This is a genomic window from Shewanella oncorhynchi (assembly GCF_030848765.1).
Classification (GTDB): Bacteria; Pseudomonadota; Gammaproteobacteria; order Enterobacterales; family Shewanellaceae; genus Shewanella; species Shewanella oncorhynchi.
In genome coordinates this window covers 4,556,041-4,613,711 of record NZ_CP132914.1, presented here as the reverse complement: position 1 = coordinate 4,613,711, position 57,671 = coordinate 4,556,041, and the positions used below count along the sequence as shown (strand labels likewise).

Annotated in this window: 43 protein-coding genes and 1 pseudogene (2 of these 44 only partly in view); 23 read left to right on the top strand and 21 right to left on the bottom strand. The window is 43.0% G+C overall.

Going from position 1 to position 57,671, the window contains the following annotated elements; translation table 11 throughout:
* The 4 genes from cap2-3 to RA178_RS20315 all read left to right on the top strand — a co-directional run.
* Positions 1 to 1,958, top strand: partial view of an anti-phage 6A-MBL system cap2_3 protein gene (gene cap2-3 / locus RA178_RS20330; RefSeq protein WP_306683609.1) — the 3' portion only. The gene continues 289 nt to the left of window position 1, outside the view; only the last 1,958 of its 2,247 coding nucleotides appear in the window; its start codon lies beyond the left edge, outside the window; it ends in the stop codon at positions 1,956 to 1,958.
* 65 nt (positions 1,959 to 2,023) lie between these two features.
* Positions 2,024 to 2,653: a hypothetical protein gene (locus tag RA178_RS20325; RefSeq protein WP_306683608.1), complete on the top strand. Its 630-nt coding sequence runs from the start codon at positions 2,024 to 2,026 to the stop codon at positions 2,651 to 2,653.
* Between the two features lie 151 nt (positions 2,654 to 2,804).
* Entirely contained in the window at positions 2,805 to 3,059 is a 255-nt protein-coding gene (locus tag RA178_RS20320; RefSeq protein WP_306683607.1) for a hypothetical protein, read from the top strand.
* 124 nt (positions 3,060 to 3,183) lie between these two features.
* Positions 3,184 to 3,474, top strand: a complete 291-nt coding sequence (locus RA178_RS20315; RefSeq protein ID WP_306683605.1) for a hypothetical protein — start codon at positions 3,184 to 3,186, stop codon at positions 3,472 to 3,474.
* A 268-nt stretch (positions 3,475 to 3,742) separates the two neighbouring features.
* On the opposite strand, the gene RA178_RS20310 is transcribed toward RA178_RS20315, so the two are convergent.
* The 5 genes from RA178_RS20310 to RA178_RS20290 are packed head-to-tail and all read right to left on the bottom strand — an operon-like array spanning position 3,743 to position 10,283.
* Entirely contained in the window at positions 3,743 to 4,333 is a 591-nt protein-coding gene (locus RA178_RS20310; protein WP_263186578.1) for a condensin complex protein MksE, read from the bottom strand.
* Positions 4,330 to 5,733 carry a hypothetical protein gene (locus tag RA178_RS20305; protein ID WP_306683603.1) on the bottom strand — a complete coding sequence of 468 codons (1,404 nt, stop codon included), beginning with the start codon at positions 5,731 to 5,733 and terminating at the stop codon, positions 4,330 to 4,332. The genes RA178_RS20310 and RA178_RS20305 overlap by 4 nt, the downstream gene beginning before the upstream one ends.
* Complete coding sequence (locus RA178_RS20300; protein ID WP_306683602.1) at positions 5,730 to 8,654, bottom strand: coiled-coil domain-containing protein; 2,925 nt, start codon at positions 8,652 to 8,654, stop codon at positions 5,730 to 5,732. Before RA178_RS20300 ends, RA178_RS20305 begins: the two co-directional genes overlap by 4 nt.
* Complete coding sequence (locus tag RA178_RS20295; RefSeq protein WP_306683600.1) at positions 8,647 to 9,432, bottom strand: Wadjet anti-phage system protein JetD domain-containing protein; 786 nt, start codon at positions 9,430 to 9,432, stop codon at positions 8,647 to 8,649. Before RA178_RS20295 ends, RA178_RS20300 begins: the two co-directional genes overlap by 8 nt.
* Positions 9,432 to 10,283, bottom strand: a complete 852-nt coding sequence (locus RA178_RS20290; RefSeq protein ID WP_306683597.1) for a helix-turn-helix transcriptional regulator — start codon at positions 10,281 to 10,283, stop codon at positions 9,432 to 9,434. The genes RA178_RS20295 and RA178_RS20290 overlap by 1 nt, the downstream gene beginning before the upstream one ends.
* Positions 10,284 to 12,619: 2,336 nt before the next feature.
* Between RA178_RS20290 and RA178_RS20285 the strand changes: the two genes are divergently transcribed.
* Together RA178_RS20285 and RA178_RS20280 are read left to right on the top strand one after the other, a co-directional pair.
* Complete coding sequence (locus RA178_RS20285; RefSeq protein WP_306683596.1) at positions 12,620 to 14,461, top strand: hypothetical protein; 1,842 nt, start codon at positions 12,620 to 12,622, stop codon at positions 14,459 to 14,461.
* Between the two features lie 49 nt (positions 14,462 to 14,510).
* Positions 14,511 to 17,096, top strand: coding sequence for a UvrD-helicase domain-containing protein (locus RA178_RS20280; protein ID WP_306683594.1), 2,586 nt, complete (start codon positions 14,511 to 14,513; stop codon positions 17,094 to 17,096).
* Here the strand turns inward: RA178_RS20280 and RA178_RS20275 are convergent.
* The 6 genes and pseudogenes from RA178_RS20275 to RA178_RS20250 form a co-directional block, all read right to left on the bottom strand.
* Entirely contained in the window at positions 17,063 to 17,650 is a 588-nt protein-coding gene (locus RA178_RS20275; RefSeq protein WP_306683592.1) for a hypothetical protein, read from the bottom strand. The genes RA178_RS20280 and RA178_RS20275 overlap by 34 nt on opposite strands.
* Positions 17,640 to 18,797 (bottom strand): TniQ family protein, encoded by a 1,158-nt coding sequence (locus tag RA178_RS20270; protein WP_306683591.1) that lies wholly within the window; start codon positions 18,795 to 18,797, stop codon positions 17,640 to 17,642. The genes RA178_RS20275 and RA178_RS20270 overlap by 11 nt, the downstream gene beginning before the upstream one ends.
* Positions 18,798 to 18,799: 2 nt before the next feature.
* Complete coding sequence (locus tag RA178_RS20265; RefSeq protein ID WP_306683590.1) at positions 18,800 to 19,699, bottom strand: TniB family NTP-binding protein; 900 nt, start codon at positions 19,697 to 19,699, stop codon at positions 18,800 to 18,802.
* Positions 19,692 to 21,608 carry a TnsB C-terminal domain-containing protein gene (locus tag RA178_RS20260; protein WP_306683588.1) on the bottom strand — a complete coding sequence of 639 codons (1,917 nt, stop codon included), beginning with the start codon at positions 21,606 to 21,608 and terminating at the stop codon, positions 19,692 to 19,694. The genes RA178_RS20265 and RA178_RS20260 overlap by 8 nt, the downstream gene beginning before the upstream one ends.
* Positions 21,608 to 22,267 carry a TnsA endonuclease N-terminal domain-containing protein gene (locus RA178_RS20255; RefSeq protein WP_263186770.1) on the bottom strand — a complete coding sequence of 220 codons (660 nt, stop codon included), beginning with the start codon at positions 22,265 to 22,267 and terminating at the stop codon, positions 21,608 to 21,610. The genes RA178_RS20260 and RA178_RS20255 overlap by 1 nt, the downstream gene beginning before the upstream one ends.
* 120 nt (positions 22,268 to 22,387) lie before the next feature.
* A pseudogene (locus RA178_RS20250) lies at positions 22,388 to 23,278 on the bottom strand (YifB family Mg chelatase-like AAA ATPase); the annotation flags it as partial.
* Between the two features lie 216 nt (positions 23,279 to 23,494).
* On the opposite strand from RA178_RS20250, the gene RA178_RS20245 reads away from it, so the two are divergent.
* From RA178_RS20245 to paeA, 4 genes are all read left to right on the top strand, one after another.
* A complete protein-coding gene (locus tag RA178_RS20245; protein ID WP_306683584.1) occupies positions 23,495 to 24,643 on the top strand; it encodes a DUF1963 domain-containing protein in 1,149 nt (382 codons plus the stop codon).
* A 693-nt stretch (positions 24,644 to 25,336) separates the two neighbouring features.
* The gene (locus RA178_RS20240; RefSeq protein ID WP_173248009.1) at positions 25,337 to 26,365 is read left to right on the top strand and encodes an ABC transporter substrate-binding protein; all 1,029 of its coding nucleotides are present in this window, start codon (positions 25,337 to 25,339) and stop codon (positions 26,363 to 26,365) included.
* 45 nt (positions 26,366 to 26,410) lie between these two features.
* Entirely contained in the window at positions 26,411 to 28,195 is a 1,785-nt protein-coding gene (locus RA178_RS20235; RefSeq protein WP_306685434.1) for a GGDEF domain-containing protein, read from the top strand.
* A gap of 755 nt (positions 28,196 to 28,950) precedes the next feature.
* Complete coding sequence (paeA, locus tag RA178_RS20230) at positions 28,951 to 30,267, top strand: polyamine export protein PaeA (protein WP_105250472.1); 1,317 nt, start codon at positions 28,951 to 28,953, stop codon at positions 30,265 to 30,267.
* Positions 30,268 to 30,423: 156 nt separating this feature from the next.
* On the opposite strand, the gene ilvY is transcribed toward paeA, so the two are convergent.
* Entirely contained in the window at positions 30,424 to 31,296 is an 873-nt protein-coding gene (gene ilvY, locus RA178_RS20225) for an HTH-type transcriptional activator IlvY (RefSeq protein ID WP_306683582.1), read from the bottom strand.
* Between the two features lie 231 nt (positions 31,297 to 31,527).
* On the opposite strand from ilvY, the gene ilvC reads away from it, so the two are divergent.
* From ilvC to RA178_RS20175, 10 genes are all read left to right on the top strand, one after another.
* The gene (ilvC, locus tag RA178_RS20220) at positions 31,528 to 33,006 is read left to right on the top strand and encodes a ketol-acid reductoisomerase (protein WP_306683581.1); all 1,479 of its coding nucleotides are present in this window, start codon (positions 31,528 to 31,530) and stop codon (positions 33,004 to 33,006) included.
* A gap of 676 nt (positions 33,007 to 33,682) precedes the next feature.
* Positions 33,683 to 35,356, top strand: coding sequence for an acetolactate synthase 2 catalytic subunit (ilvG, locus tag RA178_RS20215; RefSeq protein ID WP_306683579.1), 1,674 nt, complete (start codon positions 33,683 to 33,685; stop codon positions 35,354 to 35,356).
* Complete coding sequence (gene ilvM, locus RA178_RS20210) at positions 35,353 to 35,610, top strand: acetolactate synthase 2 small subunit (protein ID WP_006083459.1); 258 nt, start codon at positions 35,353 to 35,355, stop codon at positions 35,608 to 35,610. Before ilvG ends, ilvM begins: the two co-directional genes overlap by 4 nt.
* 57 nt (positions 35,611 to 35,667) lie before the next feature.
* On the top strand, positions 35,668 to 37,527 hold the full coding sequence (ilvD, locus tag RA178_RS20205; protein ID WP_306683575.1) for a dihydroxy-acid dehydratase: 1,860 nt from the start codon (positions 35,668 to 35,670) through the stop codon (positions 37,525 to 37,527).
* A gap of 17 nt (positions 37,528 to 37,544) precedes the next feature.
* Positions 37,545 to 39,146: a threonine ammonia-lyase, biosynthetic gene (gene ilvA / locus RA178_RS20200; protein WP_306685433.1), complete on the top strand. Its 1,602-nt coding sequence runs from the start codon at positions 37,545 to 37,547 to the stop codon at positions 39,144 to 39,146.
* Between the two features lie 207 nt (positions 39,147 to 39,353).
* The gene (locus RA178_RS20195) at positions 39,354 to 40,487 is read left to right on the top strand and encodes a pyridoxal-phosphate-dependent aminotransferase family protein (RefSeq protein WP_306683574.1); all 1,134 of its coding nucleotides are present in this window, start codon (positions 39,354 to 39,356) and stop codon (positions 40,485 to 40,487) included.
* 1 nt (position 40,488) lies between these two features.
* Positions 40,489 to 40,749 (top strand): hypothetical protein, encoded by a 261-nt coding sequence (locus RA178_RS20190; protein ID WP_306683573.1) that lies wholly within the window; start codon positions 40,489 to 40,491, stop codon positions 40,747 to 40,749.
* Between the two features lie 501 nt (positions 40,750 to 41,250).
* On the top strand, positions 41,251 to 41,871 hold the full coding sequence (locus tag RA178_RS20185) for a hypothetical protein (RefSeq protein WP_306683572.1): 621 nt from the start codon (positions 41,251 to 41,253) through the stop codon (positions 41,869 to 41,871).
* A gap of 47 nt (positions 41,872 to 41,918) precedes the next feature.
* Positions 41,919 to 42,437: a DUF4303 domain-containing protein gene (locus tag RA178_RS20180; protein WP_306683571.1), complete on the top strand. Its 519-nt coding sequence runs from the start codon at positions 41,919 to 41,921 to the stop codon at positions 42,435 to 42,437.
* 486 nt (positions 42,438 to 42,923) lie between these two features.
* Positions 42,924 to 43,787, top strand: a complete 864-nt coding sequence (locus RA178_RS20175; protein WP_263141173.1) for a Tim44 domain-containing protein — start codon at positions 42,924 to 42,926, stop codon at positions 43,785 to 43,787.
* Between the two features lie 242 nt (positions 43,788 to 44,029).
* On the opposite strand, the gene RA178_RS20170 is transcribed toward RA178_RS20175, so the two are convergent.
* Both RA178_RS20170 and RA178_RS20165 read right to left on the bottom strand, forming a co-directional pair.
* Positions 44,030 to 45,394: a sodium-dependent transporter gene (locus RA178_RS20170; RefSeq protein WP_306683569.1), complete on the bottom strand. Its 1,365-nt coding sequence runs from the start codon at positions 45,392 to 45,394 to the stop codon at positions 44,030 to 44,032.
* A 340-nt stretch (positions 45,395 to 45,734) separates the two neighbouring features.
* Positions 45,735 to 46,235 carry an Lrp/AsnC family transcriptional regulator gene (locus RA178_RS20165; protein ID WP_105253008.1) on the bottom strand — a complete coding sequence of 167 codons (501 nt, stop codon included), beginning with the start codon at positions 46,233 to 46,235 and terminating at the stop codon, positions 45,735 to 45,737.
* A 189-nt stretch (positions 46,236 to 46,424) separates the two neighbouring features.
* On the opposite strand from RA178_RS20165, the gene RA178_RS20160 reads away from it, so the two are divergent.
* Positions 46,425 to 47,150 (top strand): substrate-binding periplasmic protein, encoded by a 726-nt coding sequence (locus RA178_RS20160; protein WP_306683567.1) that lies wholly within the window; start codon positions 46,425 to 46,427, stop codon positions 47,148 to 47,150.
* An 83-nt stretch (positions 47,151 to 47,233) separates the two neighbouring features.
* On the opposite strand, the gene RA178_RS20155 is transcribed toward RA178_RS20160, so the two are convergent.
* The 3 genes from RA178_RS20155 to RA178_RS20145 form a co-directional block, all read right to left on the bottom strand.
* On the bottom strand, positions 47,234 to 48,043 hold the full coding sequence (locus RA178_RS20155; RefSeq protein WP_306683565.1) for a phosphatase PAP2 family protein: 810 nt from the start codon (positions 48,041 to 48,043) through the stop codon (positions 47,234 to 47,236).
* A 93-nt stretch (positions 48,044 to 48,136) separates the two neighbouring features.
* On the bottom strand, positions 48,137 to 49,615 hold the full coding sequence (creD, locus tag RA178_RS20150) for a cell envelope integrity protein CreD (protein WP_263163982.1): 1,479 nt from the start codon (positions 49,613 to 49,615) through the stop codon (positions 48,137 to 48,139).
* A gap of 175 nt (positions 49,616 to 49,790) precedes the next feature.
* Entirely contained in the window at positions 49,791 to 50,321 is a 531-nt protein-coding gene (locus RA178_RS20145; RefSeq protein WP_306683563.1) for a hypothetical protein, read from the bottom strand.
* A 251-nt stretch (positions 50,322 to 50,572) separates the two neighbouring features.
* Here RA178_RS20145 and RA178_RS20140 point away from each other — a divergent pair, with 251 nt between their 5' ends.
* Entirely contained in the window at positions 50,573 to 51,745 is a 1,173-nt protein-coding gene (locus RA178_RS20140; RefSeq protein WP_306683561.1) for a winged helix-turn-helix domain-containing protein, read from the top strand.
* On the opposite strand, the gene RA178_RS20135 is transcribed toward RA178_RS20140, so the two are convergent.
* The 3 genes from RA178_RS20135 to ubiK all read right to left on the bottom strand — a co-directional run bounded on the left by RA178_RS20135 (position 51,742) and on the right by ubiK (position 52,840).
* Positions 51,742 to 52,089 (bottom strand): hypothetical protein, encoded by a 348-nt coding sequence (locus tag RA178_RS20135; RefSeq protein ID WP_306683559.1) that lies wholly within the window; start codon positions 52,087 to 52,089, stop codon positions 51,742 to 51,744. The genes RA178_RS20140 and RA178_RS20135 overlap by 4 nt on opposite strands.
* Before the next feature lie 36 nt (positions 52,090 to 52,125).
* Positions 52,126 to 52,491 carry a hypothetical protein gene (locus tag RA178_RS20130; RefSeq protein WP_306683557.1) on the bottom strand — a complete coding sequence of 122 codons (366 nt, stop codon included), beginning with the start codon at positions 52,489 to 52,491 and terminating at the stop codon, positions 52,126 to 52,128.
* Between the two features lie 94 nt (positions 52,492 to 52,585).
* Complete coding sequence (gene ubiK / locus RA178_RS20125) at positions 52,586 to 52,840, bottom strand: ubiquinone biosynthesis accessory factor UbiK (RefSeq protein WP_006083441.1); 255 nt, start codon at positions 52,838 to 52,840, stop codon at positions 52,586 to 52,588.
* 234 nt (positions 52,841 to 53,074) lie between these two features.
* On the opposite strand from ubiK, the gene rep reads away from it, so the two are divergent.
* The gene (gene rep / locus RA178_RS20120) at positions 53,075 to 55,087 is read left to right on the top strand and encodes a DNA helicase Rep (RefSeq protein ID WP_113940857.1); all 2,013 of its coding nucleotides are present in this window, start codon (positions 53,075 to 53,077) and stop codon (positions 55,085 to 55,087) included.
* 47 nt (positions 55,088 to 55,134) lie between these two features.
* Here rep and RA178_RS20115 read toward each other — a convergent pair whose 3' ends face one another.
* Positions 55,135 to 57,671: the 3' portion of a sensor domain-containing phosphodiesterase gene (locus RA178_RS20115; protein WP_306683553.1), read on the bottom strand. It continues 112 nt past the right edge of the window; the window shows 2,537 of its 2,649 coding nt (coding positions 113–2,649); the start codon falls outside the window, past its right edge — the gene reads right to left on this strand; it ends in the stop codon at positions 55,135 to 55,137.

Genomic DNA, 57,671 nt, shown 5'->3' with positions numbered 1-57,671 from the left:
CCATGGCACATATGTATTATGTGCCCCACAACACACCTAAAGCTCTTTGTCTTTACAATGTCAATTGGTCTACCGTCGAGCACCACTGGACTCCTGAAATGTTTATTCAACGCTTATTCTGGTGGTTGAGGGAATCATCAGAGCTCAGGTTGCACCGAAATGATCAACCATTGGAACCTTTGTTTTACCAAAGCAGCTATGAAGTGATACTGCCTGCAAATTTCATGGAGGTATTTTGCAGAAATGGATTATGTTTGACTCTTGAATGGGTCAATTATGAATCAAATAGCCATAAAATTTTAAGAGCTAAAGTAACCAAGGATACAGGCAATAAAGAGTTTTTTGAGGGGGATTTTAAGTGTGTTAAGTTTTTTGCAGATCCAGTCGAATCAAATTCTATATCAAACTATCCTAGCACTTTAGCTGAGTTAAGTGAAAAGCTCGGTGCTGAGAAGTTTGATAGGGAATTGTATAATTCTATCTACAACCTAGTTCCTGAAAATGGAATAACAGCTAAGCAGTCAGGTGTTGAGCGCCTATTTATTTTAGTCTGTATTCCCCGACACCTAAACGGCGAGTTTCATCGATACGATGTTATAGGATATTTCCTAAATGTTTCTTTTTTTGAATTAGCTAAAGATTTCGAGGTAATTAGTCATTATGCTCAAAATAATAAGTGGCATAAGATAAAGCTTATTGGTGGAGTGGCCATAGAAGATATAAGTAGTAGCATTTGGAAGAGGCATCACTTATTGCCTGTGGAAATTCGAAACAGTTTAAACAGTGAATTTGCCAGAAATATATCAGGAATTGACGCTAGTAATGCATGTTTTAATGGCATTATCGCTGGTGTTGGTGCGCTTGGAGGATTGCTGGGACAGATCTGGGCAAGGGGAGCATGGGGACAATGGTGTTTTGTCGATCCAGATTATCTTAATCCTCATAATTTAGCACGTCATGTAGGATATGATTACATGCTAGGCAGACCCAAGGCTGTAGTACTTCAGGCTCTAACTAATGATATTTATGCACATGCTGAAACCCATAGTGCACTTCACTGTTCTATTACAGATCAAAATAATGAACTGATAATGGCACTGGAAAAGGCATCAATCTTAGTTGATGTTACTGCCTCATATAATGTACCTCGTGAGCTGTCTGTAAGAGAGGATGTACCAAGAGTTGCTAGTCTATTCCTGACGCCATCAGGTAGTAGCTGTGTATTACTTATGGAGGACTCACATCGTTATCTCAGATCAGCAGATATAGAAGCACAATATTACAGAGCTATTTTGAATAGTGAATGGGGAAATATTCATCTAACTAATCACCAAGGCGATATATGGGTCGGTGGTGGATGTCGAGATATCTCAGTTAAATTGGCAGATGATAGATTACATCTTTATGCAGGAGTTTTGGCGAAGCAACTTAGACGAAGAGTTGATATACAAGAAGCACAAGCCTGTGTTTGGTGTGTCGAAGAGGTTACGGATGCTATATCTAGTCATGAGATTAAACTTTATCCAGTGACTCGAGATATTAAAAGTGAATGGGTAGTTATTTATGATGAAGGACTTATAAATAAAATTCGTAGCATTAGGCTAAACGCTTTGCCATGCGAAACCGGAGGAATTTTGCTTGGTATTGTTGACACAAAAAGTCGCACTTTACATTTGGTAGATGCTTTACTCCCACCAAATGACAGCATAGCTAGTCCAGTAAACTTTACTCGAGGAATAGAAGGATTGTCAGGAGCTTTGTCGTCAGTTCATGAACGTACGGCTGGGATCGTAGATTATGTTGGCGAATGGCACTCTCATCCGAATGGTTGTAGTGCGAGTCCAAGCTCTGATGACAACCAACTCATAACGAGGCTTGCTGAGACTATGCGCCATGATGGGTTACCAGTGCTGATGCTTATTGTATCAGACACTGAAATCAGCTGTACTATCATCTGATGAATCGTATGTTCTTTTATTAGATAAAATTGAATTATCTTCAAATCTCGTTTCAGAGGGGTTGGATGGTGAGTTTAAAGGATAGCAATAACATTAAACTATTTGGTTTAGTCTGTGCAGCTCTGTTGATTTGCTCATGGTTTCAATTTGGCGTTTTAGTAAAGCATGAACTTACGGATTACTTGCTGTTTGGCGCTTATAGTACGTTATTTTCTGCCGTTATCGTAATGATTAATAACGTAATGCCTAGTGTTTTAAAGCATAAAATAATTTTTACTCGGTTTAAGAATGAACTCCCCGCTTGTCGCCTTGATTCAATATGTAGAAAGGACCCGAGAATTCTATTCAAGGAAGTGGAGGGCAAGTGGCCAGAAGTTTTTTCCTCTGAAACCGATCCGCATACTAGAAATGGGCTGTGGTACAAGCTAATTTATAAGCCAGTCATTGAGTTACCGCAGGTGAGCCAAGCACATCAGAACTTTTTACTATATAGGGATGTTAGTTCGTCGATAATAGTTATCTTATTACTCATTGCTTGTTACGATGTCTGGAGATATTTGAATAGGCTTGAGTTTTTAGTTATAGAGATAAATGTCTATATCGTGTTAGGATTGTTTGCTTTGCTAGCATTAATATCTGCTAGAAATAATGGTGAACGTTTTGTTTTAACCACAGTTGCTGCGCATGAATTTTAATATAGGTCTTTTAAATGTCAAACAACCTGAACGAAGTAACTCTAAATCATAGCAGCTAAATTTATTCCATTGTTAATATTACAGTGTTTTTAGTAGTTTTAAAACTTTCAGCCTAATGTGATATAAATTCGACTGGTGGAGGTATTGATGTATGAGTGCCAAAGAATGGATTTATCAAAATAATGAGTTGTTTGGACTTTATCAAGACATTACCTTCGATAAGGATAATGATAATCCTGCAGTGATTGAAATAACCAATCCTATTGATTTCAAAATAATTTATGAATCAAACACTGAAGGAAAATCTTTCGGAAAGCTGGAGGCTGAAATTCCTGCTGATGTATTTGATAAAATTGCGATTGCATGGTGCAAAAAGAGAAAGCTCCAAGATATTTTCGGTGGTTAAGTTGGTTTGGAGTTTGGTAATCCAAGCTGTGATTAGGCCTGATTTATATATTATATAAGTGATAATGGACGTATGAACTATTTTGAAGAGGACCCCTTCTAGGTAACGTAAGCCTGGAGGGAAAATGAAAAAGCTAAAATCACACTACATACCGAGTGTAGATGAGGAACATTCAAAATATTTATGGTGGCGATATCCTACTATTCGTAGTGGGTTTCATAAATATTTCAGTACTAAACAAGAAAAAAGTTTTTACTTTATGCATTTGATTGAATGCAAGGGGTACCCAGTTAAACTCCGTGCTGCTCGTGGGAAACCGCTCGCAGATCCTTGGGATGATTACCCTGCGCATGTATTTGATGTTGCAAAAAGTTGGAAGCATAACTCAAAAAGAAAGCACCAATATTACCGTTAAGGTTGATAGTACTGTAAGGTCAACAGCTATAAAAAATAGAGGTAATAATTTTTGATACTAAAGCCATCGTCATTATGCTCGATTAACGAGCTAATATCGGTGGTTTTTTTATGGCTTCACGAAGACAAATAAAGGACAACACAGTGCCTCGACTTGGTAAGTAATTCATCACCCTCCACAATCATTATGTGTCCACCATAAGATCCCACTTCCAATTACAAAGAAATTTGATATTACTAAACGACGCACCACTCACATTTTACAAATCTCACAAAGATGATATTTCCTTTTGCCTATTTATGAGTGTTTCTATCAGAACTAATGCTCCATGGCTCAAAACATGGCGTTTTACATCGACTTTGAAAGAAAAACCACGTTTTCTTAAAAACTCAATAGCATCTTCAGATGATTTTAACTTTAGCGATTGAAGAATTAGAAGTGATTCATCTTCATTTAATAAGCTTAAATCTTTTGCAGTTATCCCTCTAACAGGTAGACCTAGAGTGGATAAGACTTGGCCTCTCATAGTTACTAATCGTGAGATTATAGTCAGTACTGCTAGGATCTTAAGGCTTATTTCATCGAAATCTTCTTCGCAACTTTCGTTTGCCGTAAGAGTTTTGATGTAGAAGTACTTTCCCTGCTCATCATGGATAAGTTGATAGCCAAGGTGGAAATAAAAATGGGTGTAATGGTCAAAATTCACTACTATTTCTTGATATAGAGGGTTGTTGTGGAAATCAGCTTTTGAAGCTGAATATTCAAGTCGATTTATTACGCTACTGCTATAAAAATTCTGATAAATTTCCTTTGAAAGTTCATAATTGGCGCTAATAAATGTGTTTTTAATGCTATTCATGAAATTGACTCCGAAATGGATTCTAAAAACCGAACGCGATAATGCAACTCATGCGTTGAATCTTCTAAGGTATTGAACTCATTTAATAAAAAAATGTTATACTTGCCATGAGTATGCAGCTGCGAACCAACTTCAAGTAGATCTGGAAGTTTAAAACCTTTTAGTTCATGGCGCAGTGCATCATGGGCAACCTTTAAGTAATCTACCCCGAGCGGCCACTCAAATGTATTAACCCATTGATTCAAATTTATAGAATGCCTCATTTCCTCTGCCCGTTTTTTGGAAATACTCTCTTCAAACGGCAAGCTATCTTCTACGCTCACCTTTCCGTTTAAGCTTCGTTCTGCCAATTCCTCAAAGGCATTATTTAAAAAAGCTGGTGATTTCTCTAATTTAAATGAAGGTAATCTACCAAGAGAAGCAATATTGTGAATTGGGCCGAGAGCCTTTAAGTCGCTAATTGAAATGAATTTGGTTCGTTGATCTCCATTCAAAGTGTTTTCATAAGCCGTGCGCAAGATGGTAAATGCACATTCGATAGCGTTATGCTCTTCAATTGAGGTTTTAGTTTTTTTCAAATAGATGTTTATGTTGTCAGCCACTCGCTTAACTGGCTCGAACAGATCTAAATACTGCAATTGATATCGCAGCATCCCGCCTTCTGATTCATTATCATTCAATGAGCGAAACAATCTTTTGAACTTCTCCAGCGTCCTAATAATACCTGGACCGTCTTGGTATTGTGTGTCTTTGTCCAAAAATATGCTCAGAGGTTCAATTTCCCGTTGGTAAAGCCGAACCGCGTATTTATATTTGGCTTTTGCTAGGTCGATGTTTGTGTGGCTATCTTCGATATTTCTCTCAAACTGTTCCCCTACACGCTCCAACTTGCTGATATTAGCATTAATCCTACCTAGCAGTTCACTGACCCAATGATTAATCTCACCCGTCCAATCATAATATTCATCGGTACCAGGAATGATAGAGAGTTGATTGACATCGATTTTATTGGCCATCGCCCAAATCGATTGCATCGCATTGTTCAACGCTATCCCTGTTAGTGGTCGATAAAGACTAATTTTACAAAGTCTGAAAATTTCCATGACCGATGTGTTAAACCACAATTTGGTAACACCATTGGCTATTTTACGGTCATTCAAAATTTTAGCTTGCCGCAAATTCTGGAAATCAAAGGTCAGACCTATTTCTTTTGCGGCCTCAGAACCTGCTTGGTATTGGTATTCAGCCACAAAACGTAAATAGTCAGATTCAGCAATACCAGAGCCTTGCTGACGGTCAGTTTCTTCAATAATGCTGAACATTATAGCGCGGTATTTCAACAACCTTTGTAACGTCTCAACTGTACTAAACTGCTTAGTTACTCCCCCTGATTTTGTCATTCAAAAACCTCAAACAAAGTTTGCAGTGGTTTAGCTTTAATGCTTTCTTCGCCTATTGTAAAACATACGTGGAGTCGTGATTTGTTATAAGGTTTGCCAGTCTTTAATTCATCCATAATCAGATAGTTTTTAAATGGTATGATTAAATCGGCGCTTTTACCATGAGTAGTTACACCTATGAGCCAATGTCCTTTTTCATTTAATCCGTTGATCACACTTGGAAATTGCTCACTGCTAACTTTGCCAATTTCATCTATCACTATTGGGAAAGCAATATGCGATGTATCACTCGATAAACGTTGTATGAAAATGTCGCACAAATGCGTATTAATAAGCATTTTTGTCGAAGTGGATTGATCTTTGGTATCCCATGTTTCACCAATTTTTTTAGTACAGTAGCGAGCATGTTGGATGATATTGTCCATTCGTAGTTTGCCGTCTATAGGGTTAACTGCATCACTTTTTAAGAACTTTTGAAGTCGGATATACCATTCATCAGGCAACGTGCCTTCACCGCTCATGTCATCAAAACTGCGCCAACTTTCAATGAGATCGTCAAAATGTGCATTGAGGTCAACCTCTAATTTCACTGCTTCTAAATCATTGATTTTGGCAGAATGTAGTTCTTCATTTGTTTTCTTTATCGTTAGCTCAATTTTTTCTTTTGTTTTACTTAATCGCTCTAATCTATTCCTCACATGATCGTTATGGATCTTGGTTTCACGGGTAAGCACATCATAACTATCAGGCAATAATTCATATTGCCTAGTTAGAGATTCAAAGGTATCGATGATGGATTTTTCATCACCGTGTTCCTCCAGTAAGTTGTAATCATCTGATATGATGCCGCTAATAATTAGATTACGTAATTCATTTTTAATTAGATCCTTTACTCGAGCAATATTTTCTAGCTTCATAATAAGCGATTTTGAGAACTCTTCTGACTGAAGGTTGGTTACATCAAAATCAGTGCTTTTAGCCAAAGAATCAATCAGCAATTTAACATTACTAAACCTCAGCAACACGTGCTCTTGATTAGAAATTGTAGTTGTCAGCTTTCGAATACCCTCTTGGCATGTATTAGTCTCATTTTTTAAACGAAAAAGCTCATCTTTAGCCAACTGACTCTTGGGGGAAAGATCTGCTAGTTGTTGAATTAACTTTTCAAATTCATTACTCAAAACATTTTTTTCAATAGCAAGTTCTGATAATCGTTTTTGAAAATATTGATATTGACTTAAAATGGCTACGTCATCATTGAGTAATTTAATTTCTTGTTGAATTTTTGATATACGACTGACATCGTGCAAGGTTCTGTCTGTATCAACCTGCATCAGTTTTTTACGTTCTTTTTCTTGTATTTCTATCTCTTCTTTGGTCTTGTCTATTTGGCTATCTATATCGTTAATTTTTATGCCGCTATTGAATTCGATTTGAGCATCAAAAAAGAAAAGTTTTGGTCCTTGTATGGTCATTAACTCAGAATACCCCACCAAACTGTCTAACTCTTTTTTGAGTAGAGCTCTTCCTGGGTTCGCATCAGCCAAATATTTGTTGGCCGAATACAACTTTTTCCATACTGTTCTGTCTAGTTGCCTATCGAGGCTATAAGCACTATTCGTCTTACGCTTTTCCAGTACATCGAGTTTATTTTGTAGACTCTTGATTGTGACATCCAATTCAGCAATGCGTTTTAGTCTTGCATTTTGATCGGTGTAGAGTTCTAGCATTGTATTTTGTTTTTGAAGTTCTTCCTGCAAGATTTCCAGTACTTCTTCTACAGATAAATTAGCGTATGGAGAACAAATCGTATTGCACTTTTGAACTGATGATTGATTATTTTGAATTTCTCGCTCTTTGAAATTAATCATCTTTTCGTGGCTGTATCTATCTTTTTCCAGTATTGATAATTTCCCACTTAATTCCAAGACTTTATTTTCAGCATCATTTTGTTTGGATGCCAATTGAGAAGCTATTTCCGTCAAACTAGATTTATAAGCTTTTAGATTGACCCAATACTGAGCGAAAGTGTTAGCAACCTCATTTTCTTGCGAAAGAGCTTGATAATGGTCTTTCATAGACTCGTACTTAGGCTGACTGTCTTTAAGCCTATCTAGTGCTGACTTACGGTCTTTTAGATATTGCTGTTCTGAAATTATATGACCGATATCAACCTCTAAGGCTTGACCGCTGTCATCGTGCCCTTCAACTGCTGTTGCCGTTATTAATCGCAATGAGCGACTATCTTGATTGAATAGCATCTTGACCAGTGCTCGTAACGAATCAACAGCATTTGCACGTTGCTCATTCATTGGAAACACGACAAATGGTGTCATGTTTGGTTGTAAAACATTCACCTTATAAAGCGCCTGCTCAAGCTGTTCAACTTGATTAAACTGTTTTGCCCCTGAATTAATGCTTTTCAATGTGCTGAGTAATTGCTTCCCAACTAATTGCGTAGGACGACCACCTGCTACACCATGAGTTTTATCCCAAAATAGATGTTCAATAGCATCATAAGGTTCTTGGATAAAACAACGCTCAATGCGGAAGTTTTCAAGTTTCGAGATAATTTGGCAGTGCCGGCGAGTCGAACCACCAATCAATCTATGCTCAACCTCTAAAATTAAACGACTATGCTCATCTGGAAAGTAGTAATCGTATATCTCATTTTTATTAAAATACTTAACGTCTGCACAGTCACCTGCGCCAGAAATGAATGCAAACTTCTTGTCTGAATCGTTTAAGTTTACTTCTGGTAGCAAGAAAAATCGTACACAGTTGACGATACTTGACTTTCCTAAATTACCAGTACCCAACAATGCACGATTATCGTCTAAAGGCACTTCTACATAAGCAAAGTTTGCCGAATTTACGGCTATGACGCGTTTAAACGATACAGTGAACATCTCATTACGCATTTTCATCCCCTATGAGTATTTCTTGCTCCAAAAATCCACAGCTTATTTCAAGCAGTGTGGTAAATGATTCAAATTTATGTGCTTTGGCTTTTCTTAGTGCGCGGATAAAATGCGTGGGATCGTCAGGTGGTTTGCAGTAATGAGCGTAGCTAAGTAGATTTGGTGGTATTACAAATTGGAGTTTATTTCCAACTGATTTTTGCAGTGTTTCATAAATCTCCAACCCGGCTAAATCATAGTCAGGGCAGTAATGTATCGTATCAAAAGACTTCAGATACCTAGTGGCATTAGGGTGTGTAATCGCTTTGCCGGATGACCAAATGATGAGCGTATCTTCTGGTAGTGTCGTTAGCCCCAAATTGTGTATAAAAGCTGGGATGCAGGTAAAGCACTCACTGTTCTCGATCAGCACAGCTGTTGTGTTCGATAAGGAATTTAGATGTCCTGGAATAACAGAGTCAGCTTGACAACCAATAGCCAATAGCTCATTCGGACTGTTCAGAGGTTTCGCCACTAAATATGCCACGGATGTTCTAAACGAATGTGAATCCCCTTTTAGAGAAGCATCTGTGCGTGATGTGGCAGGTTTAAATCGCTTAATCAACTCTTCGATTACATCAGGATCGGCGGGTTTTAATTTATAACTGTCACCTTTGATGTGTGTGAGTTGACCAAGTGAATCGAAACCGATTTTTTGGGTGTTAAACAGTTTTCTAGCTCTAACTGCATTGAAGGTTTTACCTAGTTTGATAGCAGTTAAATATTTGTGGATAGACATTAATCAACCTCACTAAATAAGTAAGGCGTTAACTGGTCGATGTTCTTTACAATCAACGGATGTGCTTTGGGTGGTGCATCAACGCTTCTGCCTAAGCGGTAAAATTGAATAGTGTAATCAACCAAAGCGGCTCTAGTGCGAATAACAAATTGGTCTTTTTTGCCATAATCATGAAAGACCAGATTACGCTCAGTTTCTGAAAGGCATGGATTAGCATCTATATGTATTTCAACAATTCTACGCCACAGTACATCATCTTCTTGGGGCTTGCTGGATTTATCGGTAAATGAAAGATCGTTCATTCGACCGATATTGAAATCTGCGTAGTCATTTCGTTTGAAGCAAAACGCTCTACAGTGCCAACGAATTCCATCATTGCTTATTGCGTGAGGCGCAATTTCTCGTCTGAGGCCTGCAGGATTTGAACGGCTTCGATATAGCAGTGATATCTTGCGATTCTGGCGTATCGCTTTTAGCAATACCCGCATAATGACGGGATCTGGATTGCTGATTTGAGCAATATGATCTGCAATAGTGTCAAGCCCATAGAGCTGCTTAATGTGCTCATTAGAATGGCTTAGCATATAACCAGAATAGGATGACCAAGAAAGTGGGATGTAATGTGGGGAAAACTGTTCAGTTGGGATGTAGATTTTCTCTGCGTCTTTAGCATCATAAACGAGGTTGAGTGGATGGCGCTCACGATACTCCTTTATCACCCTGCCGATTAAGTTAGCGTTAATGCCAAATAGTCTCGATAAGCGTGACGCATTAACGCCACCTTCCCAATAAGCCATGTACTCAATGGCTTTAAAACGGACCTTCAGTTGCTCGTTAATGATGTCCACCATTATGTATCATACAAAATAACTTATACATATTAATTGATACGATTGAGGGTTGTAAACCTGTTTGTTAATTTGTGAACGAAACTGAGAAAATATTAGTATCAGAGTTTGAGTATGAACGTCAGTATGTTAATGAGGCTAAAAGTCGTCTAGTGAAATAGTGGCGATGCAGGCTTTACCAGTAGGACTACTTTGGTAAATAAGACGGCTTAACTTCACTTAAGTATATTTGCATCCATTTGAGTGCTCAATTCTTTCCCAGCGATACCGGTATTCAGCATTATTAATAAATAAAATCATCATCTTGCATGTTATGCAACAAAATTAAAGGTATTCCATTTGCATAAGTTAATACTGCGGCACTCGCTAATCCGGCCGTTCTTGATGCATACTTGCTTGAACAAGCTGTATTATCAAATAGAGTTGAAGTTGAAATCTTTATGACTCAGTTAATTACAGCCTTAAGTTATCTTCCTAAGAAGTATACTGAGGTATGTGATTTGGCTAATGAGATCGGCATAACAATTGCCTCGTTAGCGGGTAGAGAAAAGTACATAGAAAGCGAGTGCATTAGAGGTAGTAAGCATGGCTTTCAATGATTAGAAAAATATAAACTGTGATGGATAGGTTGTTGGTAATGAATAGAAAATCGATGAATGCGTTTTGGGCCCATGCGTTTCCGTGTGTGATTATCTCATGTTGTATGCTGGGTTTTGCCTGGTTAGCGATTCAGGAGCCTGATGTGAGTCTATCGGTAAACTATCTTGTAGCGGCTTCCGTTTCGTTTACATTTACGATGATAGGCTATTGGGGGTATTGTAAATATTACGCTTCAAAAAAACCGCACAGTGCATTATATGCTGTTATTTATACTTTTTTATTTCCATTTTTTTATCTGCCAAGCACAATCTTCCATAGGCATTGGTAAGTATGAGTGGAACTAAAACCGTGTCTGCTAATAAATTTGGCGCTGATATTCGCGGCAGTGTGGAACACCTAGCGGAAACACGTAAGTGTTATTCACACTGAATGATGCGTGAAGTGATTCATAAATACGTTGAGAGAGAAAAAGCCCGAAGACTTGCACTAAGGTGCACTACAATCTAGGGATGAGAACTAAACATCGGGTTTACAAGTCACAGGTGATGAATAGTTGGAGTTTTGATGAAATGAACATTAAAGGCTGCACAAGTATGCCACAGGTAAGATTCACCATAACAGAATTGTGTGATTTGGAAGGTTACGTGAATTTCTTCGTATCAAACTCCCCCCAGTTGCAAAGCGGACCGAGATTGCAATAATCAACACTATTTAATAAGCTCAGAGTATATTCAAAAAATCGGTCGTCCTATGGACGATGTGGGGCGTACTTTTAAGAATTGTTGTCGACTTTAAGGATAGTGGCGATTTTTTGCTGCTTGCCATTGTTATTTTTCCTTTGGTAATGTGATCTAAAATTTGCAATGCAAAAAATCATTTTGGAGGTTTAATATGAGTATTCAATTACTGTCAGTTTTTGTCATGTTGATTACCCTTGGGCTTATCGTGGCATCCGGTGTTGTGTTGTACCGAGGATTTAAGGAAAGATAGAGCTTTACTCACCTCATTAGAAACACGCTATCGAGCACCATTTGCGGCTATACTGGCGTGCTTTCCACTTAGATGAATCAAATCTCAATAAATTGATTCAAAGTTATGCAGCACCCAAATATTTCGCTGAAATATGCCTGTTTAAGCCCGATGGCGACTGCTTGTTTTTTCCCGCGGAAAATAACGGCGCTTCCTCGATGCTAGCGGCTTAGAATCGCCTTGTGATTGGATGTTTGCTATACCCTGAATTACACCGATAGCCTTCAATTTGAGGTATCTGCGATGTGACATTGGGCGATATGGCAGTCGTTGTTTGCTCACTTAAGAAGTATAAAACGGAATTCGCATGACCAGCTGAAGAAACCGCAGTATCGCTGCGTGCGAGTACCGCTAACCATTTTCCTTGAGCAGCTGTAATACTGATATAGAAATAGCAGTAAGATATTATTTGCTTATTTGGAATCAAATTACCACCCATCTATACAAATAGTATTTTTAGCACGTATTCAGCATGGCCCCCATATCTGTGGGTTTGTTTTTAAGTGTTTGTTTTTGTTGGTTTTAAATTTTTAATTTGATTTGCCTTTTGGGAGGGATATAAGGTTTGCTGTTTTTTATTTTGCAAATATTGTAAAAGATGTCTTTCACTTTTATATCTGTTTTATCAAAACAAAGTGTAAAAACAGTGCTGTACGCGAATGGTTTTGCTGTGATAGATTCCGAAGTCGTCAAATTTGGAAAGGTTATTAATGACTCATCAGCAATTACTGGCGCTTTTTAATAATGATCCTACCACCTTTTGGAGGGTAGATTGGTACGGTTATATCCAAACTGCAGATGAACATGGCGAGAAGTATGCTGATCCGCACGTAGAGCTATACCTGTCAAAGGTTGCAGTTCCTTCTGTTGGGAAATTTGACTTCAACTCAAAAAATTCTACTCATTATCATAATCAACTAAAAATTAATGTTCCTATAGAATGGTTGTGTAGTCTTAGAATTGGTGATGTCTTAAACCAGAAGTCAGTTTTTAGTACTGGGGAGCAAAATCACTGTATTGCTAATTTTCAAGATATTAATATACATGAAGATAATATTTTGCATGTGGCAGCGGGGACCAAGGCACCCAATGGTGAATTTTATCTTCCTTCTACACATCATCCGTATCACCTGAAAGCTACAAAAGTACGTTGTGCAATAGTGGATACTAATCGAAAAGTAAAATTAGTGATACCTCACTATGTAATACTCCAAACGTATTTCTCTAAATGTTCATTTGTGTTCCGGCAGCTCTTTCAACACGCCCTTTCTTTGGGTTCTCTATATGATGCAGATAAGTCGTTTATCGATGATGATTTACGTGCATTTATACACTTAAAACAGCGTGTTCATGATATAGCGGCTCCAGAAGTAGCAAGAATTGCGTTTGATACTGAAACTCAAGTGGCGGCTAAAAAAGTTAGTAGCTCGATCGCTGTACAAATTGTCAATAAAGAAAACTATTTGTTCCCGACAACACAGTTTCCATTTGCTGGTCATACCAATCTTAAAGTTTATGGCAAATGGTGTGGAAGTGATAAGCTTCGTACATTCGTTGTTTTCGGTATCTTAGAATGTACTTCTGCATTTCCATTTCAGTCTCTGGATTTTTTTCGTGATGCGCCAGGAGATAAAAATAAAAACTTTCCCCTTGATTCTTCAAAACCAAATGCAGATAAAGGTGAGCCAAAGCTAAGAAAGAAACGCCCCGTATTGGATATCGATTTTAGCCCTGAATTGACAGTCACTCCTGACAATAAGCTATTCAATATGGACGTTAATGTTAAACCTAGGACTATACACCATGGACTGACGTTGATAGCTAAAGTTAGAGTTGAACCTCATAAGCCAAAAAATGGCTATAAATCTCCAATAGATACTGAGAATGTAGATAAAGGGAATGCTGGGGATGGAAAGCACAATGGTCACGGTGCTCCAATAACCTTTGTCACTGAAGGTGAAGTAGAGCCTGAAAACGGAAAATTTATATTTAGCTCTAAAGTAGACCGACTTAAATTATTTGATGAAGTATGCTCTATATTAAAATTAAAGCACAGAGTTATAAGTCTAGAGTATCGATTGTCTCAATCCCAACGTCGAGATAACTATGCTCGTTTTCCACAAGTTAATAACAGTAATGGCATTAAACTTAATTGGCCTTATTCGAATTATAGAAAAGGTGTTCAATTAAAAGCAAATGAAAAACTGGAGTTAAGAAAAGTGGCTGTTGTGGAACTCCAGTTACTGGATAGCTTGGTTTATCTATTTGAAGCTGAGAGAAGAATTCAAGAGCAATTCAATGGTTGGGTTGAGTTGGATCAGCCTGCATTATTCTTAATACAATCTCAGAGTAATGTTAGGCTGTCTGATTTTCAATTAGAAATCATTCTGAAAGCATCTGCTGAAAATCGTGGTATTTGGCAATTTGATATATTACAGCCAACTTTTAAGTGCTCCTCTATGAAGCACCCCGACAATGATACGATTGATAAGAGCTGTTATCTTGAAAAATTTGTTGAAATTATTGATACAAAGTTAGGTGTGGGAAATTAAATGCTCTCTATCTCAAAAATAGTGATGACATAAATGGCAGGTATCAGTTTTGGATATAGAGAATAAATTTAGCAGAATTAAGCATTGGTTTAAAAATCAATGGTTCGCAACTGGTTATGATGTCGAGAGACTAGTTAACACCAACAGAAATTACCTGATGGCTCTTGAGAGAAATGATGAAGTCATTAAGGCGCATGATGCTGAAGTGGGGGATCTTGAGAGAACTATTGACAGGCTAAAAGTCGAGCATAAAAAACAAATACGTGAATTAGAGCAGCTAGTGCAAGGTAAAAATCAACAATATACCGACAAGGTAAATGAAATTGATAAAAAATACCGTAACCTTATTATTTCACTCTGCGAAAGCTATAATATTCGCTCTCCTTTTGATGCTCATCCAAGTTTTGAGCCTATAGTTCAGAAAGATTTTTTTCAATTTTCTGAAATGCAACAGTTGCTATTCTTAGAAAAGCTCAAATCTATAAAGATAGAACCCAATGATGAACAAAAGATGATGTTATTCAGTGAGAACCCATCTACTTGCGTTCAGGCTGGTGCTGGATCTGGTAAATCTACAATGTTAGCTTCTAGAGTCGCTTTTTTGCATTTGGAAAAGAACATACCTCTTGAGAACATAACTGTCACTACATTTACGCGAGAGTCCAGGCGTGAATTCATAGAGAAGCTAATTAACAATATAAATCTGCTTTCTAACGGTAGAAGAACAATAGATTATGACATTGGGAAAAGAGTTGTTAGGACATTTCACTCTATTGCTTACAAAGTCCATAAGATATGTGGTGATGGTCGACGCATTATTTTTGATGATTGGACACCGCTCTTCGAAGATAATGATGGTAAAGAAGTTGATATTGAAAATTTAAGTGATTTATCTGTCGAAGAACGTAAAAAAAAATATAAGAGAGATCGCTCAATTCCAGCCATGTCCGATGTGATGATCTGGGTATATAAACGGACTTATACAGCAAACCTAGAATTTAGAGTGTTGATAGATGAATTGTTCAACGCATCGATTAAGCAAATGTCCTTTAATCAAAAAAGTCCAGAAAAGACAATAATTTATAAAGCTTCTCATCAGGTGGAGAAGTCTCTATCTGATCTGCTTTTCAGTGATTGGGTCGCCGCCAATATGGAGCTCTACAGCACGCAACTTATAAATTTCCCCCCAATTGATACGTATAAAGTTGAAGATGGTAATACGACCGTTGAGTTGAATTATCACGTGTATTTGCCTAAGCAGAATGTAAGAGTCTTTTTAAGTGATTTGGGGAGATATTATAAAGAAAAAGCTGAGTTACCTAGTTTTGAAAATTCTAAATACCCGTTATCATCTTGGGTCTTGTGGAGAAAGCTGTTTGTTCACTTTAAAGCAAGTAATAATTATATATGGGTTGATTCATATTCAGCACTCCAAAAGCTGCTGAAAAGGGAAGAGGAGTATGACGAAACCATCCCACCGCCGCTGTTCTCATATGCTTGTGTTGGAGAGCTAGTTAAGAGCCTTGGCGATAGAAGTTTTTCTCCGATTTATGACCAGTTTCATAACCTCTCTGAGTTTATTTACTCTTTAGGAAATTCAATTTGCGATATTGACTTGCACAAAAATGTTAGATTATTTAATGGCTTACCATCTAGTGATTATCGTTTTCTGAAGGCTGCAATTATCTTTAGTAAAGCGCTAGAAGCTAAATTGATGGAAGAGAAATTGATAACTTTCGAGCAAGTATTTCATGAATTTAAGGATGAGCAGCATCAGGGGTTAAACTCATGTACAGCGAATAGTTTGTCGTGGTGTGAGCATCTTCTTATTGATGAGTTTCAGGATATTTCACGCAATATCATTAACTTTCTTAATAACATTAAACGTATCTATGTAAAGAAAACTCAATCAGGTTCAATTATGTTTGTCGGTGATGGGAACCAGTCAATTTATGTGTGGAGAGGGAGTTCTTATTTATATATAAAATTCCCAGATAAGTACTTCCCTGTCCCCTGCAAATTTTCAATGCTTACATTGCGTAGCAACTATCGCAGTTCGGAAAAAGTTATTAAATTTGCTAAACTAGCGCTTGATAAAATAGGAACAGGTGGCTCACTTGTTGCCGCAAGAGTCGGTAATAAGACAATGGAATCAATACTGTTGATTAAAAGGCCGATTGAGAAAATGCTAGATTATGATCGGCTCGCAGAGCATCTTGAGAGCGAAGTAAACCGTATTGAAGCCGACGAGAAGAAGCCAGTTTACCTTATATTCAGAGGACATGGATTAGCCAAAGATACAGGATACAAAAAGTGGGATGACATATTTCATAAGCTGACAAATTCTGGGCAAGTAAAAGATTTGACAATTCATACCAGTAAAGGGCTTGAAGCAAAATCTGTCTTTATTCTTGGCGATATAACTCCGGGAACTTGGAATCCCCTCAAAGAAGCTATTTACTCTTGGTGTGGTGTTGATATTACATATGAAGAAGCACAGCAACATGAAGCATATTGCCTAGGTTATGTTGCTATTACAAGAGCCGAAAATAATGTGTATTGGTATTTGAATGATCCCAAAGAAAATGGCTTAGCTAGTTGTTACTTGGCGAAATGGCCAGCAATTGTCAGCTGATCCAAAGGTATGCTAACCCTGGCCTCTGAGGACTCTAACTGGCCAGACTCACAAATCACAAACCAGTGATTATGATCCCTGTTAAACGCCTTTCTGTCTCCGGCTAAGAAATGTGAAAGGAGATTGCCCGAATATTGATTGAGGTATACTCCAGGTGGAATCTGACTGCGTCTGTAAGAAAGAGTTTTAGCGTATGCACCAGGATCGTCGAGCGCGAGCTGTGGCATCACTTTTTGCTCTAACTTGACTATATTTGCAAGTTGCTTTGCCAGTTCAGTGAGGTATTGTATTTCGTGCATAAAGCTTGTTGAGTTATGACGACTAATATCCCTAACAGGATTGTTTAAATATTCATCAATACAGTATCTGTCCTGTGTGGAAATACTTTTAATTAAATGTTCTGCTTGAAGTTGTAAGTAAATAAAATATTTTGTGTGTTTTACCAAATCCTCCTTGCTCATGTGTTCCACCATGTCTAGAGATAACTCTATTTGGTCATCGATATTTAACTCAAAATCATGTTCATAATTTGATAAGTTGCCGCTATTGTTCATTACTTCTCCTCATGTACGGCAAGTGAAACTGCCTTTCTTTTTGATAACTTTTTAGCACTTTCTTGATTACTGTTGAATCTTCGTAGCCCAATATACGATTTAGCTCCGAAGCATTAAGACGTTTTCTATGAGCGACTAAATAGTCAATTGCAGCTTTAATGCTCTCATCAGATGGTTGAAGGTTAGGAAAATAGAGGTGGTGTTTAACTACGCTTTCTAACCAGAAGGGAAGCAATGGTTTTTGCTTTGTCATACAGGTAAGGTCTGAATAGGTTACATTCAGATTCTCACAAAGGATTAAGAATTTGGTCGGCCATTGATCGAAGACGCTAGATAGCTCACACATAGCTCTATAACGATATTCATGCGTCATTATATCAGGATCGATGAAGTCGTTTATAGAAGTGCTGCCAAGGTCTTTTTGGAGAACGCATCTAATCAAGTGCCTAAGAACATAGAAAAAAGAAAAAGAGTAAATCCACTGTTTATTGTCGAGACTGACATAGCCTGATTTTAGAATTTTTTCATACCAGACAGTATCTATCATAGTTTGCAGTTCTGCCTGTATTACAGTCGTCTCTTTTAAATTGAAGCCACATCTGAAGCATTGAGTTATTTCCCCTAGAAAGGGCATTTTATATTTATTTTTAATTTCATTTTTTAACGGCTGGATTGGTGAATAGCATTGAGGACACCTATCATGGAGTTGGCAAGCGTGCTTGGTACAAACAGTAATCAGAGATATACGCCACTGTTTTCTAAAGTACGGCTCTCCCTCAGATAAGCACATAGGGCAAAATTGAAGACTAAAACGTTTGTAATTATTTGGTTTTATACCTTCCTGTAGAATACAGGTTCTTCTATTTACTTTAGGTGTTGGTTGTTCAAATAAATATCCTGCAAAGCTATCAATAGTCGTACCTAAAGCTGTCTTATATGAAGTGCTAAGCATTTGCGAGAATTTTCTGACGACATTTTCTGTCGTCAAATAATCATAGTTGTGATGAGTATTTTTCATTTCAGGGGTCAATAGGTGACAAAGGGAGAAAAAATTTTGTCCGTTTGCTCTGGCAGCCCTATATACCCAAGATGAAAATATTTCATCTTGCAAAGGTTGTGGATGAACGGGCCAAGGCATTGCAGTCATGCTTAGCCGTTCTCACGCCGACGTATCGTGGGTGCTCGCCAGTCTAAGCTTGACAAAATATCCAAATCTATTTTTTCATTGCCAGTTTGGATAGCTAAAACAGCTGCTTCAGAGATGACTTCAGACAATTCACCTAAAAGCCCTTCACTCATCATTAATAGCTTTTTAGAAAGCTCTGGACTTTTGAGATTGGAGGGTTTTGACAATGGCATCATGTGTTCAAAGCTTGCAAGTAAACGCCGAAAATCAGTGTTGTATTCCCAGCGTGGCAAGTAAACACTCTTAAATCTGTTATCAAGCTGTGGATCCGTTTTTATTGCCCGTAAAGCATCCTTAGTGCCTAACCCAACGATAGGGATTTGTAATTCGTTCCCTAGATTCCTTAAGACACTTAGAAAGGTGCGCTGCTTTTCTAGGTTGCCCGCAAGCATGGAGTGTATTTCGTCAATCATTAGCATGTTCACATTACAGGCTTTCATTAATTTGATAACTTGATACTGCTTTTTCTCTACGGGATCTGAGGTTCGATAGGGAGCGAATAGACTCTCTAAAATATTACTATATAACCTAGATTCATTTGGGACTGGAGGCGATTGAATCGAAAGTACTGGCACGACAATGCTCTGACCATCCTCGTTTTCATATGCTTTATTCAAAGCTGTAAAACGGTCAGCAATCATTGTCTTGCCACTATTACTGTCACCAATAATCAATAAATTTGGCATTCGGTGTTTCTTTGGATACACCAACAAATCCTCAAGTTTGCCGATAATTTCTATTGCCTTGGGATAGCCAATCCATCTCGAAGACCTTATATATTCAATTCGTTGTTCAACAGGAAGATTTAATGCGTTCACTGCTTCAGCATTCAAAAATGAGTTTGTCTCTATCAAATTAGTCATGAGGCCTAACCTCTATCATTTCTTCAAACGGTTGAATATCATCGTCATCTGGTAAAGGTTTCTGCACTTTTGGTATATCTGTCACAGCACTTTGTATAGCATTCGTGTTTTTCATTGATGGCAAAAAAGTAGAGGCTTTTTCCTGGGATGATTTTCGTCGCTGTCGTGCACGACGAGACTTTTTGGTTTTTTCGACGGCGTCTTGTTCAATCTGCCTCATTTTTTCCAAAGCACAGAAGATCATTTCTTCATCTATTTCTGTATTGCCTTCAGATTTAAGTTGTTTGCGGACGGCTTTTAGCTCCCAGAGACTCATTGCTGGGTGCGTATTATTGCGATATGGGATTGGAAAATAGGTTTTGAGTTGAGGATCAAAGAACCAGATAACGCTGATATCCCTAGGGTCTACCCTACAGATAAACAAACGCTTCAGTTTGCTTCGTCCCTCGACAGTACTGTTAATCCAAACCCGTAAAACATCGTGGAAATAGTAGATGTCAAGGATTCGTATCCCATAATCCTGAACAGTTCGTTCTTCATATGGTAGGAAATTAAGCATAAGCGTTTGTTCGTCTTCTATCCTACGAGGTAAGCCGATACCTTTGGTATTTTTGGTGCCTAAAATTCCTTCTTCATATTTCTTTAGTGGCGAGCATCCAATCCCTGTGTGCACTTTTTGGTGATATGACTCTGTAATTAGAATTGCCAACCAGCGTTCAAATTCAGAGAGTGTTAAAGCGGACTCTTTGTCTGAATCATAGCCTTCTCTTTGCTTGGTATTAGAGAATGTTGTGCCAGGTAAGGCATGAATTTCTTTAGCAAATGTGCCAAGAAGTCTTTCTATATGACCACCATAATGTGGTCTGGCTACAGGTCGCCATTCCAGATTGATGCTATATTCTTCACATGCTTTTTGCAGCATGTTGCCTCTGAACTCCTTCGCATTGTCAGCATGAACAGTTCTGGGCAGCCCCCAACATGGCCAAGATGCCGCGATGTCATGCAAGGCTAACCAATTATCTTTTGGTAGAATTGCATGTGACAAACAGATACCTGTGCTGGTTGCGCTTGGTGGGTCGAAGGATATATAAACACCTACAACCATACGACTATAAACATCAATCGCCAATGTTATCCAGGGGCGGCCAATCGGAAGCCTATATTCATCATCAACTAATATTAAATCAACCGGCGTATGGTCAATCTGAATTACTGCCAGAGGATAGTCTGCATGAGGAAATGCACCTTCAGTAACACCAAACTGACTCTCAGCTTTTTTAGAACCGAATCGTCGAGTAACTCTAAGTTGTTCTGACAGCACCTTAACACGATTTCTTACTGTGTTAGGGTGTGGTGCGGTTAAATTCGCCTGATGACATTGCAGTGCGACCACACTGTAAAGAGTAGAAATAGATTTACGTTGCTTGGAGAGATATTCTTCTTCAATACATGCTGAAATTATTGCTTCAACTTCAGCAGGCAGCTTTTTGGTTCCAGCATCTTTTCTAGTCTTTGGTGCGAGACTCGTGAGGAGGCTATTCGGTTCATAGAGCTGTAGCCATTTATAAATTGTATTTATATGTAGTTGATACTTTTTTGCAACAGCTTCAACGTCAGCTTTGGTTCTCCCTGGTTTATGCACTAATGGCTGAATAATTGCCATTCGTTCCTGAGCCACTCTCCAGTCTTCATCTAAAATTGCATCTATTATTGATGTTTTATGTGTATCTGTATCACTGGATATGGTGGATACTTCAGAAATTTTAAGCCGCTTAATTTCATGAGTCAGCACATTTTCCGCGAGAATGTGTTCTAGGCTTATTAGCTGTACCACTACGAAATGCTTACTATTGTAGTAAACAGAGCTGCCTTGCTGAAGTGTTACATAACTATTCTTTCGTCTAGCCATTAATAGTTCTCCAACCAAATTCTAGATGACATAGTAAGCGGCAGGTTAAGGTCTGTTGCAACTCTTCGCGAACCAATCAAATGCCAAACGGAGGGGATCAGTTCTGCTTGATTCCATTTGTCGTTAAAAATTGACGCTATCAAGGCTTCTATAGAACTTTCACGCAAAACAACCAGTCGTTCGAGTAAAAGTTGCTCGTGCGACTCATCAAGAGAGTTATTCATATAAGGCAGTAGAAACCTAGCATTTTCCATGTAGTTTGTTCTTATTTCACGATCGGTGATTAGTTTGAAGCGCCAGCCCATTTTTTTTGAATAACGTATTGCTGCTTTAAATTTTGGTTTGTACTCGGCCCAGTTTTCTTTGATATCACTACGATATTTGACTTCAAAGAGGACCGTATCTGTCGAGCGAAAAATACCCTTTGAAGGATAATAATTAACGAGAGCGTCAGGGTGGTAACTTCTTGACTTTCCATATGAATCAGCCCAGATAATTTTTACTGGCTGAGTGTCGTAGTTTCTGACGTTGGACTCAAACTCAAGGATGGTAAAGAAATCTCTCTCCAAAGTTGATTCAAAAAGAACTCGCTTAGACTTTTTAGCTGAAGCTAAACCTGTAACATTTCTATAGTTTTTAGGTATTTGACGTACTGGCATATATGAATGCAACCCATTACATTGAATTGATGTATCTTCCAATCTATTACAATACACTGATGTTCTTCAGTACGCGTTAACTTTGTAATTTCAGGGGATTATGGGTAATTATTATATTAAAGCGATGGAAGTGTCACCAGGTTTTGGGATACTGCCACCGCCAACGAGGGAAATCGAAGAACTCGTGTGGTGCGGCGCCCTAAATGGTCGCTGTAAAAAATGCTGCGGTTTAATGTCGAGCCCAGCAACGGAATGAATTGCCGCCACTTCTAACGCTTCCTCATAATTGAGCGCGGGCAATAGCGCCATCATGCGGCTGGCAAGCATGGTCTTGCCAGTACCTGGCGGGCCTAGCATCAAGAGGTTGTGGTTACCCGCAGCGGCAATTTCGAGTGCTTGCTTAGCCTGATATTGGCCAATCACATCGCTCAGGCAAGTATGGGACTCGGGTGTCTCTTGGCTTACCCATTCTAACTGTGGCGCCAGTGTGGGCAGTTGGTTTTGCCCTTGTAAATACGCGGCTAGACTTTGCAGATGCGAACCAAATAACACATTGGGATAGCCGACTAGCTCGGCATCGTGGCGGTTATCTAGCGGTAAGACCAAGATATGGTCTTGGCGTTTCGCCGCGATAATCGCGGGCAATAACCCTTGGCAGTAACGTATGTGCCCTGACAGTGCCAACTCACCGACAAACTCGATATTTTTTAAACTGTTAATGGGAATCTGTTCCGAAGCGGCCAATATGCCCACGGCGATGGGTAAGTCGTAGCGGCCACCTTGTTTAGGTAAATCAGCTGGCGCGAGATTGACGGTTATCCGCCGCATTGGAAACTCGAATCCCGCATTGATCAAGGCACTGCGTACTCGCTCGCGGGCTTCTTTTACCGAAGCTTCGGGTAAGCCTACAAGATTAAATGCTGGTAAGCCGTTGCTGAGATGCACTTCAACTGTGACTTGAGGAGCTTCGACTCCACAACTGGCTCGGGTATTGACACAGGCAATCGCCATAAACAAATCCTTTTGTTGATCTTTTTCGCTGAATTTGAGTGTAGCAGTAATTAATGGGAGGGGTTTCCTATCGCCTAGGTCGTTGTCCTTCTCATTAGCAAGCCGTTGACTCCGGCTTTGCTAATCGTGTGATAGGCTTGGCAATTTGCCTTATTTGAAGATGGCAAATAGTTGATAAAAATGATAAAAAACAAACATTGGAGTCGTGAGGTAAATATGGATATGTTGTTAGCAGAAAATTCCCCCATTCGTCGGCAGTTGTTAGAGCAAAAGCTGGCGCAGTTTAAAGACCCGCATCTTGCCCATACGCTCTCGGCGTTTATTCGCAGTAGTGTCGATCTCTATCCCTGTGCAATCGAAGACTATGCTCAGTTAGGTAACAGCCGGCTGGGTGGATTGCCGGATTTGCCTGTCGGCATGGATTATCCGGTGACTTTGGTTGGACGGGAGGAGATGCTGGATGGCTATGTTGAGAGCTTTGGCCATACCCGCGAGTTTATTAATGAGCATTGGCGGCAGGACTGGCAGGACGATTGGGAGACAGATGAGGCGCATCTTTGGGACTGGGACGAGGCGGCGCAAGCCTTCCGTGTGCCCATGCAATTTATCGCACAGCTCAACTGCAGCGACCTGAAGGCGTTTCAATCTTATTTGCCTCGAGAAGGGCGATTGTTGTTCTTTTTGGAGCGCTGGCGATTCTCGGAAATGCTTCGCGGCCATGTCTATTATGTCGCTGAGGATCAACAACTGAACTCTGGAAAAGCGATTGCCGAACCTAAGTTCGACGATGCGGTATGTGCAAACTATGAGTATGAAGAGGCTTATCAACTTCAGGGAATTGCCAGCATTAAGATGATAGCCCCTGACATGATTAATAGTGACAACCCGCATTTAGTAAAGTTAGCCAAGGCACGTTTACAAGCGCTACCAGAACCGCAACAAGCTATGGTGCTGGAGGCCCTAGCGGTTGTGGATGACGAATTGGCATCTGAGTGGCAAGATCAGCTCTACTTCTTTGACCTGATGAAAATGAATAAGCAGGGGTTAATTCCCGGGCAGATTTTCACTCAAGCGCAGTGGGCGGCACTACCTGAATGGCAGTCATCCAACCTGCAGGAATTGCTCGTTCCCGAGCAGCCGCTGCCCTATTTCGATGGGATAGCCAGCATTAATGGCCATGGTGATAGCCGCTATAAAGCACCCGAACTCCGCGCCGCAGCTGAATTAGGCGGCAATGCCGAAGATTATCTAGTACTGTTCAAAGTCGTCTACAGTGAGCATTCTATGCAGTTGAATTTTATTATCCACCAAGCGGATTTAGCGCTAGGCAAATTCGATCGCATTTACTGCATTTATGATTATTAGCGTATTGAAAGGTTGGCTACTGCCAACCTTTTTGTTTGGCGATGCGGGCTACACAGCACTTGGAGTACATCGAGACGATTGAAGGTGTATGTTGCGACCGATTAAAAGAAGAGTCACAAGCACAATTTAGTGCCTTTGAATGAATATGAGTTATAAAGGATTGATTCTGGGAGAAATGATTACCACTGAATAGATTGAGTGCTTGATAGTTATATTTAATTATTTCAATCAGTTAATGGAGATTAGTCAACTTATGCCATTATATGAGGGCATCGTTGAGCAGTCTCATTTGGTTGACCCTCCACTGAAAATCATGGTTCCCCTTCCAACGACCTTGATTCAACTTGACCGCTAGGCTGCATTAACGTCTGAGTTCTAACTTGTATTCCTTTTAAGTTCCCGTCATTTTCTCCGTGGTTAGGTCGCAAGACTGACCATAAGGCCGCCACTTACATCCCCATAAACATTCTACTACTGAGCCACTCGAACTCCTTATACCGACAGGGTGTCGGAATAAATAGTCAGCATATAAAGTATACTTTGTATCATTTTGTGGTTTAATCGAAACATCTGCTGCCGATTTTAGCAACATTTTGGGCGGCGATGCGGTAACAAGGTTGTGAATCGATAATAATAAAGTGACCTCTTGTGAAGGATGACATTTGAGGGAACATGGTCGAGGAGAACTCGCCTATGCGTTCGTGGATGTTAGCGTGTGTGTTTATCTGTACTGCGGGTTTTGGTGGGGCAGCATGGGCAAAACTCGATGTGGTTTTTTTTAATCCTGGGGCTGTCGATGACAGTTTTTGGGGAGATGTCGACCAATTGATGTTGGCGGCATCGACGACACTCGATATTAAACTCGATATCATTCATTCCGATCGCAATCACTTCAAGATGATCACCCAACTCGATGAGTTGTTAGCTTCTGCAAAGGCGTTACCTAATTACGTTATTCTGGTTAATGAAAAACAATCCGCGATAAAAATGCTGCAGGCGCTTTATCCTCACCCTGTCTATGTGCAATTGATTTTAAATGATATTTCCCCTGGCGAGCGTGATGCCTTGCTGCAAGATCCCCATTGGCAAGAATATCTGTTACCCGCCATTATTCCCGATAATTACGCTATTGGTTCGGCGACCGCTAAGGCCTTAATGGACGACTTAGAGGGAAAGGCGGCTAAAGTTCTGTTGATTTCGGGCGATAAATCGACGCCTGCTTCAGTGCTACGAACCCAAGGCGCCAGTGACTATTTCTTTATGCAGTCCAATGCCACTCTGACTCAAACGGTTTATGGCCAATGGAGTGAGGCTGTGGCTTATGGGCAAGCGTTAACCCTGCTGAATCGTTATCCTGATCTGAATGTGATTTGGACCGCCAGTGATCGTATGGCGATTGGGGTGCTTAAGGCATTGAAGGAAAAAGGTTTGGTGTCTGGTAAAGATGTATTTGTCGGTACGATCAATACTTCACCTGAGATTTTACAGCTTTGTCGCCAGCACTCTGTGAGTGTTATTGGTGGCGGGCATTTTTTGGTTGGCGCTTTAGGTTTGGTCGAATTGCAATATTATCAGCAGCATAAAAAATATCTCCCCTATGACAATGTTGCCTTGTTCGGTGTTTTGCAACCAGATTCGGCATTTTATCAAATGTTAGTTGCTCGAGATTGGCCACAGATTTTCCAGTCTCAGATTTTGAATAAGTTGCCCCTTAAGGCGTAATAACAGGTGTACATGAAGCATCATAATCATTCTATTAGCCACAAGATGACGCTGATTATTATTGGGGTGAGCTCGTTTTTTGCTGTGTTAACTATGCTGGTACAGTTGATTTGGAACTATCAGGATAGTATCGATAATGCGACTTCGGATATCCGCGAGTATTCAGAATCTATTTTGCCAAGCGTGGCTAAGTCACTGTGGGACGTCGACCGTAGCTTGTTATCGGATTTGCTCTCTGGACTGGGGATGATGCCATTAGTGTCGAGTGTACATTTAGACAGTATCGATGGCGTCACTATGCATCTGGGTAAACCTTTGTTAACCGATGATGAGTCGCAAACTCTATTTCACTATCCTGTGACCTATCAAGAGCAGTCGATAGCGACTTTGACCGTAGGGTTAGATACCAATCGGCTTTACTACGAACTGTGGCGGCAGTTGATTTTTATCGTGCTCGGTAATGGGTTAAAGACCCTGTTGATGATTTATTTGATTTTGACCTTAGTGCGACTCATGGTGACAGATAGATTGTCGGCACTGGAAGATTTCACTAATAAAATCAATCTTAACTCGTTAAAAAAGTTATCTGTACCCGAGACGGTAACCGCAAGACCCGATGAAATAGCCCATGTTGCATTGTCACTTAAGGATATGTATCAAAGGATACGTAATGATTTAGCCATCAATAAACGTCAGCAACGTGCACTGCAACAACAGCAGCATTTATTGTCTGACTTAGTCAAAGAACGAACTAAAGAATTAGATTGGCAGTCGCAGTCGAATCAATTGTTGGCAGAGATTTCGTTGCAATTTTTGAGCATAGATACCTGCAATGTGGATAAAACCTTAACTGAAGTATGCCACAAAATAGGTCAGTTATTTGATGTTGAAAGGGTGAGTCTTCTCGAATTTTATCAGCAGCATGCCTATTACCGCAGCTTTTGGACCAGTGACTTACACGCAAATAAGGTCCAAGTGATTTCGGTAGATAATATTGCTCAACTGGCTAAAAAATTCGAGACGGAATCGACCTTAGTGATTGAGGATCTTGAGGCGTTAAAGGCTTTTTCACCACAGGAATATGAGGTAATGAAATCCGTGGGGATATGTTCGATTGCCGCCTTTGCGATTAAAAATGCTGGGGAGTTATTGGGATTGCTCTCGCTGTCGACTGTGTCGCGGCCATTAAATTGGAACGCCCAGAAAAAGAATATGCTGACCCAATTCGCCTCCGCATTGAACGAGTTACTGCTACGCGAACAGAAAGAGCGTCAGATGATAGTGCTACAACAAGCGCTGGTTGCCGCGAATAGCCAATTAAAGGTGATGGCTGAAACCGATGAGTTAACTGGCTTAGCTAATAGACGACCCTTTACCGAAAGATTAGCTACTGTGCTACAAGCTAACACTCCAGCGGGATTGTTAATGTTAGATATCGATTATTTCAAATCCTACAACGACACTTATGGTCATCTTGAAGGCGATACTGTGCTCAAGCGAGTGGCAGATGCCTTAGCACAGTGCGATATCCTGCCGCACAATGCTCTATTGGCTCGCATTGGTGGTGAAGAGTTTGCTTTGGTCGTCGAGCAGGTCACGCCAGCACAGTTAACGGCTATTGCTACGCAACTGTGTTATCTCGTTGAGCAACTCAATATTCCCCATCAAGTATCTCCCTTGGCTGTGGTGACGATCAGTATTGGCAGCGTGTTTTTGCCATTAGATAAGATCTCGGGGTTTAAGATGGCCGACGTATTACGCCGCGCCGATGTTTGCCTCTATCGCGCTAAGGATAAGGGTCGCAATAGAGTCGAGGTTGAAGTGATTTAATGGGAGCCGGTTGAAGGTGATGTTACTCTTTCGCCAAGATATCCCAACGCGTTGCTGGATTGGCTACTGAGCTTCAAGAGTCTAGGTGCTATGCTGCAAAATTGGAGGCATATTCGGTTTGCATCACTACGCCACAGACGCCCTCAATCATGCTAACTAATTGATAACATTTATATGAAACATAGCGGTAGATAAGTCGCTAAGATAAAAATTACTCAAGGTGAGGTAATATTAGGCGGCAGATGAGATATAATCTGTCGCCTATTGTCGATTTAGCGATGCACTCTGAGTGACATCCATGCTGCCATTCTGGACGTATTTTACGTAACGCAACTAAGCAAAGCCACGACTGCATAGTCAATTCTATTGGCTTAAATGTACGTTCTAGCAGCTCAATATCAAAGCCACCGCGCTCGGATGTCTAATGTCATCGAGTCGAGTAAAATAATTAAATGCTGTATATTCAGTCGCTTCGACATAAAACATTACTTAAATGATGCAAGTGCATTAGCGCTATGCGTGGGCTGCGAGAGCGGAGTCACGCATAACTCGTGAATTTGCAGATATACTGAGTGCACCCTAAGGATTGTCATCTAAGCGCTCATTCATCTTTGGGGTGAAAGTGGTCAATACAATCTTGTTGTGCAGCGACCAGACAAAGCAAACTTTGCTCAAATACAATGAATTCAACTGACTCGCGAGCAATAAAGCGCGAGTTGGTCCTAGTTAGTCCAGTGTTAAATGAAAGGTGTTACATGAGTCTCTTTGATAACGTGATGATTATATTGTGTCTAATCGGCGCGAGTTGTTTTTTCTCTATGTCAGAAATTGCACTTGCCGCTTCACGTAAAATTCGTTTACGTCAGTTAGCCGATGAGGGCGATGCACGAGCAGAAAAAGTGCTGCAGTTACAAGCCGTTCCCGGTAGCTTTTTTACGGTAGTACAAATTGGTCTTAATGCCGTTGCCATCATGGGCGGTATTGTGGGTGAGTCGGCATTTCGGCCTTACTTCTATCAGTTGCTTTCCCCTTTAGTTGCCGAGCCTTGGCTGAGCCAATTGAGCTTTGTTTTATCCTTCATAACGGTAACCAGCGCCTTTATTTTAGTCGCCGATTTAATGCCAAAACGCATTGCCATGGCGATGCCTGAGCCTGTCGCTTTAGCTGTTGTCGGGCCTATGTCTTTCTGTATTGTGCTATTACGCCCATTAGTGTGGTTTTTCAATGGCATGGCGAGTGGTATCTTTAAACTGCTGCAGATCCCAACCGTGCGTAACGATGCCATCACCTCCGACGACATTTATGCCGTCATGAATGCGGGTGCCGAAGCTGGGGTGCTAGATCGCGGTGAGCAACAGATGATGGAAAATGTGTTTGAAATGCAAACCGTTTCTGTGACTTCGGCCATGACGGCCCGTGAAAGCTTAGTGTACTTTTTACTGCAAGACAGTGAAGAAGATATCAAGCGTAAAATTTCTGAAGATCCCCATACTAAGTTCCTCGTCTGCGATGGTCAGTTGGATATGATCAAAGGCTTCGTGGATGCGAAAGAATTGCTGATCCGTGTGATCAACGGTGAGAATATCATCTTAAAAGGCAGTAACTTAATCCATACTTCGCTGATCATTCCCGATACGCTGAGCCTGTCAGAAGCGATGGAATACTTTAAAAATAGTCGCGCCGATTTTGCCGTGGTAATGAACGAATACGCCTTAGTGGTGGGGATTGTTACTACTAACGATCTACAGCGCGCCGTAATGGGGGCTTGGTCATTGCACGAGAGCGAAGAGCAGATCATCGCCCGTGATAGCAACTCTTGGTTAGTCGACGGTGTGACGCCTATTACCGACGTAATGCGCGCCTTTGGTATTGAGGAGTTTCCGCATAATCAGAACTACGAAACCATTGCTGGTTTTATGATGTATATGCTGCGTAAAATCCCTAAGCGTACGGATTTCGTGAACTATGCGGGCTATAAATTTGAGGTGGTCGATATCGATTCGTACAAGGTCGATCAGCTATTGGTGACCCGTATCGATCCTATTGATAAGCTCAACTCGCCGGATGTGTAATCCTGTGGCAATAGCTCGTTAGCACCAATTTGATCGCAACTGTTCGATAGTGAAGCGGTTCTCTTTAGCTAAGTTTTTAGCTTTTTGAGAGCCGTTTCGGTTTTCTATCTCGTTGAAACTATTCACTCGCACTTTTATTTTGTATTACTTCCCCGTTTAAATCACATCCAAAAACGCATTAACGATGGGATCATCAAGTCGTTTCACCTTGCAGCAGCAACCTAACTCGAACGATGGAATAGCAACCGGCGACGAGAGTAGCTGAATGCGATCTCGCACTGGGCTATTATTGATCACCACTTCGGGGCTCATGCTCACGCCGCAACCTAACGCTACCATAGAGGCGATCGCTTCCTGTCCCGAGACTTGGGCGTAAATATTAGGGCTGATGCCCATTTGTTTGAACCAGTTATCGGCGCGGCGCCGTCCTGGGCCGTGATCTGGGATGATAAAGGGTACGCTCGACCAATCGATGGGCGTTTGGCTAACTTGTTGCTGTACTGCACAGCGGATCGTCGGTGCGATAATCGACAGCGGCACATCGTCGATTTTGGCAAAGTGTAAGCTGCTGGGAAACGGATCGGGCAGGGCGGCGATGGCGATATCGGCGCGATTCTGCTGCACTTCTGCTAGCGCGTTGGCTGCATCTCCCGTGGTTAAAGCAATCTCGACGAAGGGATGTTCTTGGCGGAATAAATCCAATAAACCCGGTAAATGACTGTAAGCAGCGGTGACCGAGCAATACAGATTCAGCCGACCGCGTAGCACGTCCTGCTTGAGATCGATACTGAGCTTGAGGGTGCTCCAATGGTTCAAGGTCTGCTCGGCGAATCGCTTAAACTCGTGTCCCGCGTGGGTTAAGGTCACGCTGCGATTATCCCGCTCTAACAACTTAGCGTTTACTTCCTCTTCTAATCTTTGCAGGGCTCGGCTTAAGGTTGATGGGCTCACATGCATCTGCTCCGCCGTCTTGGCGAAGTGCAAACTGTCACATAAGTGCAGGTACAATTTGAGGGTACGAATATCCATAACTTATCCTGTTTAGCCTGAGCCTGAGTGCTGCATATTGCCGCCGATGTTGCTGCCAGTGTTACTGAGCGTTATTGCGGCTGACGTTGCGAATAATGCAATATGAAGTTCCGAATATATCATTTTAAGCAATGATAAGCATGGGTTATAGTGATTTCAATCACAACCAAGTCGTAACATTATGTTAGTTTGGTTGCGTCCAAAATTTCTGACTTATAGGTGGTATATCAGATGGCTAACTATTTTAACTCTCTGAATTTACGTCAACAATTAGCACAGCTTGGCCAATGTCGTTTCATGGGTCGTTCTGAGTTTAGCGACGGCTGTAACTACATCAAAGATTGGAATATTGTTATTTTAGGTTGTGGTGCTCAAGGTCTTAACCAAGGCTTGAACATGCGTGATTCGGGTCTGAATATCTCTTTTGCCCTGCGTCCTGAAGCGATTGAACAGAAACGTGCCTCATGGCAAAAAGCAACCGATAACGGTTTCCGTGTCGGTACCTTTGAAGAATTAATCCCCGCGGCGGATCTGGTCCTTAATCTGACGCCGGACAAACAGCATTCAAACGTGGTTAACGCGGTTATGCCACTGATGAAGCAAGGCTCTACCTTGTCTTACTCACACGGCTTCAACATCGTTGAAGAGGGTATGCAAGTTCGTTCCGACATCACTGTGGTGATGGTTGCGCCTAAGTGCCCAGGTACTGAAGTGCGTGAAGAATACAAACGTGGTTTTGGTGTGCCTACCCTTATCGCGGTTCACCCAGAAAACGATCCAAACGGTGACGGTTTAGAGATTGCTAAAGCCTACGCTAGCGCAACGGGTGGAGACAGAGCCGGTGTTTTACTGTCGTCTTTCATCGCAGAAGTGAAATCGGATCTGATGGGCGAACAGACCATTCTGTGCGGTATGTTGCAGACGGGTGCCATCTTAGGTTACGAGAAAATGATCGCCGATGGCGTTGAGCCAGGCTATGCGGCCAAGCTTATCCAGCAAGGTTGGGAAACGGTCACTGAAGCGCTGAAACACGGCGGCATCACTAACATGATGGACCGTTTGTCTAATCCAGCCAAGATTAAAGCATTTGAAATTGCAGAAGATTTAAAAGAAATCCTCCAGCCACTATTTGAAAAGCACATGGATGACATCATCAGCGGCGAATTCTCACGCACTATGATGGAAGACTGGGCGAACGATGATGCGAACTTGCTGCGTTGGAGAGCGGAAACTGGCGAAACAGGTTTCGAAAATGCGCCCGTATCGAGTGAGCATATCGACGAACAAACCTATTTCGACAAAGGTATTTTCCTTGTTGCTATGATCAAAGCGGGTGTGGAACTGGCGTTCGACACTATGGTGTCTGCGGGTATTGTGGAAGAGTCGGCTTATTACGAGTCACTGCACGAAACCCCACTTATCGCTAACACGATTGCTCGTAAGCGTTTGTACGAAATGAACGTAGTGATTTCAGACACAGCCGAATACGGTTGCTACCTGTTCAATCACGCCGCCGTACCTATGCTGCGCGACTACGTTAATGCCATGTCATCTGAGTATTTAGGTGCTGGCCTGAAAGACAGCGCAACCGGTGTCGACAACCTAACGCTCATTGCTGTTAACGAAGCGATTCGTGAAACAGCAGTGGAATATGTTGGCGCTGAGCTTCGCGGTTACATGACTGATATGAAGAGCATTGTTGAGGCTTAAGTGATAGTGAGTTAAGCCCAGCATTGGGGGAGAGGGTTGAGACTCAAAGGACTTGGGTCTCAGCTCAGTTCCCAAGCAAGCTCAAGATAGTGAAACGCGCATCTTGAGCTTGCTTAGTGATGAATCAGCTTAGTGATAAACAAATTTTTTCCTGTTCAGTGGGTTGTCGAGCGGGCAAAAACGACACAGTTAGTGAGTCTATCGTTCAGTAGGTGAATCGCGCCGACTGAGGCTCAACAGTTAACGTTTTACTTTGTTGTTTTGCATTGTCTCGGCAGGGAAGCTGAATTTTTTTTGACAAAAGATATTTTTTATTGTGTTTGGCCGTTGCTTTATGGTAAAGCTAATAGCTCGCGCTAGGGCAAAGCCCAAAGCGATACTAACTTTCATGCAATATCCCAATTTTAGAAACACCGATTAGGAATCCATATTGATGTTTAACCAAGCTGCCAAGCTCATTCTCGTGATTATTACCGTCGTGATTATTAAATCACAGCGGGGGCGGCGCATGGCGAACTGATAGACCTAAAAGGTTAAAAGTTTCGAAAGAACCCCCCGCTCCGAAAGGACCGGGGGGTTCTTCGTTTCAGGGCCTAGAGTAAGGTTCTAAGCTTCGAAAGAGTAAAAAATTAGCGTCGATTTTCGGCAATTCAGGACTAACGTAGCGAGAGAGAATATGGAACCAGGGCAGATGATCAGAGGCGCAGACGCGGTAATCAAAGTGTTAGCAGCACATGGAGTCACCACAGTGTTTGGTTACCCAGGTGGTGCCATTATGCCAATATACGATGCCCTCTATGGAAGCCCTGTTGAACATCTGCTCAGCCGTCACGAACAAGGCGCCGCCTTTGCGGCCGTAGGATACGCAAGAGCCAGCGGTAAAACCGGCGTGTGCTTTGCGACCTCAGGTCCAGGCGCGACTAACCTGATCACTTCCTTAGCCGACGCGCTGTTAGATTCAGTGCCTATCGTGGCCATCACAGGCCAAGTCTCCACCGCCGTTATCGGCACCGACGCCTTTCAAGAAATCGACGTGCTGGGCATGTCACTGAGCTGCACTAAGCACAGTTTTATGGTGACAAACATCAACGATCTTATCCCAACCTTGTATCAAGCTTTTGAGATCGCCGCATCCGGCCGCCCTGGCCCTGTGTTGGTCGATATCCCGAAGGATATCCAACTCGCTCACCTCGAATACCGTACACCTTTGCTGGCCGTCACCAACGAACCCCAAGCCGAGATGAGTGATATCGAGGCCGCCCGTGCGCTGTTGGCTGAAGCGAAACAACCTATGTTGTATGTCGGTGGCGGTGTGGGCATGGCGGGCGCGGTCGATCAACTGCGTGAGTTTATCAAAGTGACGGGCATACCTTCGGTCGCAACCTTGAAAGGGCTGGGCAGTATCGCCCATGGCACACCCGGCTACTTAGGCATGTTAGGTATGCATGGTGGCAAGGCGGCTAACTTAGCGGTACAGGATTGTGATTTGCTGATCGTGGTTGGCGCCCGTTTCGACGACAGAGTCACCGGCCGTTTAGCGAGCTTTGCCGACAACGCCAAAGTGATCCATTTAGACATAGACGCCGCTGAGCTGGGCAAGTTACGTATGCCAGAGGTGGCGATAGCCGGTGACTTACGTCAAATCTTGCCTGCCTTAGCCATGTCGATGAACATCACGCCTTGGCAGGCCGAGGTGGAGCATTTATCTCGTAAGCATCAATGGGATTATCAACACCCCGGCAGTTTGATCTATGCGCCTGCGCTGCTGCGTCGTTTAGCTAATAAGTTACCCGAGGACAATGTTGTTTGTTGCGATGTAGGTCAGCACCAAATGTGGGTGGCCCAGCATATGTGGTTCCGCCGTCCAGAGGATCACCTGTCCAGCGCGGGCTTAGGCACTATGGGTTTTGGTTTGCCCGCCGCGATTGGTGCGCAAGTGGCCCGTCCCGATGCGACAGTGGTGACGGTCTCTGGCGATGGTTCTTTTATGATGAATGTGCAGGAGCTGACCACCATCAAACGCCGCAAGCTACCAGTGAAAATCGTGCTGGTTGATAACCAAAAGCTTGGCATGGTGAAGCAGTGGCAACAGCTATTTTTTGAAGAGCGCTACAGTGAAACGGATTTATCCGATAACCCTGATTTTGTCTTATTGGCCTCCGCTTTTGATATTCCCGGCCGCACGATTTTTTCTTCCGACGAAGTGGAAGAAGCCTTAACCGAAATGTTAGCGGCTAAGGGCCCGTATTTGTTACACGTTGCAATCGACGATGCTTTTAACGTTTGGCCACTGGTGCCCCCCGGCGCATCAAACAGCGATATGATGGACGAAATGGAGAAACAAACATGATCCACTCTCTGGAATTAACGGTTCAACAACGCCCCGAAGTGCTTGAGCGTGTCCTGCGCGTGACTCGCCATCGTGGCTTTACGATTACCCAAATGCAGATGCGCATGAATGACGATGCGAGCCTGTCGCTGGATATGGAAGTCGATAGCGAACGTGCCATCGAACTGTTAAGTAATCAGCTGAATAAACTGATTGATGTGACTCAATGTAAGGTATTGTTACCGCTGAGCTTGCAACAAACGGCGAATGCTTAAGCCTGCGCCATATGAATTAAGAATACGATTTTCGATTTGAGATAAAGGATACAGTCAATGCCAAAGTTACGTTCAGCTACCAGTACCGAAGGCCGCAATATGGCGGGTGCCCGTGCGCTATGGCGCGCCACAGGGGTGAAAGACAATGATTTTGGTAAGCCAATTATCGCCATTGCTAACTCCTTTACTCAGTTTGTACCGGGTCACGTGCACTTAAAAGACATGGGCTCACTGGTGGCGAGCGCCATCGAAGAAGCGGGCGGTATCGCCAAAGAATTCAATACGATCGCCGTCGATGACGGTATCGCCATGGGCCACGGCGGCATGCTTTACAGTCTGCCATCGCGCGAGCTTATCGCCGACAGTGTGGAATACATGGTTAACGCCCACTGCGCCGATGCTTTAGTGTGTATCTCCAACTGCGACAAGATCACCCCCGGCATGTTGATGGCGGCGCTGCGCCTCAATATTCCCGTCGTGTTTGTGTCTGGCGGACCGATGGAAGCGGGTAAAACTAAGCTGTCGGATAAACTCATCAAACTCGACTTAGTCGATGCTATGGTTGCGGGCGCCGACTCGAACGTGAGTGATGAAGACAGTGCTAAAATCGAGCGTAGCGCGTGCCCAACCTGCGGTTCTTGTTCGGGTATGTTTACCGCCAACTCAATGAACTGTTTAACCGAAGCCCTAGGGTTATCGCTGCCGGGTAACGGTTCTATGCTGGCAACCCACGCCGATCGCCGTGAGCTGTTTTTAGAAGCGGGTCGTCGCGTGATGGCGTTGGCAAAACGTTATTATCATCAAGATGATGAATCGGCATTGCCACGTAATATCGCTAACTTCAAAGCCTTCGAAAATGCCATGACCTTAGATATCGCCATGGGCGGTTCATCTAATACCGTATTGCATTTATTGGCCGCCGCGCAGGAAGCCGATGTTGATTTTACCATGGCGGATATTGACCGTATGTCGCGCCTTGTGCCGCACCTTTGTAAGGTTGCGCCATCGACGCCTAAATACCATATGGAAGACGTGCACCGTGCGGGTGGGGTGATGGGGATTTTGGGTGAGCTAGACAGAGCCGGATTACTGCATACCGATGTGTTCCATGTGGCGGCCGATGAAGGCGGCAATTTAAAGTCGGTATTGGCCCAGTACGATGTGATGCAGACCCAAGATGAAAAAGTAAAACACTTCTTTATGGCGGGGCCTGCGGGGATTCCGACCACTAAAGCCTTTAGCCAAGATTGTCGTTGGCCGTCACTGGATAATGACAGACAAGAAGGCTGTATCCGTAGCCGTGAGTTTGCCTTTAGCCAAGAGGGCGGGCTTGCCGTATTGTCGGGCAACGTGGCCGAAAACGGCTGTATCGTTAAAACCGCGGGCGTGGATGAATCGAATCTGACCTTTATTGGCTCGGCGCGCGTCTATGAAAGCCAAGATGATGCCGTGGCGGGCATTTTAGGCGGTGAAGTGGTGGCGGGTGACGTGGTGGTTATCCGTTACGAAGGCCCGAAAGGTGGCCCGGGTATGCAAGAAATGTTGTATCCAACCAGTTACTTAAAATCACGCGGTTTAGGCAAGGCCTGCGCGCTGATCACCGACGGTCGTTTCTCTGGTGGTACTTCTGGTTTATCTATCGGTCACGTCTCACCCGAAGCGGCCGCTGGCGGCACAATCGCCTTGATTGAAAATGGCGATCGCATCGACATTGATATACCAAAACGCAGCATCAAGCTGGCGGTAAGCGATGCTGAACTCAATGCTCGCCGTGAAAAAATGCACAGTCTTGGCCCAATGGCGTGGAAACCAATTGGTCGCCAACGTTATGTGTCACTCGCACTTAAGGCCTACGCCATGCTCGCCACCAGTGCCGACAAGGGCGCGGTGCGCGATCGCAGTAAACTGGAGGACTAATTATGTTTACTGCATCTATGTTGCCACTCTCATCGCAAACTCAGGCGGATTTAGCCCATTTTCAGTTGGCACAAAGCTATCTGCAAAAAATCCTGTTGTCATCTGTGTATGACATAGCGAAAGTGACGCCGCTTTCCAGCATGAACAAGTTATCAGCGCGTTTGGGTTGTCAGGTATTTTTGAAGCGCGAAGATATGCAGCCAGTGCATTCCTTCAAGTTACGCGGTGCCTATAACCGTATCGCCCAGCTGACGAAAGAAGAATGTCAGCGCGGTGTGGTGTGCGCTTCGGCAGGCAATCATGCTCAGGGTGTAGCCATGTCGGCGGCGAGTCGCGGTGTGGATGCTGTGATTGTTATGCCCGAGACGACGCCCGATATTAAAGTCGATGCTGTGCGCCGTTTAGGTGGCAACGTGGTATTGCACGGCCAAGCCTTCGATCAAGCCAATGGTTTTGCAATGGCGATGGCCAAAGAAGAGGGCCGAGTCTATATCGCGCCCTTCGATGATGAAGCTGTGATCGCAGGCCAAGGCACTATCGCCCAAGAGATGTTGCAGCAGCAGCGCGATCTCGAAGTGGTATTTGTACCCGTGGGCGGCGGCGGTTTAATAGCGGGTATCGCAGCCTATTACAAGGCGGTAATGCCGCAGGTGAAAATTGTCGGCGTCGAGCCAGAAGACGCCGCCTGTTTAAAGGCAGCGATGGAAGCGGGCGAACCTGTGACACTGGCGCAAGTCGGTTTATTTGCCGATGGCGTGGCGGTTAAACGTATAGGCACTGAGCCGTTTAGAGTCGCGAAACTTTATGTCGATGAAGTAGTGACTGTCACCTCAGATGAAATCTGCGCTGCGGTGAAAGATATCTTCGAAGACACCCGTGCGATCGCCGAACCCGCAGGGGCCTTGTCCTTAGCTGGGCTTAAAAAATATGTCAGCGCTAATGCCCATGGTGATTGCGGCAATGGTGAAAAGGTCGCAGCGATTTTAAGTGGCGCGAATGTGAATTTTCACAGTCTGCGTTATGTGTCGGAACGTTGTGAGCTTGGCGAGCAAAAAGAAGCGGTACTGGCGGTGAAAGTCCCTGAGCGTCCGGGAAGTTTCTTAACATTCTGTGAGTTGCTCGATAAGCGGGTGATGACAGAGTTTAACTATCGTTTCAGCAGTCGTGATCTTGCCGTGGTGTTTGCCGGCATTCGCTTAAGCCGAGGCCAAGGTGAGCTAGAACAAATCATTACCACCTTAGAGGCCAATGGTTTTGAAGTGCAGGATTTATCCGGTGATGAAACCGCGAAATTGCATGTGCGTTATATGGTTGGCGGTCATCCACCTGAGCCTTTAGAGGAGCGTTTATTTAGCTTCGAGTTCCCCGAACATCCCGGCGCGCTACTGAAGTTTTTAACTACCTTGCAGAGCAAATGGAACATCAGTCTGTTCCATTATCGTAACCACGGCGCGGCCTTTGGCCGAGTGCTGGCGGGATTTGAAGTACCCGCGAGTGATGCCTTGCCGTTCCAACATTTTTTAACTGAACTGGGTTTTGTCTATCAAGAGGAAACTCAAAGTCCTGCCTATCAGCTGTTTTTAAATGCGGGTAACGGCAACAAGGCATTACAACCTTAGCGCACCATGCGCGTGATAGTTATGTTAGTCATAACTAAGGCTAAAGGAGGAGCGCACAGGCGCTCCTTTTTGTGGTAGTTTTGTAGACTTAATACTCTAGCCGCCGATTAGCGCGCCACTGTTAAGTCGCTGACTTAATCCGCTGACGATTGGCTAACGAATAATAACTAGACTTCGACCTACACCTACACGCATTAAGGAGACATGATGTTACCAGCACCGCGTTTTACCGCTTTTAATCCTCCTCGCCGTATTTTAATGGGCCCAGGCCCATCGGATGTTTATCCCGAAGTGCTTGCGGCGCAGTCGAGACCTACGGTCGGTCATTTAGATCCGCTGTTTGTGGGCATGATGGATGAGCTTAAGAGTCTGATCCAATACGCCTTCAAAACTAAAAACGAAATGACCATGGCGGTATCAGCGCCGGGCAGTGCGGGCATGGAAACCTGTTTCGTTAACTTAGTCGAGCCGGGTGAGAAGGTAATTGTCTGTCGTAACGGTGTGTTTGGTGAGCGTATGCGCCAAAACGTCGAGCGTATGGGCGCCATTGCCGTGCTGGTGGACAATGAGTGGGGCACACCTGTTGATCCTGCAGCGGTTGAAGCTGCGCTGAAAGCCAATCCCGATGCCAAATTTTTAGCCTTTGTGCACGCCGAAACCTCAACTGGCGCCTTGTCCGATGCCAAAACTCTGTGCGCATTAGCCAAAACCTATGGCTGTTTGAGCATAGTTGATGCGGTGACTTCCCTTGGCGGCGTTGAGTTAAGAGTCGATGAATGGGGCATAGATGCTATTTATTCTGGCAGTCAAAAGTGCCTTTCCTGTGTACCGGGTTTATCGCCCGTGTCTTTCTCGCCTGCAGCCGTCGAAAAACTCAAGAATCGCAAGACCCCAGTGCAAAGTTGGTTCCTCGATCAAAGCTTAGTGATGGCCTATTGGACCAGCGCGGGAGGCAAACGTAGTTACCATCACACTGCGCCAGTGAATGCGCTTTATGCACTTCATGAATCCCTGCGTATGTTAGCGGCCGAAGGCTTAGAGAATGCGTGGCAACGCCACCACGAAATGCATTTAGTGCTGCGTGCTGGGCTTGAAAAGTTAGGGCTTAACTTTGTGGTGGCCGAAGATTCGCGCTTGCCACAACTCAATGCCATTTATATCCCCGAAGGCGTTGATGATGCCGCTGTGCGGACTCGTTTGCTTAAAGATTATAACCTCGAAATTGGCGCCGGCCTTGGTGCTCTTGCGGGCAAAGCATGGCGCATTGGCCTTATGGGCTTCGGTGCCCGTCGTGAAAATGTCGCCTTATGCCTCAAGGCATTAGAAGAGGTGTTGAACTAATATGCCAAGATTACGCCTTGCCTTTTGCGGGCTAATGATCGCTTTGCTCAGTGCCTGCTCGGTGAATAATACCAGCAATGCGTCCTGCGATTTTGTGCGCGGAACCAACAATAATCAAAGCATGCGCGACGCGAGCGGCCACGATACGGGCAGCGCAGATGAGCGACAAAAAGATGTCAGTATTGGCTTCTTGAGTGTCATCTTTGGCGGCATCAGCCGAGCACTTTCTTCCGATGATTCATCGGATGGAAAGTGTTTGTAACTTAGTTAGTTTTAGTGGTTTTGATTAAACGAAAATCCCCGAAATGCGGGGATTTTTTAATTTTGTTAATAAAGTCGCTTTTGGCAGTAGGTAATATTGATTTAGCACTGTCATTCCAGTGACTCGCCGACTTTAGTTTAAAAAATACGTTGACCCTATCGGCCCTACGGCGGTATCTGCTGTATATGGCTAGATTTATAACAAGCATAGAATGTCGCGAACACATGGATGTGAATGAGCGACCATGCCGCCAATGGTCACTTCCACGACAGTGCTTAATCCCGTTAAACCCTTGGTATACCTGATAGTCTGTTATTTATAATTATGCATTCCGAGAAATTAATACCAAGAATTTAATAATGGTGGTTCGTTAAGCTTTTTTGACTTGCGAGGGAATATTATTGCTGGCAACAGAGTAAAACGATGTTTAAAATAAATTCAAGTTTGTGCTAATGCTTTCTTAGGGACATTAAACTTTTAACCTATTACAGGGTAGTTATTATGAGTATAAATCTACAGCCATTTTTTATTGTGCAATCAGATCCTGATGGTAAGGGAATACCGTATTTTATGGATAAACATTGGACTCCTGAGCTACCTGACTATGAGTTTTATGACTCACCACCATGTGAGGGTGATTTTTTAAATGCTTATTCTCTTAAAGCAAAAACATATCAACTGAATGGTGATTATTTGGTTGATGAAAATTTAGTTTTTAATGAAATGTTATACTTGTGTGAAAAATTAAATGTTAAGTGTATTCGTATTCCTGTCGATATTAACCTGCATCGAGGAGTTCGGCCGCAGAAAAAGTACTTTTTATTTTTTCCACTAAGTTATTTGTCTATCTTAGATAAGGATGAGTCCACTTATACTATCTCGATTGACTTAGATTCTGGAAAATTGAACACGCAAGAGGAACGTGGGTTAAAGAAGACATATTATGAGTCTATAGATAAATTTAAAATAAAGAATAATATTCGTGAACATTTATTCTTTTGTAACGAGATAGCGGCTTCTGTATGTTCTATTCAGTTTAAAAACGAGTACGAGGCTCTTGGTTTAACGGGTGTGAGTTTTAAGGCGATAAATGATAATTATCAGTATTCGGCATGGGACTGAGTGCCTCATAAAATGAAAATATTGAAGCTAAGTACAAGGAGTGAATAATGGACTGGACTGAGTTAGAAGAAAAATGCTTTGAAATTACATACGATACAATCAAGATGTTATTGTTAGAAAATAAAGATGAGGCATTCTATGCGGTATCTCTTTACACTGACAGTAGTGCCATGTCAGCATCATTAAGTGCTAGCTCTGAGGGTAAGCTTAAAAGCATTCTCGTTGCTGAAGAAGATCAGAGCATAGAGTGTGAAAATTACTATAGATGGGCAGTATCTGAGTGGTTTTATGATGGATATAATGCGGGAGCCTTCTCCAAAATAAGTAAGATGCTTCGAGAGGACTCATCTCGAGAAATAAACTTTGCAAAGTTTAAAAATGAACTAATTAAGACATTATCAAATGTACTAATCAGAATAAAAAGAGAACTGCCTATTGAGCTAAATTCGACAGTGTGTTTTGTTTCAATTACTGACGACGATGAGTCTGAGGAAATAGAAAACTCTTCTGCAAAATTAATAAACGATGCACCCCTTTCAATGGCATTTATTTTAAGATTTGACTAATTAACCGTACAAGTTTATCTATAAAAATAGAAAAATAGAAAAATAATCTCTTTTTAAAAAAGATGAAAAAATATAGGACAAACGCATCTTTTCTTCATGGCGATTATTCTAAATCTTGATTCAAAAGATATGACTGCTGAGATGGTCACCTCTGTCTGGACTTCGGTTTGGGTAGTTCAGGCTATCAGAATGTACGGCAGTTTATGGGATTAAGCACTGGCATGTAAGTGACTGTTGGCGGCTTGGCCGCTCATTCACATCCATGTGATCGCGACATTCGTATGTCCATATACAGCAGATGCAGCCGTCGAGCCCGCATGGATGACTTATTTTTAAACCAAAGTTGGCGCGTCACTGGAATGACAGTGCTAATCGCAACTCACTAAATATGCACAGGACAATCAGCCTTCGCTTTTTGCTAATTGACATATAATGTCATCCCGCTATTATGGCAGCACCTCAGATTACACGAACAAGATCCTATAAATGAAAAAGTTATTTATTATGCTGGCGATGATTTTTGCGGTTAGCTTAGTTACTAGCCCAGTCGTTGAAGCGAAAAAATTCGGCGGTAGTAAATCTATCGGCAAAAGCCATCAAACGGCTCCGGCTCAACCAGCGGCGACCAACACACCGACTACGGCGCCAGCGGGAGCACCGGGCAAAAAAGGTATGATGGGCGGCATGTTAGGCGGTTTATTAGCAGGTGGCTTATTGGCTGCGCTGTTTATGGGCGGTGGTTTTGAAAATATTCAAATCATGGATATTTTGATTATCGGTTTGCTGGCATTCGTGCTATTCAAAATCGTTCGTACTGTGATGGCCTCAAAAGCGGGGGCGCAGCCAAGACCGGCCTATGCAGGGGCGAGTCAGCCAAGTACTAATCTACAGCGCCAACAGACTGAACAAACAGGTTTTGCCACCAATGCAAACAGCGGCAGCAATGGCTTTGGCCAAGCGATAAGCGATGTGCCCTTTAATTTACCCGCGGGTTTTGATTTACCAAGCTTTTTGGAAGGCGCTCGTAGTCACTACAAAACCCTGCAATTGGCGTGGAATGAAAACGATTTAAGCAAAATCCAAGAGTATGTTTCTATTGATCTTTACAATGAACTCAGCAACCAACGTCGCGAGTTAGTGGGCGATCAGCACACAGAAGTGATGTTTTTGGATGCAGAACTTGTCCGCGCCACACACAATGCAAATCTTGCGGAAGTGAGTGTTAAATTTAGCGGCCGCTATCGCGATACCGTTGAAGGTGTAGAAGAGGACATTAAGGAAGTATGGCATTTGGAGCGTAACGTAGCGCAAGCCAACTCACCTTGGTTAATCGTGGGTATCGAACAGTAATCAGCTCAGTGTTTAAAGCAGCCTTAATCTCTTAAGGCTGCTGTTTACATCCCCTTTCGTTTCAATCCAGCCTTACCCTAGCAGTTCAACGTCATCGATAGATTGAAAAAATCCGGCTGTCATCGCATTCACTATTGGCGGCAGCAAGACTTTGCTGATTATTTGAAAATAGTTAATTAGTGCATCAATTGCTAAATAAAAAATCCCCGCCATTAGCGTGGATTTTTTATTTTTTCAAATGGTTACACAAATTGTCTGATTGCTATGGCGATAATCAGCACTGGGCAAACATACTTTACATATCTTGGCCAAATGCGCCAGAAAAGCCCTGTGCTATCGACACCTTCTTGCCCACGAATTGCCTTGAGCAGTTGGGTTTGGCGCCAAATCCAACCTAAGTAAACCGCAATACCGAGGGCGACCAGCGGCTGGGCGATTTGGGTGGTCAGCATTATAGTGAAACTAAATAGCGTCTCAAAAAATACCGCCAGCAATAGGGATAATGAGGTCAACAATAGGCCGATGATCAAGGTGGCGCGTTGACGGCTGAGTCCGAACTTTTGCATCACATAACTCGTTGGCACTTCGGCGATGGATATGGCCGAGGTTAAACCCGCGATGATCAGCAGAATAAAGAAAATCACGCTGATGATAAGGTTAGCTGTGTCACCTAAGGTGGAAAATAACGCGGGTAAGACAGTAAACACCAATGCATCCGAATCGAGTAATTTGCCCTCGGCGTTAAAAATCTGCACGCCATTGTGCTGGGCGACATACATGGCTGGGATGATTAAAAAGGCGGCGAGAAAGGCGATGCCGCTGTCGGTAAAGGCAACCCAGACGGTCAGTTTGGCGATATTCTCTTTTTGGCTCAGATAACTGCCGTACACCATCATGGCACCTGTGCCTATGGTAAGGGAGAAGAAGGTTTGTCCGAGCGCGCTGATCAAGGTATCTGGCGCCAGTGCCTTGGTAAAGTTAGGTGTGAGTAGCGCGCTTATCCCTTCGCTCGCGCCATTAAGGGTGAAGATATACGCCACGCCCGCGATCAGCATGATCAGTAATAACGGCATTAAGCGTTTCGACCATTTTTCTATGCCTTCTTGCACGCCTTGCAGTAATACCAGAAAAACCAGCGTGCTGAAGATCAGTGTAAACACCAGATTACGTGACAGCGAAAAATCTACTAGCCAAGCGGCGGTGTCGTGCGAGCCCATAGCTTTGGCAATTGGCGCGATGGTAAAGCTGACAAACCAGCCGGAGAGAATGCTGTAGAAGGTATAAATCAATCCCGCTGTCACTATGGAAAGCAAACCTATGGTCTTGCCTAAACCGCGGGTGAGCGAGTTGAAGCCGAGTTTGCCCATGGCATCGGCGGGGTTAGTTTGCCCGTGGCGGCCTATCATGAGTTCAGCCATCAGCATGGGAATGCCTAGGATGAAAATCAGCACTAGGTACACAAGTAGAAAGGCGCCGCCACCATGGGTGGCCGCTTGGGTGGGGAATCCCCAAATATTACCGACGCCAACGGCGCTACCTGCGGCCGCCATGATAAAACCTAAGCGTGAGCTGAAGTGGTTAGTTGAACTTGTATTGGCCGATTGCATTGTGCCTCCCGTAAAAAGAAGGCGTATCTTAGGCGGATAAATTAGGATTTCAACGCAATTTTAGTGCGTTAATTTGGTGTTAATTGGCAATAATTTATCGGTTTTTGGCTATAAGTTAATGTTGTGTGCTGCCTATCTGTTTTGTGCGAGATTTTATTGCTATCAGGTGCGGCGGATGGTCGAGATTTGGCGAATCATTGCGATGATAAAAATTCATTGAATTGTGATCTTATGGTCAAAAAATACCGTATGGCAGATGTCTAACCGCTATTTTGTGCTATGACTGTTACTTGTGCCGCTGTCTTGTTTGCGGTGTTTGCAGTGACTGTTGGGTGTTGGCTTATGCTTGAATGTTGACGTGCCCTAAGGGAATGGCCGTGTGGTCCTTAACCTTTTTGAGGACAAAGCTGGAATGCACCCCTGCGATATGCACGTTGGTCGTGAGTTTATCTAACAGGAAAGTGCGAAAGTGCGCCATATCTTGTACTAGCACTTTAAGTTGGTAGTCGGCTTCTGAGCCCGTGATCAGCGCGCATTCTTGGACTTCTTCGTAGGCGAGTGCATTGGTTTCAAATTGATTGAGAATCGCCGGCGTATGTTTCTCCATTCGAACATGGATATATGCGGTCAAATGCAGGTTGAACTTATCCGCCGACAGACGCGTTGCATAATCGGCAATATAGCCCGCTTCTTCTAAGGCTTTAACACGGCGCGAGCAAGGAGATGGCGATAGTCCGACTTTATTGGCCAGTTCGAGATTCGATAATCTGCCGTGAGTTTGCAGTAAGCGCAGAATCGTTAAATCGAGTTGATCGAGTTTGTAGGGGTGAGTGTCTGTCATTGAAAGCTTAGGGTTAACTGAGTCAGCCTCTAGTTTGCCAGTCTTAGCCGACTTTGCCAAAAATCTTGATCAAATGAGACATTTTAAGGTTGTGACAGTGATAACGGATAGAGATTTTGGGAGTCGCGCTGTTTGGAGCTCCCGTTATTTACCGCTATTGTTATGATACTAATAAGAGTGAGACACTGTATGCGCTTGAGTTTGTTGCTAATCTGCTTATTCATATTACCGACTTATGCATTTTCTGCATCGTTAACCATTGGTAGCGCTCTAAATCGACCGCCTTATATTATCGAAGATGCTGAATCAGGGCTTGAGATCGAGATTATTAAGGCCGCGTTTAAGGAAATGGGGCAGCCAGTCAACTTCAAATTCTACTCTCGTAAACGCCAAGTTTTATATTTCAATAAAGATCGATTAGATGCTGTAATGACGATGAACCCTGCAAATGGCGTTGATGGTTATTGGTCCAATGATTATGTTGAATATACCAATGTGGCGATCAGTTTGGCAGAACAACGCCTTGAAATAACACGTATTGCGGATCTTAAAAAGTACAGTGTCGCCGCTTTTGAAAATGCTCGCTTCTTACTTGGCCCTGAGTTTAATGCTGTAGCGCAACAGACTATTTATCGTGAAGTCGATAGCCAATTAAGCCAGAACCGTATGTTGTACTTAGGTCGCATTAATACTGTGATTGCCGATCGTTATATATTCGCTCAACTGAATAAGTTCGTTGAGGATGATGTTGATACCCAGCAAGCATTAAGCTACCACTTTATTTTCCCCCCAACATCCTATCGAATGGTGTTCCACAACTCAGTGGCGCGGGATACTTTCAATCAAGGGCTCGCTAGAATTAAGGCCAATGGGATTTATCAGGCCCTAGTGGCAAAATACTTAGGCAGTGCTTAGCAATGCCTAAGTATTTAACTTCATAGTGTTTGAATCTGTCGTATTTGAGTCGACAGCCAAATCGAGACGCTGAATTAACAGCGTTAGCGTTCAGATCCTTTAGCAAACGCATGCGAGAGTGGACGCAACTTACTGACAAAAAACACGCTACATCCGCTGATGATGGCGGCTAAAAAGGTTGAAAACAGTACATCCTGCGGCCAATGCATGCCAAGCAGCATACGGCTTAATCCCATCAAAAATCCCCAGCTCCATAACGCCATGACTAAGCTAGGTAATCCAGCGAGTAGCAAATAGTAGCTGGCGGTAAGCACTAGCGTCACTGCAAAAATAGTATGTCCCGAAGGAAAAGAATAGCCGATTTCATCTTCCCAATGCTGATGGATCCGCGAGTCGAGTTTCAAGGCAGGTTCTGCAGCGATCAAGCCATCGAGTGCATTGGCAATTGTCTTTGAACGTGACTGTTTATCCAATTGATAAAAGGCATCGAGTGAAAGCGGTTCATGCTTAGGCTCTGCTTGTTCTGCTAGAAAAACGAGATTAGGTCTGGGTTCTTTAAAATAGGATTTGAGGGTGTGGCTTAAGCCTAAGCTGATAACTTGGCTGAGGCTGATGGCAAAAAATAAACTTATAAAGAGTGGTTTAGGCATATGACGATAGGCGATCGCCAATACAAACAAGACTGTTGCGACGCCATAGGGCGCTGTGCCCGTCATGGTAATCCAATATAAGGTTTTGGCTAAGGTAGAGTGCAGATCGATCAGTGGAAACAGCTGATTCTGTGTCAGTAATAGTAAGCCCGGAATGGTTGCCAACAGTATCCAAGCTAAACCTAAACGGCGTAAAAGATAGACGCTATGGGTCAAAATATAAGCCTCTTCATAAAACGCCATAGGCTACAACGCGGCAATGGTTTTGCCAATAAAAAAATCCCGACAGCAAAAGATGGCGCTGTCGGGGGTCTTCAAGGGTGGAGCGGTAGGGCGCTATTGCGCCGTGTTCTTAGGGTGATGCCTAGTCACGAACATCAAAATCAACAGTACGACTAACAGTAAACCTGAACCCATCAATAGGGCGTAATCTTCCAGTTGCAGTATCGAGTACAGCACGGCATATAAACTCACCAGCATAATGCCCACTAATGCACCGCGCTTAATACTTGCAGTGGCACTCCCTACGTAAGCCGATACCGACAGCACGGGAATACAGGCGGCAATTAAATAGGCATGCAAGAAGGCTAGATGTTCAGATAGCGAGAGTAGTAGCAAATAGAACAAGGCCATGGCGCTGCCGACTAACACATATTGAATCGTGCTTAGGCTGGTTTTTTGTCCGATCTCGAAGATAAACAACATGATAAAAGTCAGCACGATAAACAGTAGGCCGTATTTTACCGAGCGATCAATCTTGCCGTAGTGAGTCACTGGTTCGAATAAAATCGCATTGGCCGAGACTTCAGTCAGAGTTGATTGATTACTCTTAATAAACTCTTGTGGATAGTTACGGGTTAAGTGGCTGATATTCCAACTTGCAGTAAAGCCTTGCGCGTTGATGTCCCGTTCTGCGGGTAATAATCCCTTAAAGCTTGGATGCGGCCAGTCGGCGCGAATATTGATTAGCGTTTGCTCACCTAGTGGCAATGCGCTGATAGACTGAGAGCCGCGTAGTGTCATGGCAAAATCCACACTAAAATCACTCGCTTCGCTGACTTGGATCTTTTGATTAAAGCCTTTTTCTAAACCGCCAGTGGTTAACCCCGTGCCCGACATCAGTGATCCAGAGAGTAATGTCGATTCACCGGTGATTTCAATTTTTTCTACTTTATCAATTGCTTGATTCGATGACACCCCAAAGACTAACCGGGCATTTTTGTTATCGAAGGCGATAAGGTTAGGAATATCATAACGGTTAAGGCTGAAGTCGGCCTGACCTTGTAGAGCTGCGTTATACACCAGCGATTGATAAATGCCACGGGTGCGAAAATCATGTTTTAGGTCTAAGTCGAGGGTGAGCTTTTTCGGTAGGATCACTAGCTCATCTTGATAGGTACGCTTCACTTCATGGCGAGTTTTACCGTCGTTACTGACTTCTTCTTGTAACACAAAATAGCTGTAAGGGATCACCAGCGCAGGACCTGAGAGGGTTTGCTGCTCACCCCATGAACGGCCGATTTCATCGACAACACTGTGGTAAAGGGCTTGGCGATCAGAAGTCATATCCATAATGATCCCCAGCGGGATCAACGCGAGGATTGAGAGTATGCCAATGGTTAAGGCTTTTAATAAGGTGGTGTTTTTTAATGCAGTTCCCTTTGCGGTGGCTACTGCCCACGGTTCTTGTGCTGACATATCGATTCCTTGACTTCGATTAAATTTTTTGAGGAGTGCGCGCACCACTAAATAGGCTGCGCTACCAAATAAGGCCAAACTAAGTAGGGTGAGTACCCAGAAAATAATGCTGAACATTGAATTTCATTCCCTATGAAATACGACCGAGACTTATCCGCTAGATTGTGCAGAGTTAACTCGGTATCACGGCTGGTATTAAAACAGATTTTTTTACAAAAGTTGCGGGCAAGTTGCTGATCAATAGTGGCAAAATTATGGCGATTGCCGCTAAATCCATACTCATTATTCAAGTTTATGAATCTGATAGTGGGATGTCTTTGCCAAATTTTGGGTGTTTTTTCTCGTAGTCATTTTCTTTTTTAATATGCTTGAGCAGTGCTTCGAAGCTTTGTTTAAAGACGTCAAGTTCTGCGGAATAGACTACGGCATGGTGGGAAAACCAGTGGTGTTTTTCTCGATCACGGTTACTGTAATCGGGCCAAATACGCAGCTCATACTCATCACCCATGACGACAATGACATAGGCAATGGCGCCATTGCTAAAGATGATACATTGGGGCAGGTACACCAGCTCTTCGCCTTTAAATAACTCATACTCTATCGCTTCGGTGCGCCAACTCACTATCGGTAGCGGCGCCTCGATAGAGCAACCAATCGACTGATGCTGATTAAACAGTACGGCGTTAATGTCATCCATTGAAAAGGGCTGGTGATCGCCATTTTTAGCAGCAAGTGAATACAAGATATTCATCAAAAATGGCAGCTTAGTGCCATTACCCGTTTTGCGGCCGCAGAGTTGTGCGTGGCGATAGTAGATATTCATCATCAATCCTTAATGAAGAGCCTATGCCAGATAGGCTCTATTTCGAGTCGTGAAACTAACGGGCAGGTAAACCGATAGCCGTTAAGGTATAAATTGCTTATGTTATACGAAGATACTGCCTAGTGAGTAGACTTGTGCGTACATTTCACAAACCTACTCGTTGAATAGTGTGCTAAATGCTTTTATTTTCAGTTCGTTATGTTTTTTTTGCTCTGGTTTGGTATTTGCTTGTCGTTGAATTTGGAGAATCGATGTCTAATCCCTTTTCACCCCGCGAGTGGCTGCAATTAAATATGCAGCAGCAAGGATTATTGCAACCATATACCTCTGTCACCGAGGCAATTTCACGTCTCAGTTATGTACAAATTGACTCTATCAACGTGGTTGAACGAGCGCATCATCATGTGCTGCATAGTCGTATGCCAGAATATCAGCCAAAGATGCTTGATATGGCTTTAGCCAAAGGAGAGATTTTCGAATATTGGTCCCATGCGGCAGCTTATTTACCAATTGCCGATTACCGTTTTAGTTTGCAGCGTAAACAGCTGCTGCAAAATGGCGGTAAGCATTGGTTTGAGCCCGACGATAAAATAATGCAGGAAGTGCGGGCGCGAATCCTTGCAGAAGGGCCACTCAAGGCCAGTGATTTCGAACATAGTGAAGCTAAAAACGGTACTTGGTGGGATTGGAAACCCGCGAAAAAAGCCCTAGAGCAGCTGTTTATGCGTGGTGAGTTGATGGTGGTGCGGCGGGAGAAATTTCAAAAGGTTTATGATCTTACCGCGCGCGTGTTGCCACAAAATATAAATGCCAAAGCACCGACAGATAGTGAGTTTACGCGCTATTTGATTGATCGTTATCTTGATGCCCACGCCTTCGGTACTGCGGCGCAAATGGCTTATTTACGCAAAGGTATGAAATCAGCAGTAGCCCAAGAGTTGGCAGAGTTGTTAGCTCACGGGTTATTAGCGTGTTTTAAGACGGCGGGCCAAAGCTACTTTTATCGCCCTTCATTACAGCTAAATGCACCATTACCTAATAAAGTGTGGCTGCTTAATCCCTTCGATAATTTATTGATCCAACGGCAAAGATTAAAGCAATGGTTTGATTTTGATTATCAAATTGAAGTCTATGTCCCAGCCGAAAAGCGTCAGTATGGTTATTATTCTTTAGCAATTCTGTGGCGCGACACTTTTGTTGGCCGCGTGGATGTTAAAGCCGATCGTCAAGCTAACCTATTGCTATTACAGCAATTGATTTTAGAAGAGGGCGTGATGGTGAATGGCTTAGATGAGGATTTCTGTGCGGCCTTTGATATCGCAGTCAGTGAATATGCTCGTTTCAATGGCTGTGACCGCTGGAAGTTAGTTAAAGCTAACCATAAAGGCCTTAAGCAAAAGTATGCTCGCCAACAAAAGCTTTAATTATTTGTCTTTTTAGTTGGAGCATCCATAAAGCGAAAGCAGCCATACAGTAAGATTAGATACAGCAGTGGCAACGCAGCAATGACTAAAGATGAAGAAGTCGCAGTGCTATCGCTCGTAATGCGATAACAGGGGATATACACGGCGGGATAAATTAGGCTTCCCCATAGAAAACACTGATTCATCAATCGATAGATAAAAGCGGGTTTAATGCTTGATTGACTGGCCAGTCCCATCAAACTGGCGAGAAGCACACCGGGATAAGTGAGTAGCGGCAGGCCACCAAGCAATAATAATCCCCAAAGAAGATAGTCCTGATAGTGTGTGCTGATTGTGACATCCATTGTAGCTTCATTCCTTGATTGTTCGACGCTAAAGCATTAATTCTGTTTATGCTCTGGTTGCAGCGGTGGCTTTACTGCCAGCCCTTGCTGCATCTTAAGCCAAAAGCTTTGCTGACATAGATTGCTAAAGGATTTTTGCTGCGGCGAAATCGCAATATGAGCTGTTACAACCCGATAGCTGAGCCAATAATCTTCACAAACCATGTCTGACTCATAAGCTTGTTTATCTTGCTCGCTTAGCTTGCTAATCACAACCCCGTTATCGAAGTGATAAAGCGTTATTGACTCACAAATCTCCACATTATCATCGTGATAGGTTTGTTGCTTGTTTGATTGGCTTACCACGTAGACAGGGCTTGGATAGCCTTCAATAGCAAGGATATAGCTGGCGAGTTGTTGCATTATTTCCCCAAGTGACTCAATGCTTGAAGTGTTAAAAACAAAAAAGCACAGCTGCGCTATCGCTAACTGTGCTCTTTCAAACATGCATGATAAGTTAGCCCGCTGCGTTGAGCTTTTTTTCTAACTCATTGACTTGAGCTTGTAGGGCTTCTAATTTTTCGCGGGTTTTCAGTAGTACATGTTGCTGCACATCAAATTCTTCACGGGAAACCATATCCAACTTGAGCAATTGATTTTGCAGTACTTGCTTACTGCGCTCTTCAAATTCACCGGCAAATTGCTTTAGACCGCTGGGCAAACTTTCGCTCAATTGTTTCGCCATTTCTTCGATTTTCTTTGGATTGATCATAATCTTGTCCGCCTCTTTACTGAATAGCTCGATTGTAACTCAGTACGTTAGCTTTCAAAAGTAAAGCAGACGCGTGAACACTTTAGTTGGCTGTTGTTGGGGTTTATATCACGGAGAAGCTTATCTACAGAGTTGAGTTCTGCTCAACCTAAGCGGGGATTTGTTAGCCTTAAAACTGTCGATTCTGCTATGATCCCATCCCTTTCTGTCGACTTGTTTGGATATTGCGCAAAGATGAAACTCAATCCCGCCCAAAACGATGCTGTTCATTATGTTTCAGGCCCTTGCCTAGTATTGGCGGGTGCGGGTAGTGGTAAAACGCGCGTCATTATCAATAAAATCGCTTACTTGGTCGAAAAGTGTGGCTATAAGGCGCGCAATATCGCGGCGGTGACCTTTACCAATAAGGCTGCCCGCGAGATGAAAGAGCGGGTCGCTCAGTCGATGGGCCGCAAGGAAGCCAGGGGTCTGTGGATTTCAACCTTCCACACTTTAGGGCTTGAGATCATTAAACGCGAGCATAAGGTCTTAGGCTTAAAGCCAGGCTTTTCGCTGTTTGATGATCAAGATACCTTGGCACTGCTCAAAGAGTTAACCCAAGACGAGTTGGATGAAGATAAAGATTTACTTAAAGCGCTCGCCAGTACGATTTCAAACTGGAAGGGTGGCTTAATTATTCCCGAGCATGCACGCAAAATCGCTAAAGATGAGCAACAGCACTTATTTGCTATGTTGTATCAGCGTTATGCTCAACATATGAAAGCCTATAACGCTTTAGATTTTGACGATTTAATCCTGATGCCAACCTTATTGTTGCGCCACCATGAAGAAGTGCGTACGCGCTGGCAAACCAAGATCCAATATTTGCTGGTGGACGAATATCAAGATACTAATACCAGCCAATATGAAATGGTAAAGCTGTTAGTGGGTGATCGGGCGCGCTTTACTGTGGTGGGGGACGACGATCAGTCTATCTATTCATGGCGCGGTGCTAAGCCACAAAACCTCGTGTTATTGGGTAAAGATTTTCCGCAGCTTAAGCTGATTAAATTGGAGCAGAACTACCGTTCTAGCCAGCGGATCCTACGGGCTGCGAATATTCTTATTGCTAATAATCCCCATGTTTATGATAAAGCTCTGTTTAGCGAGCTTGCCTATGGTGAGCCGTTGCGGGTGCTGTTTGCCGCCAATGAGGAGCAAGAGGCCGAACGTGTCGTTGCTGAAATTGTGCGGCACAAGTTTGTCGGCCGTACTCAGTTTGGCGATTATGCGATTTTGTATCGGGGTAACCATCAATCACGGTTACTCGAACGCGCACTGATGACGAACCGTATTCCTTATAAATTGAGTGGTGGTACGTCATTTTTTGCTCGTGCTGAAATTAAAGACATTATGGGCTATCTAAAGCTCGTGGTGAATCCCGATGACGATAATGCTTTCCTGCGCATCGTTAATTTGCCTAAACGTGGCATAGGTCCATCAACCTTAGAGCGTTTAGGTAATTTTGCCAACGAGAAGCATATTTCTATGTTTGCGGCGATTTTTGAGCCTGAACTGAATCATCATTTACCGCCTGCGGCTATGTCATCTTTGTATCAGTTTGGTCGTTTTATCGTGGAGACAGGGGATCATGCCGAACGTGGTGAACCCGTCGAGGCGGTGAAGCATTTGATCCGTAAGATCAATTATGAAGATTACTTATACGAAACCAGCACCAGTGCCAAGGCCGCTGAAATGCGGATGAAGAATATCTCAGAGCTTTACCGTTGGGTGACTGAGATGCTCGCGGGTGATGAGTTAGATGAGCCTATGACCTTGCCAGAGGTGGTGACTCGATTGACGCTCAGGGACATGATGGAGCGTAATAGTGAGGATGAAGGGGGTGATCAGGTGCAGTTGATGACCTTGCATGCTTCTAAGGGCTTAGAGTTTCCCTTCGTGTTTATGGTTGGAGTAGAAGAGCGTATCTTGCCTCATCAAACCAGCATAGACGAAGATAACGTCGATGAGGAGCGTCGGTTGGCATATGTGGGTATCACTCGAGCTCAACGAGAGCTTTGGTTCACCCTCTGCCGCGAAAGGCGCCAATTTGGTGAAACCATGCGTTGTGAGCCAAGCCGTTTCTTACTTGAGTTACCTCAAGATGATGTGGTGTGGGAAAACCGTAAGCCACAACAAACGGAGCAGGAGCGGATGCAAACGGGGCGGGCAAATATTTCTAGCTTAAGAGACATGTTTAAAAAATAGCGAGCGGTTTCGCTTACTATTCTTTTAAATCAGCTACTTATTGTTTACTAGGCATATTCGAGCTGAGCACAGATCTGTGGTTGGGTTTCACATAAGGTAAAAGTGTTGGCTAAAGCAGTCCCCTGACCCAGTTGATAACCCAGTTCACTGAAGATACGTTTTTGTTCAGGGTTATCAATGCCATCGACAAAGGTTTGCAGTTCTAAGGTTGATGCCGTTTTTTGATAGGCAGACATTAACTTAAGCTGTTGCTCGCCTTGTATTTGTTTGGTGAGGTTGGCATCGAGTTTTAAGCCTTTTATTGGCAGAAACAATAAGCTATTTAAGGCACTATAGCCGCTACCGTATTGGCTGATGCCGAGTTTTACCCCGAGTTTCTGCAACAATTCAAAGCCATTGATATGATTTTCAGTTTCTTGCACTAGGGCTTTTTCATTGAAGAATAACCACAAATGGCTCAGGTTTAACTGAGTTTGCTTGAGAGTGTTTTTCAAACTGCGCAGTACATGCTTATGCTTGAGATGTTGGCTCGAAAGCATGACATGTAATTCAACAGATTCATCATGTTGTTTGAGGAGTTGGGGATAGCTGCTATCTATGATGCTGATCGTATATTTATCGAGCTCAACGGTAAGGTGTGACTGTTCAGCAAGCGTGCTAAGTTGTTCCTGCTGTAAGAGCCCACGCTGCGGATGTTGCCAGAACAGGCGGCTTTCTAATGCATGCACTTGACCTGTTTTAAAATTGACTACTGGTAAGTAACTAAGCTGGATTTCAGCATGGTGTAATGCATGTCTAAATTCAGTTTCTAACTCGACATCCTGCATGGCCTGATGTTGGGCGTTATCATCAAAAATAACATAGCAGCCTTTACCATTGGCTTTCGCCTGATACATGGCAGTATCTGCATTACGTAACATAGATTCACTGGTATCGATTCTGTGTTTGCCACTGATGGTGATACCTATACTGGCTCCTGAACTAAATTCCATTGTGCCAAGTCGATAGGGCTGGGATATTTTTTGGATCACTCTTTCTGATATATCTTTCGCGTCGTTGATGTTGTTAATGCTATCGAGCAGTATCACAAACTCATCGCCACCGAGTCGCGCTAAGGTGTCATTATCACGAATGCAGGACTTGAGGCGGCTTGCCGTCTCAATTAAGAATTTATCGCCCTCTAGGTGTCCCATAGTGTCGTTAATCTGTTTGAAGCGGTCGAGGTCGATAAACAGTAGGGCAAACTGTTCTAAGCTATGGCGACGAACATGCTTGATCGCTTGAGATAAACGCTCCATAAACATAGCGCGATTAGGCAGGCCTGTAAGTGCATCATGTTTGGCATCGTGAACTAGCTTGGCTTCCATACTACGGCGTTGTTGAATTTCTTTCTCAAGACTTTTATTGAGTTCGGCTAACGCTTTGGTACGATCAATAACCTTTTCTTCTAGCTCTTCATAACTGCGTTGTAAGGACTCTGCAGACAGTTTTTTCTCGATAGCCGAGCCTATATGCTGTGATACAAATGTCAGTAATTCTAAGTCTTTAACTTGGTAATTCTGTGTCATGCTAAAACTGTAAATCGTTAACGCACCACGAACTTGATCATGGATAAAAAGCGGGATTCCGATCCATTGATGCATGGTTTGAGTGTGATTTAACGCTGGCGCTTGGGAATATAGCTCACCAGAGGCAATTAATGCATTGATACTGCTTTGATCTAGCAATAGTGGGCGCTTATGTTTGAGCACATATTCGGTTAAGCCGTCTTGTAGCGGCCGAGTGCCTGGGTGCTTATTGGCTAATTGCGATACATAAAAAGGAAAAGTGAGATGGGTTTCTGTGTCGTCTAATAGGGCGATATAGCAGTTATTGGCCGGAATTAAATGTCGAATAACATTATGCAATTGGGCATAAAAGTCTGGGTTGTCGGCACTGGAACTTGCTAGCTCGGCGATTTCGAACAGTGATTTTTGTAAGCGTTCAGCTCTACGCCGTTCATAGACTTCTAGTTTTAACTTATCGTAGGCTTGGCTGAGTTCTTTTGTCCTTTGCTGGATAGCTTGTTCTAATTGTTCTTGATGTTTTAGCCGTTCCATTACCCCAGCAATATGGTGACAAATGAACGTCATTAACTCGAGTTCGATTTCACCATAACTGATGTTTGTGTCATAGGTTTGCACCACTAACACACCCGTTACTATGTCATCTTGTTTGATGGGCACGCCCAGCCACAGATGACAGGGAGAACCTAAATTAACAATTTCTCCAGCGGCAATCAGTTCATTGACTGTGTCATTGTTACACAACAACGCTTTCCCAGTTCTGAGTACGTAGCCTGTTAATCCTTGCTGTAATAATGTAGATAGTGATTGTTCAGGATAAAGCTCCGCTGGATGGGCATCTTTCTCATCAGCGAAAAAGGGGATGGCGAGTTCACCTGTGTGAGTATCCAGGGTTGAAATAAAAAAATTATCAGCGGGAATCAGCTGTTTTAGATGGCTATGTACGCCGACATAGAATTCTTCGAGTGAAGAAGCATGGGTCGCAATATTGGATATTTCGAGTAATGCGTTTTGAATGA

What these genes read in the sequence shown, in the direction of transcription:
- ubiK (WP_006083441.1), bottom strand. Translation starts at nt 52,840, where the DNA reads ATGATCAATCCAAAGAAAATCGAAGAAATGGCGAAACAATTGAGCGAA.
- ilvD (WP_306683575.1), top strand. Translation starts at nt 35,668, where the DNA reads ATGCCAAAGTTACGTTCAGCTACCAGTACCGAAGGCCGCAATATGGCG.
- RA178_RS20240 (WP_173248009.1), top strand. Translation starts at nt 25,337, where the DNA reads ATGCGTTCGTGGATGTTAGCGTGTGTGTTTATCTGTACTGCGGGTTTT.
- RA178_RS20235 (WP_306685434.1), top strand. Translation starts at nt 26,411, where the DNA reads ATGACGCTGATTATTATTGGGGTGAGCTCGTTTTTTGCTGTGTTAACT.
- ilvA (WP_306685433.1), top strand. Translation starts at nt 37,545, where the DNA reads ATGTTGCCACTCTCATCGCAAACTCAGGCGGATTTAGCCCATTTTCAG.
- RA178_RS20275 (WP_306683592.1), bottom strand. Translation starts at nt 17,650, where the DNA reads ATGAACAATAGCGGCAACTTATCAAATTATGAACATGATTTTGAGTTA.
- RA178_RS20145 (WP_306683563.1), bottom strand. Translation starts at nt 50,321, where the DNA reads ATGAATATCTACTATCGCCACGCACAACTCTGCGGCCGCAAAACGGGT.
- RA178_RS20165 (WP_105253008.1), bottom strand. Translation starts at nt 46,235, where the DNA reads ATGACAGACACTCACCCCTACAAACTCGATCAACTCGATTTAACGATT.
- RA178_RS20160 (WP_306683567.1), top strand. Translation starts at nt 46,425, where the DNA reads ATGCGCTTGAGTTTGTTGCTAATCTGCTTATTCATATTACCGACTTAT.
- ilvY (WP_306683582.1), bottom strand. Translation starts at nt 31,296, where the DNA reads ATGGATATTCGTACCCTCAAATTGTACCTGCACTTATGTGACAGTTTG.
- ilvC (WP_306683581.1), top strand. Translation starts at nt 31,528, where the DNA reads ATGGCTAACTATTTTAACTCTCTGAATTTACGTCAACAATTAGCACAG.
- RA178_RS20135 (WP_306683559.1), bottom strand. Translation starts at nt 52,089, where the DNA reads ATGGATGTCACAATCAGCACACACTATCAGGACTATCTTCTTTGGGGA.
- RA178_RS20175 (WP_263141173.1), top strand. Translation starts at nt 42,924, where the DNA reads ATGAAAAAGTTATTTATTATGCTGGCGATGATTTTTGCGGTTAGCTTA.
- rep (WP_113940857.1), top strand. Translation starts at nt 53,075, where the DNA reads ATGAAACTCAATCCCGCCCAAAACGATGCTGTTCATTATGTTTCAGGC.
- RA178_RS20170 (WP_306683569.1), bottom strand. Translation starts at nt 45,394, where the DNA reads ATGCAATCGGCCAATACAAGTTCAACTAACCACTTCAGCTCACGCTTA.
- RA178_RS20195 (WP_306683574.1), top strand. Translation starts at nt 39,354, where the DNA reads ATGTTACCAGCACCGCGTTTTACCGCTTTTAATCCTCCTCGCCGTATT.
- RA178_RS20300 (WP_306683602.1), bottom strand. Translation starts at nt 8,654, where the DNA reads ATGCGTAATGAGATGTTCACTGTATCGTTTAAACGCGTCATAGCCGTA.
- RA178_RS20310 (WP_263186578.1), bottom strand. Translation starts at nt 4,333, where the DNA reads ATGAATAGCATTAAAAACACATTTATTAGCGCCAATTATGAACTTTCA.
- RA178_RS20180 (WP_306683571.1), top strand. Translation starts at nt 41,919, where the DNA reads ATGGACTGGACTGAGTTAGAAGAAAAATGCTTTGAAATTACATACGAT.
- RA178_RS20185 (WP_306683572.1), top strand. Translation starts at nt 41,251, where the DNA reads ATGAGTATAAATCTACAGCCATTTTTTATTGTGCAATCAGATCCTGAT.
- RA178_RS20320 (WP_306683607.1), top strand. Translation starts at nt 2,805, where the DNA reads ATGAGTGCCAAAGAATGGATTTATCAAAATAATGAGTTGTTTGGACTT.
- RA178_RS20295 (WP_306683600.1), bottom strand. Translation starts at nt 9,432, where the DNA reads ATGTCTATCCACAAATATTTAACTGCTATCAAACTAGGTAAAACCTTC.
- RA178_RS20155 (WP_306683565.1), bottom strand. Translation starts at nt 48,043, where the DNA reads ATGGCGTTTTATGAAGAGGCTTATATTTTGACCCATAGCGTCTATCTT.
- ilvG (WP_306683579.1), top strand. Translation starts at nt 33,683, where the DNA reads ATGGAACCAGGGCAGATGATCAGAGGCGCAGACGCGGTAATCAAAGTG.
- creD (WP_263163982.1), bottom strand. Translation starts at nt 49,615, where the DNA reads ATGTTCAGCATTATTTTCTGGGTACTCACCCTACTTAGTTTGGCCTTA.
- RA178_RS20265 (WP_306683590.1), bottom strand. Translation starts at nt 19,699, where the DNA reads ATGACTAATTTGATAGAGACAAACTCATTTTTGAATGCTGAAGCAGTG.
- RA178_RS20260 (WP_306683588.1), bottom strand. Translation starts at nt 21,608, where the DNA reads ATGGCTAGACGAAAGAATAGTTATGTAACACTTCAGCAAGGCAGCTCT.
- RA178_RS20255 (WP_263186770.1), bottom strand. Translation starts at nt 22,267, where the DNA reads ATGCCAGTACGTCAAATACCTAAAAACTATAGAAATGTTACAGGTTTA.
- RA178_RS20290 (WP_306683597.1), bottom strand. Translation starts at nt 10,283, where the DNA reads ATGGTGGACATCATTAACGAGCAACTGAAGGTCCGTTTTAAAGCCATT.
- RA178_RS20245 (WP_306683584.1), top strand. Translation starts at nt 23,495, where the DNA reads ATGGATATGTTGTTAGCAGAAAATTCCCCCATTCGTCGGCAGTTGTTA.
- paeA (WP_105250472.1), top strand. Translation starts at nt 28,951, where the DNA reads ATGAGTCTCTTTGATAACGTGATGATTATATTGTGTCTAATCGGCGCG.
- RA178_RS20315 (WP_306683605.1), top strand. Translation starts at nt 3,184, where the DNA reads ATGAAAAAGCTAAAATCACACTACATACCGAGTGTAGATGAGGAACAT.
- RA178_RS20130 (WP_306683557.1), bottom strand. Translation starts at nt 52,491, where the DNA reads ATGCAACAACTCGCCAGCTATATCCTTGCTATTGAAGGCTATCCAAGC.
- RA178_RS20305 (WP_306683603.1), bottom strand. Translation starts at nt 5,733, where the DNA reads ATGACAAAATCAGGGGGAGTAACTAAGCAGTTTAGTACAGTTGAGACG.
- RA178_RS20325 (WP_306683608.1), top strand. Translation starts at nt 2,024, where the DNA reads ATGGTGAGTTTAAAGGATAGCAATAACATTAAACTATTTGGTTTAGTC.
- RA178_RS20190 (WP_306683573.1), top strand. Translation starts at nt 40,489, where the DNA reads ATGCCAAGATTACGCCTTGCCTTTTGCGGGCTAATGATCGCTTTGCTC.
- ilvM (WP_006083459.1), top strand. Translation starts at nt 35,353, where the DNA reads ATGATCCACTCTCTGGAATTAACGGTTCAACAACGCCCCGAAGTGCTT.
- RA178_RS20140 (WP_306683561.1), top strand. Translation starts at nt 50,573, where the DNA reads ATGTCTAATCCCTTTTCACCCCGCGAGTGGCTGCAATTAAATATGCAG.
- RA178_RS20285 (WP_306683596.1), top strand. Translation starts at nt 12,620, where the DNA reads ATGACTCATCAGCAATTACTGGCGCTTTTTAATAATGATCCTACCACC.
- RA178_RS20270 (WP_306683591.1), bottom strand. Translation starts at nt 18,797, where the DNA reads ATGACTGCAATGCCTTGGCCCGTTCATCCACAACCTTTGCAAGATGAA.